Annotated in this window: 46 protein-coding genes; 39 read left to right on the forward strand and 7 right to left on the reverse strand. The window is 42.0% G+C overall.

Annotated elements, in window-relative coordinates:
• A partial coding sequence (locus FC90_RS00980; RefSeq protein ID WP_083481980.1) for a chloride channel protein occupies positions 1-1,226 on the reverse strand: 1,226 nt, incomplete at its 3' end.
• Between the two features lie 271 nt (positions 1,227-1,497).
• Between FC90_RS00980 and FC90_RS00985 the strand changes: the two genes are divergently transcribed.
• Complete coding sequence (locus tag FC90_RS00985) at positions 1,498-1,815, forward strand: PTS sugar transporter subunit IIB (RefSeq protein ID WP_057907440.1); 318 nt, start codon at positions 1,498-1,500, stop codon at positions 1,813-1,815.
• A gap of 215 nt (positions 1,816-2,030) precedes the next feature.
• Here FC90_RS00985 and FC90_RS00990 read toward each other — a convergent pair whose 3' ends face one another.
• Positions 2,031-3,971 carry an ABC-F family ATP-binding cassette domain-containing protein gene (locus FC90_RS00990; protein WP_057907441.1) on the reverse strand — a complete coding sequence of 647 codons (1,941 nt, stop codon included), beginning with the start codon at positions 3,969-3,971 and terminating at the stop codon, positions 2,031-2,033.
• A 191-nt stretch (positions 3,972-4,162) separates the two neighbouring features.
• Between FC90_RS00990 and FC90_RS00995 the strand changes: the two genes are divergently transcribed.
• Entirely contained in the window at positions 4,163-4,810 is a 648-nt protein-coding gene (locus FC90_RS00995) for a redox-sensing transcriptional repressor Rex (protein WP_057907442.1), read from the forward strand.
• A 53-nt stretch (positions 4,811-4,863) separates the two neighbouring features.
• Here FC90_RS00995 and FC90_RS01000 read toward each other — a convergent pair whose 3' ends face one another.
• Positions 4,864-5,496 carry a CPBP family intramembrane glutamic endopeptidase gene (locus tag FC90_RS01000; RefSeq protein ID WP_057907443.1) on the reverse strand — a complete coding sequence of 211 codons (633 nt, stop codon included), beginning with the start codon at positions 5,494-5,496 and terminating at the stop codon, positions 4,864-4,866.
• 171 nt (positions 5,497-5,667) lie between these two features.
• Here FC90_RS01000 and groES point away from each other — a divergent pair, with 171 nt between their 5' ends.
• The 23 genes from groES (at position 5,668) to FC90_RS01115 (ending at position 36,114) form a co-directional block, all read left to right on the forward strand.
• On the forward strand, positions 5,668-5,952 hold the full coding sequence (gene groES, locus FC90_RS01005) for a co-chaperone GroES (RefSeq protein WP_057907444.1): 285 nt from the start codon (positions 5,668-5,670) through the stop codon (positions 5,950-5,952).
• Positions 5,953-6,013: 61 nt separating this feature from the next.
• Positions 6,014-7,642 carry a chaperonin GroEL gene (groL, locus tag FC90_RS01010; RefSeq protein ID WP_057907445.1) on the forward strand — a complete coding sequence of 543 codons (1,629 nt, stop codon included), beginning with the start codon at positions 6,014-6,016 and terminating at the stop codon, positions 7,640-7,642.
• A gap of 212 nt (positions 7,643-7,854) precedes the next feature.
• Positions 7,855-8,883 (forward strand): C40 family peptidase, encoded by a 1,029-nt coding sequence (locus FC90_RS01015; protein ID WP_057907446.1) that lies wholly within the window; start codon positions 7,855-7,857, stop codon positions 8,881-8,883.
• Between the two features lie 234 nt (positions 8,884-9,117).
• Positions 9,118-10,947, forward strand: a complete 1,830-nt coding sequence (locus FC90_RS01020) for an APC family permease (protein WP_057907447.1) — start codon at positions 9,118-9,120, stop codon at positions 10,945-10,947.
• 218 nt (positions 10,948-11,165) lie between these two features.
• The gene (locus FC90_RS01025) at positions 11,166-11,969 is read left to right on the forward strand and encodes a TIGR00282 family metallophosphoesterase (RefSeq protein WP_057907448.1); all 804 of its coding nucleotides are present in this window, start codon (positions 11,166-11,168) and stop codon (positions 11,967-11,969) included.
• A gap of 43 nt (positions 11,970-12,012) precedes the next feature.
• A complete protein-coding gene (gene mutS / locus FC90_RS01030; protein WP_057907449.1) occupies positions 12,013-14,601 on the forward strand; it encodes a DNA mismatch repair protein MutS in 2,589 nt (862 codons plus the stop codon).
• A 24-nt stretch (positions 14,602-14,625) separates the two neighbouring features.
• Positions 14,626-16,572, forward strand: a complete 1,947-nt coding sequence (mutL, locus tag FC90_RS01035; RefSeq protein WP_057907450.1) for a DNA mismatch repair endonuclease MutL — start codon at positions 14,626-14,628, stop codon at positions 16,570-16,572.
• Between the two features lie 272 nt (positions 16,573-16,844).
• Positions 16,845-17,456, forward strand: coding sequence for a Holliday junction branch migration protein RuvA (gene ruvA, locus FC90_RS01040; RefSeq protein ID WP_057907451.1), 612 nt, complete (start codon positions 16,845-16,847; stop codon positions 17,454-17,456).
• Positions 17,457-17,470: 14 nt separating this feature from the next.
• Complete coding sequence (gene ruvB, locus FC90_RS01045) at positions 17,471-18,478, forward strand: Holliday junction branch migration DNA helicase RuvB (protein WP_057907452.1); 1,008 nt, start codon at positions 17,471-17,473, stop codon at positions 18,476-18,478.
• Positions 18,479-18,492: 14 nt separating this feature from the next.
• Positions 18,493-19,524 (forward strand): tRNA preQ1(34) S-adenosylmethionine ribosyltransferase-isomerase QueA, encoded by a 1,032-nt coding sequence (gene queA / locus FC90_RS01050; protein ID WP_057907453.1) that lies wholly within the window; start codon positions 18,493-18,495, stop codon positions 19,522-19,524.
• A gap of 341 nt (positions 19,525-19,865) precedes the next feature.
• Entirely contained in the window at positions 19,866-21,008 is a 1,143-nt protein-coding gene (gene tgt, locus FC90_RS01055) for a tRNA guanosine(34) transglycosylase Tgt (protein ID WP_057907454.1), read from the forward strand.
• 71 nt (positions 21,009-21,079) lie between these two features.
• Positions 21,080-21,430 carry a preprotein translocase subunit YajC gene (gene yajC, locus FC90_RS01060; protein WP_057907455.1) on the forward strand — a complete coding sequence of 117 codons (351 nt, stop codon included), beginning with the start codon at positions 21,080-21,082 and terminating at the stop codon, positions 21,428-21,430.
• A 229-nt stretch (positions 21,431-21,659) separates the two neighbouring features.
• Positions 21,660-24,245 carry a bifunctional acetaldehyde-CoA/alcohol dehydrogenase gene (gene adhE / locus FC90_RS01065; protein ID WP_404804638.1) on the forward strand — a complete coding sequence of 862 codons (2,586 nt, stop codon included), beginning with the start codon at positions 21,660-21,662 and terminating at the stop codon, positions 24,243-24,245.
• Between the two features lie 260 nt (positions 24,246-24,505).
• The gene (locus tag FC90_RS01070) at positions 24,506-25,162 is read left to right on the forward strand and encodes a metal-dependent transcriptional regulator (protein ID WP_057907457.1); all 657 of its coding nucleotides are present in this window, start codon (positions 24,506-24,508) and stop codon (positions 25,160-25,162) included.
• Positions 25,163-25,185: 23 nt separating this feature from the next.
• Positions 25,186-26,679, forward strand: coding sequence for a glucose-6-phosphate dehydrogenase (gene zwf / locus FC90_RS01075; protein WP_057907458.1), 1,494 nt, complete (start codon positions 25,186-25,188; stop codon positions 26,677-26,679).
• 70 nt (positions 26,680-26,749) lie between these two features.
• Positions 26,750-27,880, forward strand: a complete 1,131-nt coding sequence (gene dinB / locus FC90_RS01080; protein ID WP_057907459.1) for a DNA polymerase IV — start codon at positions 26,750-26,752, stop codon at positions 27,878-27,880.
• An 80-nt stretch (positions 27,881-27,960) separates the two neighbouring features.
• The gene (locus FC90_RS01085; RefSeq protein WP_057907460.1) at positions 27,961-29,283 is read left to right on the forward strand and encodes a DRTGG domain-containing protein; all 1,323 of its coding nucleotides are present in this window, start codon (positions 27,961-27,963) and stop codon (positions 29,281-29,283) included.
• A gap of 3 nt (positions 29,284-29,286) precedes the next feature.
• Positions 29,287-30,237 (forward strand): DHH family phosphoesterase, encoded by a 951-nt coding sequence (locus FC90_RS01090; protein ID WP_057907461.1) that lies wholly within the window; start codon positions 29,287-29,289, stop codon positions 30,235-30,237.
• Between the two features lie 46 nt (positions 30,238-30,283).
• The gene (locus FC90_RS01095) at positions 30,284-31,639 is read left to right on the forward strand and encodes a DEAD/DEAH box helicase (protein ID WP_057907462.1); all 1,356 of its coding nucleotides are present in this window, start codon (positions 30,284-30,286) and stop codon (positions 31,637-31,639) included.
• 603 nt (positions 31,640-32,242) lie between these two features.
• Complete coding sequence (gene alaS, locus FC90_RS01100; RefSeq protein ID WP_057907463.1) at positions 32,243-34,885, forward strand: alanine--tRNA ligase; 2,643 nt, start codon at positions 32,243-32,245, stop codon at positions 34,883-34,885.
• Between the two features lie 190 nt (positions 34,886-35,075).
• Positions 35,076-35,336 (forward strand): IreB family regulatory phosphoprotein, encoded by a 261-nt coding sequence (locus FC90_RS01105; RefSeq protein WP_039099245.1) that lies wholly within the window; start codon positions 35,076-35,078, stop codon positions 35,334-35,336.
• Positions 35,336-35,773 carry a Holliday junction resolvase RuvX gene (gene ruvX / locus FC90_RS01110; protein ID WP_057907464.1) on the forward strand — a complete coding sequence of 146 codons (438 nt, stop codon included), beginning with the start codon at positions 35,336-35,338 and terminating at the stop codon, positions 35,771-35,773. The genes FC90_RS01105 and ruvX overlap by 1 nt, the downstream gene beginning before the upstream one ends.
• Before the next feature lie 29 nt (positions 35,774-35,802).
• Entirely contained in the window at positions 35,803-36,114 is a 312-nt protein-coding gene (locus FC90_RS01115; RefSeq protein WP_057907465.1) for a DUF1292 domain-containing protein, read from the forward strand.
• A gap of 104 nt (positions 36,115-36,218) precedes the next feature.
• Here the strand turns inward: FC90_RS01115 and rnhC are convergent, their stop codons facing one another.
• The gene (gene rnhC, locus FC90_RS01120) at positions 36,219-37,130 is read right to left on the reverse strand and encodes a ribonuclease HIII (protein WP_057907466.1); all 912 of its coding nucleotides are present in this window, start codon (positions 37,128-37,130) and stop codon (positions 36,219-36,221) included.
• A 253-nt stretch (positions 37,131-37,383) separates the two neighbouring features.
• Between rnhC and FC90_RS01125 the strand changes: the two genes are divergently transcribed.
• The 3 genes from FC90_RS01125 (at position 37,384) to trxA (ending at position 40,795) form a co-directional block, all read left to right on the forward strand.
• The gene (locus tag FC90_RS01125) at positions 37,384-37,923 is read left to right on the forward strand and encodes a CvpA family protein (RefSeq protein WP_057907467.1); all 540 of its coding nucleotides are present in this window, start codon (positions 37,384-37,386) and stop codon (positions 37,921-37,923) included.
• Positions 37,924-37,985: 62 nt separating this feature from the next.
• The gene (locus FC90_RS01130) at positions 37,986-40,349 is read left to right on the forward strand and encodes an endonuclease MutS2 (protein ID WP_057907468.1); all 2,364 of its coding nucleotides are present in this window, start codon (positions 37,986-37,988) and stop codon (positions 40,347-40,349) included.
• 134 nt (positions 40,350-40,483) lie between these two features.
• Positions 40,484-40,795, forward strand: a complete 312-nt coding sequence (gene trxA / locus FC90_RS01135) for a thioredoxin (RefSeq protein WP_057907469.1) — start codon at positions 40,484-40,486, stop codon at positions 40,793-40,795.
• Between the two features lie 417 nt (positions 40,796-41,212).
• Here the strand turns inward: trxA and FC90_RS01140 are convergent, their stop codons facing one another.
• The gene (locus tag FC90_RS01140; RefSeq protein ID WP_057907470.1) at positions 41,213-41,911 is read right to left on the reverse strand and encodes a YslB family protein; all 699 of its coding nucleotides are present in this window, start codon (positions 41,909-41,911) and stop codon (positions 41,213-41,215) included.
• Between the two features lie 188 nt (positions 41,912-42,099).
• Here FC90_RS01140 and murI point away from each other — a divergent pair, with 188 nt between their 5' ends.
• From murI to FC90_RS01190, 11 genes are all read left to right on the forward strand, one after another.
• Positions 42,100-42,927 carry a glutamate racemase gene (gene murI / locus FC90_RS01145; RefSeq protein WP_057907471.1) on the forward strand — a complete coding sequence of 276 codons (828 nt, stop codon included), beginning with the start codon at positions 42,100-42,102 and terminating at the stop codon, positions 42,925-42,927.
• A complete protein-coding gene (locus FC90_RS01150) occupies positions 42,911-44,128 on the forward strand; it encodes an XTP/dITP diphosphatase (protein WP_057907472.1) in 1,218 nt (405 codons plus the stop codon). Before murI ends, FC90_RS01150 begins: the two co-directional genes overlap by 17 nt.
• 56 nt (positions 44,129-44,184) lie before the next feature.
• The gene (locus FC90_RS01155; protein WP_057907473.1) at positions 44,185-44,706 is read left to right on the forward strand and encodes a metallophosphoesterase family protein; all 522 of its coding nucleotides are present in this window, start codon (positions 44,185-44,187) and stop codon (positions 44,704-44,706) included.
• A gap of 99 nt (positions 44,707-44,805) precedes the next feature.
• Positions 44,806-45,273, forward strand: a complete 468-nt coding sequence (gene cbpB / locus FC90_RS01160) for a cyclic-di-AMP-binding protein CbpB (protein ID WP_057907474.1) — start codon at positions 44,806-44,808, stop codon at positions 45,271-45,273.
• A 307-nt stretch (positions 45,274-45,580) separates the two neighbouring features.
• Positions 45,581-46,852, forward strand: a complete 1,272-nt coding sequence (locus FC90_RS01165; RefSeq protein ID WP_057907475.1) for an Ig-like domain-containing protein — start codon at positions 45,581-45,583, stop codon at positions 46,850-46,852.
• A gap of 549 nt (positions 46,853-47,401) precedes the next feature.
• Complete coding sequence (locus FC90_RS01170; RefSeq protein ID WP_057907476.1) at positions 47,402-51,790, forward strand: WxL domain-containing protein; 4,389 nt, start codon at positions 47,402-47,404, stop codon at positions 51,788-51,790.
• Between the two features lie 13 nt (positions 51,791-51,803).
• Positions 51,804-52,841, forward strand: coding sequence for a WxLIP family cell surface protein (locus tag FC90_RS01175; RefSeq protein WP_057907477.1), 1,038 nt, complete (start codon positions 51,804-51,806; stop codon positions 52,839-52,841).
• Between the two features lie 4 nt (positions 52,842-52,845).
• Complete coding sequence (locus FC90_RS01180) at positions 52,846-53,910, forward strand: DUF916 domain-containing protein (RefSeq protein ID WP_151886760.1); 1,065 nt, start codon at positions 52,846-52,848, stop codon at positions 53,908-53,910.
• Positions 53,891-54,043: a hypothetical protein gene (locus FC90_RS09160; RefSeq protein WP_157053030.1), complete on the forward strand. Its 153-nt coding sequence runs from the start codon at positions 53,891-53,893 to the stop codon at positions 54,041-54,043. The genes FC90_RS01180 and FC90_RS09160 overlap by 20 nt, the downstream gene beginning before the upstream one ends.
• Before the next feature lie 131 nt (positions 54,044-54,174).
• On the forward strand, positions 54,175-55,092 hold the full coding sequence (locus FC90_RS01185) for a WxL domain-containing protein (RefSeq protein ID WP_057907479.1): 918 nt from the start codon (positions 54,175-54,177) through the stop codon (positions 55,090-55,092).
• A gap of 183 nt (positions 55,093-55,275) precedes the next feature.
• Complete coding sequence (locus FC90_RS01190) at positions 55,276-55,668, forward strand: MarR family transcriptional regulator (protein WP_151886759.1); 393 nt, start codon at positions 55,276-55,278, stop codon at positions 55,666-55,668.
• Positions 55,669-55,723: 55 nt separating this feature from the next.
• Here the strand turns inward: FC90_RS01190 and FC90_RS01195 are convergent, their stop codons facing one another.
• Positions 55,724-56,620, reverse strand: coding sequence for a DUF368 domain-containing protein (locus FC90_RS01195; protein ID WP_057907481.1), 897 nt, complete (start codon positions 56,618-56,620; stop codon positions 55,724-55,726).
• Positions 56,621-56,649: 29 nt separating this feature from the next.
• Positions 56,650-57,549 (reverse strand): mechanosensitive ion channel family protein, encoded by a 900-nt coding sequence (locus FC90_RS01200; protein WP_057907482.1) that lies wholly within the window; start codon positions 57,547-57,549, stop codon positions 56,650-56,652.
• Positions 57,550-57,671 lie beyond the last annotated feature (122 nt).

Raw genomic sequence — 57,671 nt, forward strand, 5'->3', positions numbered from 1 at the left:
GTCGTTGGTGCATGGTGTTTTTGATAGATGCGTTGCCCTTTTTGGAACCCAAATAAGATCGCAGTGGCCAGTAAGCCAAGCCAAAGTAAATTAATCGGTAAGAATAAAATAACCATGATCAGACCGGCCACTAGGGGTGCCTCTAAGATAGCACTGCCCATACTAATCGCAATGATGCCAATCACAAAAAGTCGATCGACATGCGGTAGATAGTGGCTGATAGCCATCGCTTGCGTGGTTGAAGCAAACAAAACAGGAAAGATATCGCCGCCCAACCAACCAGTATTTAAACAAATTGTTAATAAAATCAGTTTTAATAAGGAGTGTAAAATTAAAAATCTGACGGATTGAGCTTGCCAAACAGTCGCTAATAGATGAAAATTATGCTGGCCTGAAAATAGAATGGAAGGGGTAAAAATACTAGCTAAGAAAATCATAACACCACCAAAAATAACACGTGAGTGTTCATTAGTCAGTCGAGCTTGAATCACTTTGCGCAGTTGGATCATTGCTAATCGCCAGATGGTGCCTAACAAGTAACCACCAATTAAAAGTGGTAAGAACCAAGCGAGGTCGCTTCTGGTCCAATTTGATTGCCCGATACGAATAATCAGTGACGGTTCTCCACTGAGGATAAAGATAGCGCTAAACCAACCAACGCCATTCAAGAAATAGACTGTGATGCGGATTTGCTTTTTAAAACGTGCTAGTAGTGTTTGCGGGGCGTGATCAAGATTGAAATGAGTTAGGTAGCGATGCGGTGTCGCTAAAATTGCAATGCGCTTGTAAAAAGGTGCTCGACGAAAGGCTTCAAAATGGGCAGCCACATAACGTACCTTGTCTGCTAGCCAAATACTATATAAAAATGTCGAGCTGACTAAAGTTGCTTCCGGCCCTAAGCTAGTCCCACTAACTAGAATCACGGCCGGAATAATCATCTGTAATAGTACATAACGATAATTAGCCGTGCCAGTTTGCGCTAAATCGGCTTTGATTAAGCCGAGACTTTGCGGCAGTGGGCCAAAGTGACGTCGGGTGTTAATGATGATTGCGCCAATAACTATGAGCATCACGATATTTAGCGGTATCCGCCAAGGCGTTGATTGCCAAAAAAAAGTAATCAACGCACTTTGTAAACTATAAAATAAGCCTAATAACACACCAATGATGGCACTGAGCACGAGCCCATACATAAATAAGTAAAAAGTTTTAAAAGGTTGAATCATGATACCTCCTATAAAAAAATATTAACTTTAATTTAAGCATAAATCACGATAAAAGTCAGGTAGTTAAGGCCTGATTCTATGCAATAAAATAACAGGTAGTTAGTTAAAAAATGTGTCGTATCAACAAAATGACCCACAAATTTATTTTTAAATAACATTAATTGACTTTAAAAAAGAAAACGCTTATACTAAAAAAGTAGAAGAAATGAAAACGCTTTTTATAAGCCTTTTATCGCTTTCTAATCAATTAAAATTTAAGGGGTAATTCATTATGGCAGAAAAAACAATCATGTTATGTTGTGCGGCAGGAATGTCGACTAGTTTATTAGTTTCAAAGATGCAAAAGGCCGCTGAAGCACAAAATTTAGATGTAGAAATCTTTGCAACAGGCGCATCAGATGCAGACAATCAACTCGAAGCTAAAAAAATTGACTGCGTCCTCTTAGGCCCTCAAGTGCGTTTTATGGAAGGCCAATTTAAAGAAAAATTGGCGCCAAAGGGAATTGGCGTTGAAGTAATTGATATGAAGGCTTATGGAATGATGGACGGCGAAACCGTCTTGAAACAAGCGTTAACATTGATCGGTTAGATTTTAGTAAAATGGTGCTGACTTCTTTTGAAAGTTAGCACCATTTTTTTATGAAATGATTATGAGTAACTCAATAACTTAACTGCATTTGATGTCTGAATCTTATTTGGCAAAGGAACCACAAAAAAAGGCGAGCAACACAGGTCACTTACCTTTTATCCTAGCTTTCATTTAATGTGGCACACACGGCTAATTTCCAAACGACGTGGGCCTATTTATTGGGTTAGTGCTTCTAGAGCCATCGCTTGTTCTTCCCAGTCGGCCTCTGTTTGGGCAAGCTTGGCTTGTACTTTTTCTAGATCTTGTTGGAGTGCTTGGAGCATGAGCGGTTTGGTAATCACATCAGCCTGGGTCATTTGTTCTTGAATCGCATTGGCTTGGGCTTCTTCTTCTGCCATTTTGGCTTCTAAGGCGGCTACTTCACGCTCTAGTTTGCGTTGGACACGTTGATTTTCCTTGCTTGCTTTGTAACTATCTTGTGCGTTTGCGGTGGACGCCACAAACAAATTATCTTGATCAGCAGCGGCAAAAGCTTCTTCTTCAGCTTTTTTGGCCAGATAATAATCATAATCGCCGAGATAGCGTTTGCTACCGGCCTCGGATAATTCGATAATGCCGGTAGCAACTTGATTGATAAAGTACCGGTCATGGGAAATAAAGAGGACAGTACCATCAAATTCTCGAAGGGCTTTTTCTAAGACTGCCTTACTATCAATGTCCAGATGGTTCGTGGGTTCATCCATAATTAAAAAATTATCGTGATTCATCGCGAGTTTGGTTAGTAACAGACGTGCCTTTTCACCACCACTGAGCTGGGCAACCACTTTCAGAACATCGTCACCTGTAAATAGAAAACTGCCAAGGAGCGTGCGAATTTCTTTTTCGGGGGTCGTCGGATGTTCATCCCATAACTCGTTTAGAACGGTCTTGTTGGGATGCAAATTATGTTGCTCTTGATCGTAGTAACCAATTGAAACATTACTGCCAACTTTTTCGTGACCTTCTATGAAGGGAATTTGGTGCAAAATACTTTTAAGCAATGTTGATTTGCCAATTCCATTGGGACCAATGATGGCTAAGCGTTCTTGCCGATTAACGGCGAAATTAATGGGTGACACCATAATTTTATCCGGGGCATATCCAACTGCAGCATCAGAAACTTGTAAGACTTCATTGCCACTGGGACGCTCACTTTCGAAATGAAAATGGATCTTACCGGCTTCGTTTTGTGGACGATCTAATTTATCCATTTTTTCAAGTTGACGACGCCGACTTTGGGCCTGTTTCGTGGTACTAGCGCGAACGATGTTTTTATCGACGAAGGTTTGAAGCTTATCAATTTCGGCTTGCTGTTTCTCGTAGGCCTTCCATTCGAGTGAACGGTTGGCTTCTTTTAAGGTCAAAAAGTGACTGTAATTGCCGGTATAATGGGTCAATGTATGGCGACTCATATCGTAAACTTCCTTAGTAATCTTATCTAAAAAATATCGGTCATGTGAGACAGTGAGTAAAGCACCAGGATAAGTCTGCAGATAGTTTTCCAACCAAGTTAAAGTCTCGATATCCAAATGATTTGTCGGTTCATCCAAAATAAGGACATCTTTTTTCTCAAGCAGCAATTTAGCTAGGGCTAAGCGCGAACGTTCACCACCAGATAAGGTACTAATTGGCTTTTCAAAGGTAGTTTCTGGAAATTGAAAACCATGTAAGACACCACGAATTTCAGCTTCGTAGCCATAGCCATTGGCCTCTGAAAAGTCGTGTTGGACTTGATCATAACGCTTTAATAAGGCAGTGTACGCTTCACTGGCATGGTCAATCGTGGTGTCGGCAATTGCTGTTTCGAGATCATGCATTTGGGTTTCCATTTGACGTAAATCATCGAAAATGGTTAACATTTCTGCATAAATGGTGCGTGTCGAATCCAGTCCGCTATCTTGGGCCAGGTAACCGACTTGCACGTTTTTACTAAGAATGATTTGACCTTCATCTGGTGTTGTAATACCGGCAATCATCTTCAATAAGGTTGATTTACCGGCTCCATTTGGTCCGACTAAAGCAACGCGGGCGTGGTCTTGGACTTCAAGTTGGGCATTTTTAAAAAGGTAATCGCCGCCAAAACTGCGTGCGACTTGTTGAACTTGTAATAATATCACGGCTAAAAATCCCTTCGTATGGTTTTTTCAAAGTTGAATGATTAATTGGAAGAACTACTGTCAACTATCATAACAGATTTAGTTGATTGACAGGCAAAATTGTAAATTTATTGCTTTTCACAAGAAAATTCAGTATCATTTCAGTATGGTAGTACACTATTTTCACAAACAAATGTAAAAGGAGGTTCCAAATGGTTGAGAATAATATTCCAAGAGCAACAGCTAAACGTTTGCCCTTATATTATCGCTATCTAAATTTTTTGAATAATTCAGGAAAAACTAAAATTTCGTCAACTGAATTGTCTGAAGCAGTTAAAGTCGATAGTGCGACAATTCGGCGCGATTTTTCATATTTTGGTGCATTAGGCAAACGTGGTTATGGCTATGATGTCGCTTCATTATTAGATTTCTTCAAGAAGACCTTGAATCAAGATCGATTGACTAACGTTGCTTTGGTTGGAGTCGGTAATTTAGGCCATGCCCTTTTGAATTATAATTTTAAACAAACCAACAACATTCGCATCAGTGCTGCATTTGATGTGAAGCCAGAAATGGTTGGTACAATTCAAACGGGGGTTCCGGTTTATTCAATGGACGAGATGGTTGAACAATTGAATAATCAACAAATTGAGATTGTTATTCTAACAGTGCCCATTGAGCAAGCACAAAAGGTAACAGATGAGCTAGTGTCCGCTGGCATTAAGGGCATCATGAACTTTACCCCTATTCGAATTTCAGTACCTACAAATGTCCGGATTCAAAATGTTGATTTGGCAAAAGAATTACAAACGTTGATTTATTTCCTTGATAATTACGTTGATGAGCCTAAGCAAGACTAAAATAGCGTTTAAACAAGTGGCGAACCAGTCAGCTCTTTGTTTGAACGCTATTTTTAATGGCTGAAATAAAGCAGTGTGACCATCAAATTCATGCCGGCATGGCTAATAATGGTTGAAAAAATTGAACCGGTTTTGCGATATAGCCAACATAGGAACAGGCCGATTGCAGTATAGATTAATAAATGACCATCCTGATGTAAAAAGGCGAACAGTAGACTCGCAATGATGGCTGCTATAAAATCGTTTAAATGATTAGCCAAGCCGCCGAAAAGCGCTTTGCGGAATGTAATTTCTTCCATTACAGGAGCTGCGATAGTGGTCGCTAGAATTAAAAATGGCTGTTTTTTCATCGAGCTCATGAGGGAAATTGTATTGAGCGATTTGGCCGTTACATGTAAGATGTTTTGTTCAAAGATGCTGGCCAACATTTGCACGAGTAGGGTGAGGACGATGCCACACAGACCCCAGATGAGAATTGACTTGTGCTTGAGTGGCCGTTGCTCAAGTGAGTTGGTTGCGGTACGCTGGTTTAAATAAAGTAACCAAATGGCACCTAAACAATCAACAATGGTCGTCAGGAGAAAAAAGGTTACCGATAAGTGGCCCCAACGAATCAATGCACTGGGGATTAATAGAGTGAGTAGGTAACTAATAATAATGGTCGAGTTTTCTTGATCGCGTATCATGTTGAAGCTCCTCAAAGATGATTGTGACAATAGCTTAGCGTATTAGCACTCAAATTGCAAAAGTGCTAGCATATGACTTGCAATGTTTTGAAAAAATGCTATGATAAAAATTGTGATTAGCACTTAAGATAATAGAGTGCTAAAAAAGTAAAATTGATGGAGGGATTTTAAATGTTAAAACCATTAGAAGATCGCGTGATTATCGCCGTTAAGGACGAAGAAGAACAAACAGTTGGTGGAATTGTTTTAGCTAGTAATGCTAAACAAAAACCACAAACTGGTAAAGTAGTCGCAGTTGGTGCTGGGATATTAACCAACGACGGTAAACGAATTCCACTTGATATTAAGACAGACGATGAAGTTATTTATGATAAATATGCAGGCTCAGAAGTTGAATACGCTGGCCAACAATATTTAGTGCTCCATGCTAAAGATGTGATGGCTGTTATTGAATAATTAAGAATAACAAATAAACAGAGTAATTAAGAATAAAAAATTTTTTTGAGGTGAATAGATTATGGCAAAAGAACTTAGATTTTCAGAAGATGCACGTTCAAAGATGTTGGCTGGAGTTGATCAATTAGCTGATACGGTTAAAACTACATTAGGACCTAAAGGCCGTAACGTTGTTTTAGAAAAAGCTTATGGCTCACCAGAAATTACTAATGATGGGGTGACAATTGCAAAAGCAATCGAATTAGAAGATCATTTTGAAAACATGGGTGCCAAATTAGTTTCGGAAGTCGCTTCAAAAACAAACGACATCGCTGGTGATGGGACAACTACTGCAACGGTTTTAGCCCAAGCAATTATTCGTGAAGGTATGAAGAACGTTACAGCTGGCGCTAACCCAGTCGGGATTCGTCGTGGGATTGAATTGGCAACTAAAGAAGCTGTTAAAAAATTACACGAAATTTCACACCCAGTTGAAAGTAAAGATGCAATTGCTCAAGTAGCTGCTGTTTCATCAGCTAACGAAGAAACTGGTCATTTAATTGCTGATGCAATGGAAAAAGTTGGTAACGATGGGGTTATCACAGTTGAAGAATCAAAAGGAATTGACACTGAATTAAGCGTGGTTGAAGGGATGCAATTCGATCGTGGTTACTTGTCACAATACATGGTAACTGACAACGATAAAATGGAAGCTGACTTAGATAATCCATATATCTTAATTACCGATAAAAAGATTTCAAATATTCAAGATGTTTTACCACTATTACAATCAATCGTACAAGAAGGTAAGGCGTTATTAATCATCGCTGATGATGTTGATGGTGAAGCATTACCAACCCTTGTTTTGAACAAGATTCGTGGGACATTCAACGTGGTTGCTGTTAAAGCCCCTGGTTTCGGTGATCGTCGTAAGGAACAATTAGAAGACATTGCGACATTAACAGGTGCAACAGTGATTACTAGCGACCTTGGTCTAGAATTGAAAGAAACAACCATTGATCAATTGGGGACAGCTGGCAAAGTAACCGTTACAAAAGATGATACAACAATCGTTGAAGGTGCTGGTAGCAAAGATGCCATCGCCGAACGAGTTGAAAACATTAAGAAACAAATTGCTGAAACAACATCAGACTTTGACCGTGAAAAATTACAAGAACGCTTGGCTAAATTAGCTGGTGGCGTTGCAGTTATCAAAGTTGGTGCTGCTACAGAAACAGAATTGAAAGAACAAAAATATCGCATTGAAGATGCATTGAACGCAACGCGTGCGGCTGTTGAAGAAGGCTACGTTGCCGGTGGTGGGACAGCATTAATCGATGTTATCGAAAGTGTGGCGGCCCTTAAAGAAGAAGGCGACGTTCAAACAGGAATTAACATTGTCCTTCGTGCATTGGAAGAACCCGTGCGTCAAATCGCAACCAACGCTGGTCTTGAAGGCTCAGTGATTGTTGAAAAAGTTAAAACACAACCAGTTGAAGTTGGCTACAATGCAGCTAATGGTAACTGGGAAAACATGATCGACGCTGGGATTTTAGACCCAACGAAGGTTACGCGCTCAGCCTTACAAAATGCGGCTAGCGTGGCAGCCTTAATGTTGACTACCGAAGCAGTAGTTGCTGATAAACCGGAAGAACATCCAGCAGCACCTGCAGCACCAGGTATGGACCCATCAATGGGTGGGATGATGTAAATTTAAAGACGGATGCTTAATAATGCGCAGTATTTTCAATCACTTAAGTCATGATGGGCTTGTAGGTCAGATTGTATAATACACGCCAATAAGTATACTGTTAGTAAGCAAACCCAAAACATTACAGTTTTGGGTTTTTTTATTTCATAAAAAATGCGCAATACTATTAATTAATTTAATTTGCGGTATAATATTCATTGGAGGTGTTGGCAATGAATCACCGTATTCATCAGATATTACTGATTTGCTTAATGGTCATGGGCTTTTTTTTAGTGCGGCCGCAGGTTGTTCAAGCAACGCCTGAACAGACACAAACGGCGATAAAAACAGCACAAGATCATTTATCCGAACTAAATAATAATATTAGTAATCTGACTTTAAAAACAAAACAGCTTAATCAACAAATGACGACTAAACAAGCCGATATCAAAAAGAAACAAACTGAATTTAGGCAGACATCCGCTGACTATCAGCAACAAGTTGCTATTATTGAAGGTAATCTCCGCAAATTACAAACTAGCGATAGTAGCCTTAAGCAGAATATGGTTGATAGTTTGCTATCAAGTCAGAGCCTAAGTGAGTTATTTCAAAAAGGGTCAATCATGAATCGTCTGTTGGATGCCAAGGCAGATAATGCCGCTGAAACGGCATCACTAGCCAAGCAAAAGGCTGCACAAAAGGCCGAACTAGAAGCACAGCAAGCCAAATTAGTAACACTATCACAAGCAAATACCCAGGCAATCAAAGATTTGAATCAGCAAAAGCAACAAGCTAATGGCGAACTAACGCAGCTTCAAACAAAATTCAAAAAAGAACTTGCGGCACAAGCAGCTGCACAAAAAGCAGCAAGTGATGCTGGAGCGACTTTAATTACTAGCAACAAAGATTTAATGAATAACAAAATTGTACAAGAAGCGGTTAAGTATATAGGGGTGCCCTATGTTTGGGGTGGGACAACTCCCAAAGGATTTGACTGTTCCGGATTAGTGCAATATGTTTATGCTAAAAATGGGATTAAATTACCCCGAGTCTCACAAGATCAAAGCAAATTAGGGAAAGATGTCCCGCTAAATGAATTACAACCCAACGATCTTTTATTTTGGGGGCGTGTTGGGACTGCCCATCACGTGGCAATTTACATTGGTGATGGCTACTTTATTCAAGCTCCACAACCAGGTGATAAGGTCCGGATGACTAAAATGACTGATTATAAGCCAGACTTTGCCCGGCGTTTATCATAAACACCAAAAGAACTGACAAACTGATCGAGATACTTCGATTAATTTGGTCAGTTCTTTTTTAAATTGTGGTAGTAATTCGCGTGTAACTATAGTAGAATACGTCTTGTTTGAATAAACGGCAATTATTTTTTAAAGTTATTGAAAAATTCAAAAGTCACTGTGTGAATTGCGATGAAGAATGTTCACATGAGGGCTTTTTATGTTAGAAAAATCATTTAAAGGGGTCAGATTGCGATGCAACAGTTAAAACGGATTTTTATCGGGAAACCGTTGAAGTCCTCCGATGAGGGGAATCAAAAATTAGGGCGCTTCAAAGCATTAGCAATGTTGTCTTCTGATGCTTTATCATCAGTGGCCTATGGGACGGAAGAAATTGTCATTGTTTTGACAACCCTTTCGGCAGCAGCGATTTGGTATTCAATTCCAATTGCGGCCTTCGTACTTGTCTTGTTACTGTCATTAACTTTGTCATATCGACAAGTGATCCATGCCTATCCAGGTGGTGGCGGGGCCTACGTGGTTTCCAGTGAAAACTTGGGGAAAAACGCTGGTTTAGTGGCCGGTGGTTCATTGTTGGTCGATTACATGTTAACCGTTGCGGTTAGTATTTCCGCTGGCGCGGAAGCTATCACATCGGCGATTCCGGCCTTATACGGGCATCAAGTTGGCATTTCATTTATAATCGTCTTGATTTTGATGGGAATGAATTTGCGTGGAATGCGTGAATCGGCATCGTTTTTAATGGTGCCGGTTTACCTGTTTGTCTTGATGATGACCTTAATGATTATCATTGGGTGTTATAAAATCTTTACAGGTGCGATTCCATTTCACGCAACATCAACGGTGGGGGCAGTTGTGCCAGGCGTTTCAATGGCACTGATTTTTAGAGCGTTCTCATCTGGTTCATCCTCGTTAACTGGGGTCGAAGCAATCAGTAATGCTGTACCATTTTTCAAGAAGCCACGCGCAACAAATGCTGCGGAAACATTGGCAATTATGGCTGCCATCTTAGGTTTCTTCTTTGCTGGAATCACCTTTTTAAATTACTGGTATGGGATTGTCCCGATTGAAAAAGTAACGGTTTTATCACAGGTTGCCCAACGGACCTTTGGAAAGGGCTTTTTGTTTTATATCGTCCAATTTGCGACGGCCTTTATTTTAGCCGTGGCGGCGAATACCGGTTTTTCAGCTTTTCCGGTCTTAGCGTATAACCTAGCAAAAGATAAATATATGCCACATATGTATATGGATCGTGGTGATCGCTTAGGTTATTCAAACGGAATTATTACCTTGGCAATCGGTTCAATGGCGTTAATTTTCATCTTTAATGGTGATACATCGCGCTTGATTCCGCTTTACGCAGTCGGTGTGTTTATTCCTTTTACGCTTTCACAATCAGGGATGCTTCGTAAGTGGTGGGTTGAACGGCCCAAGAATTGGTTTGGTAAATCAATTGCCAATTTTGTAGGAGCCTTGATCTCATTTGCCATCTTAGTGATTCTCTTTGTTTATCGGTTACCTGACATTTGGCCATTTTTCATTATTATGCCGATTATGATTTGGATTTTCTATAAAATTCATGATCACTACAAGAAGGTGGCGCTTCAATTACGTGTGAGTGCTAAAGAAGCTGTCTTGCATGATTATGACGGTTCAACCGTCATTGTCTTAGTCAGCAATGTGACTCAGGTGACGCGCGGCGCACTCGATTACGCACAATCAATCGGGGACTACGTCATTGCCATGCACGTTTCAACGGATGAGAATCCAGTCAAAGAACGGGAAATTCAGGCTGAATTTAAAGCAGATTTCCCCAATGTTCGTTTCGTTGATGTGCATTCATCGTATCGATCAATTCAAAAACCAATTGTCCGATTTGTTGATATTGTTAGCAAAAATGCACAAAAACGGAATTTTACCACAACTGTCTTAGTGCCACAATTTGTGCCTCGTAAGCCATGGCAAAATATCTTGCATAATCAATCGAGTTTACGACTTAGAACAGCGTTTGCCAATCGCGAAAATATTATCATCTCAACATACAGTTATCATCTAAAACACTAAGAAATGTTTCTGGTTACGTTCAAATTGAAGCTGTTCCTATTATTGTATAACTAGCACAGGAACATGGTTTGAAAAGCACGTTATCAGCCACGTCCACTTCAAAAGGTGAACGTGGCTTTTTTTGTTGTGACTAACTTGGCGCAAAACTTTGTATTCTAGGTAAAAATTGCTACAATAGAAGCTATTAAAGTTAGAAAAAGAACATTAAGGGGCGCGACATGCGAATTTTATTTATTGGTGATACAGTTGGGACGATGGGACAAAAAATGGTGAATGATTATTTACCACTATTAAAGCAACAATATAAACCGCAAGTCACGATTATTAATGGCGAAAATATCGCAGACGGTAAAGGCATGACCCAAAAAGATTATAAAAATCTTTTACAAGCGGGAGCTGATGCGATTACGATGGGGAATCATACGTGGAATAAACGGGACATTCTAGACTTCATCGACGATGCTCCCAAATTAGTGCGTCCTGCTAATTTCCCCCAAGGAACGCCGGGGCAAGGCATGACAATGATTAATGTTAACCAAGCTAAATTGGCGGTTATCAATTTACAAGGGCGTGCTTTAATGAATGAGCTATTAAGTGATCCATTTGTTATGCTAGATGAAATGGTCGCAGAAATTAGCCAAGAAACCAACTGTATTTTTGTGGATTTCCACGCTGAAACAACAAGTGAAAAACTAGCGTTAGCTTGGTATTTAGATGGCCGCATTTCGGCATTGGTCGGAACCCATACGCATGTTCAAACGAATGATGCCCGTGTATTACCGGCAGGAACGGCAGTTTTAACGGATGCCGGCATGACTGGGCCATATAATGGTATTTTGGGTGTGAAACGCGAAAAAATTATTAACCGCTTCAAAACACAGCGATCAGAGCGCTTCGAGTTAGTCACAGAAGGTCCTGGTCAATTGAATGGTTGTTTAATTGAAATCAACGATCAAACGGGTCAAGCTAAAACGATTAAACCCATTCAGATTTCACCAGACCACCCATATACACAATTTTAAAAGCAAAACAGCAAACGAACGTCAATGAAAGAAGATTAACGGTATGCCACAAAAAACAAAAGAAACGCCAATGATGGCGCAATATCAAAAGGTTAAAGACCAGTACCCGGATGCTTTTTTATTTTATCGTCTCGGTGATTTTTATGAACTCTTTAATGACGATGCTATTAAGGCTTCGCAATTATTAGAACTGACCCTAACTGCGCGTAACAAGAATGCGGATGATCCGATTCCAATGTGTGGTGTACCGCATCACGCTGCCCAAAATTACATTGACATTCTCGTTGACCAAGGCTATAAGGTTGCAATCTGTGAACAAATGGAAGATCCTAAAACTGCCAAGGGAATGGTGAAACGCGAAGTCGTTCAATTGGTGACCCCAGGGACTATGATGGATGAAAAGGCTGGTCATGCCAAACAAAACAATTACTTAACGGCAGTGGTTGTTGAGGGTGATCAATTTGGATTTGCGTATACCGATTTATCGACCGGTGAAATGAAGGTTAGCCAAATTGCGAGTTTTGATTTATTACTCAATGAAATGTTGAGTTTACAAACCAAAGAAGTAGTAATCAATCACGATGTCGCAAGTGAAGTCGTTCAGGCGATAGTACAACAACAAATTTTGGTATCATATCAAGCAGATGGGGAAGCAACGGCTGAGGTTAGCTTTGTTTCACAAAACATTGCCCAACCAATTGAATTGGCGGTTATTAAACAACTTGTTTTGTATTTAGCCACGACACAAAAGCGACAGCTTGGACATTTACAGCGAGCGCAAGAATATGAACCGTCGCAGTATTTAAAATTAGATTATTCGGCTAAGATGAATCTGGAATTGACAGCTTCATTACGGACGGGTCATAAGAGTGGCACCCTATTGTGGTTGTTAGATGAAACTAAGACGGCTATGGGTGGGCGTTTATTGAAACAATGGTTAGAGCGGCCACTGTTAGATCTTAAGGCGATTCAAAATCGTCAGCACCAAGTTGCCAGTTTCATGAACCATTATTTTGAACGAACAAACCTACAAGATGCGTTGACGAAAGTCTATGACTTAGAGCGGTTAGCTGGCCGAGTTGCTTTTGGCAGTGTTAATGGTCGTGATCTAATTCAATTAAAGACTTCATTAGAGCAGATTCCGACTATTAAAACAATTTTAACTGGAATTAACGATCATCAAGCCTTTGAGCGGGCTTTAGGACAACTCGATCCAGTTGATGATGTGCGTGAACTAATTGAGACGGCCATCAATCCGGATGCTCCGATTTCAGTAACTGATGGCGGAATTATTCAATCCGGTTATAATCAAACCCTTGATGATTATCGGGATGCGATGTCCAATGGGAAACAATGGTTAGCACAACTTGAAGCTCAAGAACGTGAAGTGACTGGTATTCATAATTTGAAAATCGGCTTTAATCGCGTCTTTGGTTACTATATTGAAGTGACACGAGCAAATTTGGCGGCATTACCAGAGGGCCGCTATGAGCGCAAACAAACGTTAACTAATGCCGAGCGGTTTATCACGCCAGAGTTAAAAGCCAAGGAACAATTAATTTTAGAAGCTGAAGAACATTCAACGGCCCTTGAATATGAATTGTTCACGCAAGTTCGTGAAACGGTAAAGCTCGCAATTGAACGCTTACAAACCCTTGCTAAAGAGGTTGCAGCTTTGGATGTCCTCCAAAGCTTTGCGGTAATCAGTGAAAACTATCATTATGTTCAGCCTAAATTAACTGCTGATAGCCATCAAATTGATGTAGTTGATGGTCGACATCCGGTGGTTGAAAAAGTTCTTGGGCGTCAAAAATATATTCCAAATGCAGTTCAAATGGATGATGAAACGGACATGCTCTTAATTACTGGCCCGAATATGTCTGGGAAAAGTACGTATATGCGACAGCTCGCCTTGACCGTGATTATGGCGCAGATGGGCTGTTTTGTTCCCGCTAAATCAGCTAACTTACCGATTTTTGATCAAATTTTTACACGAATTGGGGCTGCTGATGATCTAATCTCGGGTCAAAGTACCTTTATGGTCGAAATGATGGAGGCCAACCGTGCAATCATGAATGCAACGCGCAATAGTCTAATTCTCTTTGATGAAATTGGCCGCGGAACAGCTACCTATGACGGGATGGCTTTAGCCCAAGCAATTATCGAATATATTCATGATAACGTGCATGCAAAGACGCTTTTTTCAACGCATTACCATGAATTGACAAGTTTAGCCGATTCGTTAACAGCATTGAAAAATGTGCACGTCGGTGCGGTTGAAGAAAATGGTGAGTTAGTCTTTTTACACAAAATGTTGGCAGGCCCAGCTGATAAATCGTATGGGATTCATGTGGCCAAGCTTGCCGGAATGCCAGTGCCATTGTTAAAACGGGCAGACGTCATCCTGGCACAGTTGGAAGATAAACCAAGCGCGCCAGTTACACCGGTCGCTGGATCTGCGAAACAAGTCGATGAGCAAATTTCACTTTTTGAACCAGAAGACACAGCGCCAGTTGATCCCCAGATTGATCAAGTTTTGACTGCTGTGAAGCAATTTGATTTAATGAGTGCGACTCCGTTAGAGGCGTTAAATATGGTATACCAATGGCAAAAACAATTGAATCACAAATAAACAAAAGATGAAAAGGAGACGCTAATGGGGAAAATTCATGAACTGTCAGAAATATTAAGTAATCAAATCGCGGCTGGTGAAGTTATTGAACGGCCGGCTTCAGTGGTCAAAGAATTGGCAGAAAATGCAATTGACGCCAATAGTACTCAAATCGATATTGTGATTGAACAGGCTGGGCTTCAACTGGTGCAAGTCATCGATAATGGTGATGGGATTGAGCCAGATGATGTTTCAACCGCATTTAAGCGGCATGCAACTAGTAAAATTACCACCCGCCAAGATCTTTTTAAGATTCAATCGCTCGGTTTTCGTGGTGAAGCATTAGCCAGTATTGCTTCGGTATCTGATTTAACGATTGAAACGGCTACGGCTAATTCACTAGGCACATTTGCTCACTTTAAAGGTGGTATTTTACAAACACAAAAAACTAGTCCGATTCGACCGGGTACGGCAATTACGGTTCGTGATCTATTCTTTAATACCCCGGCCCGTCTAAAGTATGTTAAGACGTTCCAAACTGAGTTAGCAAACGTCATCGATATTGTGAACCGGCTGGCGATGAGCCATCCACAAATTGCGTTCACTTTAACCAACGATGACCACCTATTAATGAAGACGGCGGGCAATGATGATTTGCAACAAACGATTGCAGGGATTTACGGGGTAACGATGGCAAAACAGCTCTTATCAATTAGTGCTGAAGATCTTGATTTTAAGTTAACCGGCTACGTTTCACTGCCACAGTTAACCCGTGCGAGCCGGAATTATTTATCAATCATGATTAACGGTCGTTATATTAAGAATTATCAATTAAATAAAGCCATTATTAAGGGGTATGGCTCTAAATTGATGGTTGGTCGCTATCCAGTTGCAGTTTTAAATATTCAAATGGATCCATTATTAATCGACGTTAATGTCCATCCGACTAAGCAGGAAGTGCGCTTAAGTAAGGAACCAGCTTTAATGACACTGATTGAAAAAGCAATTTATGGTCGCTTACGGACGGAAAATTTGATTCCGGATGCGGTCCAGAATTTAAAACAGACAAAAGTAGTCGATGTTGATCAATTGCAGATGGATTTAAATCAGATCACCAGCCAACGCCGGAATGCCACTGGGACAGTCCGGCCAGTACACCAAACATCAATGCCAGAAAAAACAATGAAAACCGAGCCAACAGCAACTCAGATTGCCGAAACTGAGACGCCGCTCAAGACAGAACCGACGGCGGATCCGAATTTAAACAGCCTGCCAATTTTTGAACAACCGCGGCAACTCGCACAATGGGATGATAAGTATGCGGCTGAATCGGTGGGAAATCCATTTGGCGAAACAGCTGAGGACAATGAAGTACCGATTGCACGATTCCCAGTGTTGCACTACATTGGGCAGTTACACGATACATTCTTATTAGCAGAAGGTGAAGATGGCTTTTACATTCTTGATCAACATGCCGCCCAAGAACGAATTAAATACGAATACTACCGGGAAAAAATTGGAGAAGTTAGCAACGATGTGCAAAATTTATTAGTACCGCTTGTGTTGGAGTATCCAAATAGCGATGCAATTAAGCTTCAAGCCCGCAAGGAACTCCTAGCGGACGTCGGAGTACAACTTGAAAGCTTCGGCCAAAATAGTTTTGTAGTTCACAGCCACCCAACTTGGATTGCCCAAGGACAAGAAGAAGCGACCATCCGCGAAATGATTGAAACTGTGTTGGAAAATGGTAAGTTAGACATTGCCCATTTTCGCGAAGCAACGGCCATTATGATTAGTTGTAAGCAGTCAATTAAAGCGCATCACCACTTAGACGATGCGCAAGCAAAAGCCTTACTGGCCGATTTGGCACAGACGGAAAATCCGTTCAACTGCCCCCATGGTCGTCCAGTGCTCATTCATTACACACAAAAAGATTTAGAAAAGATGTTTAAACGGATTCAAGACCCACACCAAAGCTGGTCGGGGGAATAATCTAATCTGGTTCCCAAAACGCTTCGTCGCTTGTATGAATCGATTGGATGTGATACAATTTCTGCAAATTAACAAGTAAAGTATGTTGATCGAAGAATGGGAACGTAATGAGACGCTTGAATTTGGTATCGAAGGATTAGTTTGGATTGAAAAGGCTACGTAGGTGGCCTTTTTTATATTTTCGCCCTTTTTAACGGTGCGCCGTTTCATGGTTCGGATTTTATGTTACAATTTAACAAGCAAATATACGTTCTCGTAAAGTAGGTAAAATTATGTATGAATATTTAAAGGGCTTGATTACAGCCGTTAATCCTTTCTATGTCGTCTTAGAAGTACAAGGTATTGGTTATCAGTTACAAGTGGCTAATCCGTATCGTTATGTTGAATCAACGACCGATATCGTTCAAATTTATGTTTATCAAGCTGTACGCGATACGGACATCACGTTATTTGGTTTTTATGATTTAGATGAGAAACAGATTTTTCAAAAACTAATTAGTGTTTCTGGGATCGGCCCCAAGAGTGCTTTAGCAATCTTAGCCAATAGCGATCATTCTGGCCTAATTCAAGCAATTATGACCGATGATGTCAGCTATTTAACTAAATTTCCTGGGGTTGGCAAGAAGACCGCCCAACAAATTATTTTAGATTTAAAGGGGAAACTCGATGATCTAGAACAAAGTGATCATTTGGCTGGTCAAACAGCAATTGATTTGGGGACAACGGGACAGTCACCGGAATTAAATGATGCATTGGCGGCCCTCACTGCATTGGGCTATTCAGCGCGCGAAGTCAAGGCGATTACCAAATCGCTGACTGATTTTAGTGCCCAAACGACCGATCAATATTTACGCGAAGGTTTACGATTATTAATGAAGAAATAAAGGAGGACTAATGGATGGCAGAAGAACGCATTGTTTCCGCGGAAAATGAAGATATTGCAGAGACAAGTATTGAAAAAACGTTACGGCCACAAGTCCTCGCACAATATATTGGTCAAGACCGAGTCAAAAACGAGTTGGCTGTGTATATTGCGGCTGCTCAAAAACGTGATGAGTCATTAGACCATGTGTTATTATATGGACCGCCCGGTTTAGGTAAAACAACCTTGGCAATGGTGATTGCCAATGAATTACAAGTACAGATTCGCACCACAAGTGGCCCAGCAATTGAGCGGCCTGGAGATTTGGTGGCCTTATTAAATGAATTGCAACCGGGGGATGTTTTGTTCATCGATGAAATTCATCGCTTACCGAAAGTGGTTGAAGAATTACTCTATTCAGCGATGGAAGATTTCTACATCGATATTGTGGTCGGACAAGGCCCAACTGCACATCCTGTACATTTCCCTTTACCCCCGTTTACTTTAATTGGCGCGACCACGCGGGCCGGATTATTGTCAGCACCATTGCGTGATCGTTTTGGAATTGTTGAACATATGGCATATTATGATGAAGCCGATTTAGTCGATATTGTGGAACGCTCGGCAGATGTATTTAATATGGCAATTGTTCAAGAAGGGGCGCACGAGATTGCGCGCCGGTCGCGCGGTACCCCCCGAATCGCGAACCGCTTGTTAAAACGGATTCGGGATTATGCCCAAGTTGCCAATCAAGCAGCAATTGATCAGGCAATTGCCGATCATGCGCTGAGCCAATTGCAAGTGGATAACCGCGGCTTAGATAGTATTGATCGTAAGATTTTAGAGATGATGATTGATTATTATCATGGTGGCCCAGTTGGTTTGAAGACGATTGCGGCTAACATTGGTGAAGAAAACGAAACAATCGAAGCCGTCTATGAACCCTATTTATTACAAATTGGTTTTTTAAAGCGAACACCCCGAGGACGTGTAGTGACGCCTGCTGGTTACGAACATCTCGGAATACCCTATTCAGAAAATTAGAAAGAGGTAACACAATGGTTTCAACAGAAGATTTTGATTATAACTTACCAGAAGAATTAATTGCTCAAACACCAATGATTGAACGGGCCGCCTCTCGTTTATTGGTGATGGATCATAAAACAGGCGCACTAGAAGATCAGGTTTTCTATGACATTATCGATGAATTAAACCCCGGCGATGCAGTTGTCATGAATAATACACGGGTCTTGCCAGCTCGTTTATATGGGGTGAAACCTGATACAGGCGGCCACGAAGAGGTCTTGCTTTTAAACAACACGCATGATGATGAATGGGAAGTCTTGATGAAACCCGCACGACGGGCAAAGGTTGGAACGGAAGTTGTTTTTGGAGATGGTCAATTAAAGGCCGTAGTCACTAAAGAACTTGAACATGGCGGCCGGATGATTGAATTTAAATATGACGGGATTTTCATGCAAATTTTGGAAACTCTAGGCGAAATGCCATTACCTCCCTATATTAAGGAGAAATTAGACGATCCAGAAATGTATCAAACCGTCTATGCCAAAGAACCGGGCTCAGCAGCAGCACCGACCGCTGGCTTTCATTGGACAGAAGAACTTTTACAAAAGGTGCAAGATAAAGGGGTTAAACTTGTTTATTTAACGTTACACGTTGGTTTAGGGACTTTCCGTCCAGTTTCAGAAGATAACGTTGAAGATCATAAAATGCATAGTGAATTCTATCGGTTAACCGAAGATGCGGCCGCAACTTTAAATGAAGTTCGCCAAAACGGCGGCCGAATTATTGCTACGGGGACAACGAGCATTCGGACTTTAGAAACCATTGCAACGAAGTTTAATGGTGAAATCAAAGCCGATAGTGGATGGACTGATATTTTTATTAAACCTGGTTACGAATGGAAAGTCGTGGATGCCTTTATTACGAACTTCCATCTACCTAAATCAACGCTAGTGATGTTAGTTGCTTCATTTACGGGACGGGAAAATATTTTGCATGCCTATCAGCATGCCGTTGATGAACGCTATCGGTTCTTTAGTTTTGGTGATGCCATGTTTGTTAAATAATTGATCTAAATTGAAATGGTCGCCTTAATGTATTTGCGAAAAGCAATGGTTGCTGATTTACCGCGAATTTTAGCGATTATCGAGCGAGCTAAGGCGGTTTTAAAAGCCAAGCGAAGAAGGCAGCCCGTGTTTTGTGATCCATCGAATGGCTCTTGATAGTGCTGTGCATGATTTGCGGCTTGATATGCCTCTTGATAATTTAGGCATGCAGCGCAACGTATTATTCAAAAAGTCGGATTTCAATTCCGGAGTGATATTTTGATGATCACCGATCTGTCACCCAAATGAAGTCTACCAACTATTACTGAATTAATAATAATCCTAGAATTGGAGTCGATTGAATGGAACCAGCGATTAAGTATCGTTTAATCAAAAAAGAAAAACATACGGGTGCGCGCTTGGGGGAAATTGTAACGCCGCATGGTACGTTTAAAACCCCAATGTTTATGCCTGTGGGCACGCAAGCCAGTGTGAAAACAATGGCCCCAGAAGAACTAAAAGCGATTGGGGCTGGTATTATTTTATCGAATACCTACCATCTCTGGTTACGTCCAGGAGAAGATATCGTTGAAAAAGCGGGTGGCCTCCACAAGTTTATGAACTGGGATCGTGGGGTATTAACCGATTCCGGCGGGTTCCAAGTATTCTCACTGGCTAAATTGCGTGATATTAGTGAAGACGGTGTTGCTTTTAGAAGCCATTTAAGCGGTGAAAAGCTGTTTTTATCACCTGAAAAAGCGATTCAGGTTGAAAACGCGTTAGGCGCTGATATTATGATGAGTTTTGATGAATGTCCGCCTTTTTTTGAAAGCTATGATTACGTAAAAAAATCAGTTGAGCGGACATCACGTTGGGCAGAACGGGGTTTGATTGCACACCAAAATCCAGCTACTCAAGGTTTATTCGGGATTGTCCAGGGGGCCGGTTTTGAAGATTTACGCCGGCAGAGTGCACGTGATTTAGTTGGGATGGACTTTCCTGGTTATTCTATCGGCGGCTTATCGGTTGGGGAATCCAAAGGCGAAATGAATCGCGTTCTTGATTTCACAACGCCACTATTGCCAACAGACAAACCACGTTATTTGATGGGCGTCGGTTCACCAGATGCGTTGATAGACGGCGTTATTCGCGGCGTTGATATGTTTGATTGTGTACTACCCACGCGGATTGCGCGGAACGGGACAACGATGACCTCGCAAGGCCGCTTGGTTGTTAAGAACGCACAATATGCAGAGGACTTTCGGCCACTTGATCCCAAGTGTAATTGTTATGTTTGCAAGAACTACACACGGGCATACATTCGACATCTGATTAAAGCCGATGAAACCTTTGGAATTCATTTAACGAGTTATCATAACCTATATTTCTTGATTAATTTGATGCATCAAGTACAAAATGCGATTGAACAAGATAATTTATTAGAATTTCGGGAAGCTTTCTTTGAAGAATATGGTTACAATGAAAAGAATAGCCGGAATTTCTAGTGAATCACTGGAAGTTGGTTGGTAAGTCTGATAGAGTTAATGGTAGACAAATTGAAAAGAGGTTTTTTTGAATGGTAAACTTTGTATTAGGCGCTGCCGGTTTTAATCCAAGTTTCTTTGTAATCTTAATTTTAATGGTTGCAATGATGTACTTTATGGTTATGCGTCCTCAAAAGAAACAACAACAAAAGCATCAAGAAATGGTTAATCAAATGAAAAAAGGTGATGCGGTAATTACGATTGGTGGCTTACACGGGGTGATTGACTCCGTTAATACGGATACTAAAATCGTGGTCTTAGACTGTGACGGCGTTTACCTTAAATTTAATTTGAACGCCATTCGTACGGTAACGCCAACCGCTGTGGATGCTGCACCAGTTGTTGAAGAAAAAGGCGCAACACCAGAAGAAGAAACCAAGTAAGACAAGAATTTTAGGAAGCCCATAATCTGGTTAATCAGATTATGGGCTTTTTTTGGTTATTAATAGTGAAAATTTTATCAATTAAGAAGCATATTAATTGGGATAGCTTTCATGATGGCGTTGTATATTGTAATAAAATTCACAAAACGGTTTACAAATAAGTTGGAATGCGCTAAACTAACTTTGTTAAACAAATCACAATAGCTAATGGCATGGAGGAATTGATATGATTAAGAAAGCAGTAGTTGAACCGGTAGTTGAAAATACAGTGACTGAAATCGTCACAGATTTAGTCACACGTGCGCAACGCGCGTTAGCAATTTTGGAAACATTCGATCAAGCTAAGATTGATCACATTGTACATCAAATGGCGATTGCTGGGTTAGATCAGCATATGGCACTCGCTAAAATGGCAGTTGAAGAAACCGGTCGTGGTATTTATGAAGATAAGGCGATTAAGAATATTTTTGCGACTGAAGAAATTTGGCATGCTATTAAGGATAATAAGACGGTGGGAGTAATTGAAGAAGATCCAGAACATGGTATCACAAAGATTGCTGAACCGGTGGGGGTAATTGCTGGAGTAACACCAGTGACCAATCCGACTTCAACGACGATTTTTAAAGCTGAAATTGCAATTAAAACGCGTAATCCGATCATCTTTGCTTTTCATCCGAATGCCCAACACTGTTCGGCCCAAGCCCTCAATGTAATTAAAGCTGCGGCAGTCAAAGCTGGGTTACCAGCGGATGCCCTTTTATACATTGAAGCCCCTAGTTTAGCAGCGACTCAAGCCTTAATGAATCATGAAGGGATCGCGACTGTTTTAGCAACTGGTGGTCCTGGAATGGTTAAGGCAGCTTATTCAACCGGTAAACCGGCACTTGGGGTGGGTGCTGGTAATGCACCGGCTTATATCGAAGCGTCTGCCAATATTAAACAAGCCGTCAATGATTTGATTTTATCGAAGTCTTTTGACAATGGAATGATTTGTGCTTCTGAACAAGCAGTGATTGTCGATGCCCAAATTTACGCGGCAGTGAAGGCCGAATTCCAAGCTCAAGGGGTTTATTTTGCGCAAGATAATGAGTTAGCTGCGCTCAACGAAGCGATTATTGATCCTGATAAAAACGCAGTCCGGCCTTCAATTCCAGGGCAGTCCGCCGCTAAAATTGCCCAGTTAGCGGGAATTGATATTCCAGAAGCAACTCCCGTTTTAATTGCTGAAATTAAAGGGGTAGGGGATCAATATCCATTGTCACATGAGAAATTATCTCCGGTCTTGGCGATGATTAAAGCCCAAAATCGCGAAGAAGGCATACAGCTCTGCGAAGCAATGTTAGATCTTGGTGGGCTTGGGCACACAGCTTCGTTGCACACCACGGATGAAGACTTGCCACTTGAATTTGCCAAACGAATGAAGGCTTGCCGTGTCTTAGTTAACACACCATCGGCGCAAGGTGGGATTGGCGATTTATACAATGATATGTTGCCATCCTTGACGCTTGGTTGTGGTTCATACGGGCATAACTCAATCTCCCACAATGTTTCGACAATTGATTTGTTGAATATTAAGACGTTAACTAATCGGCGCAATAACATGCAATGGATGAAATTACCCAGCAAAATTTATTTTGAGAAAAATTCAGTAAATTACTTAGAAAAAATGGCGGACCTGAACAAGGTTTTTATCGTTGCTGATCAAGGAATGGTTGATTTGGGCTACGTGCGGATTGTTGAAGCTGTTTTGGCGCGCCGTTCTAAGCAAGTGCAAGTACAGACTTTTACTGATGTGCAACCTGATCCATCAACCGATACAATCTACCAAGGGGCCGAAGCGATGAAACAATTTCAACCTGATACTGTGGTGGCCATCGGTGGCGGATCAGTGATGGATGCAGCTAAAGGGATGTGCTTATTCTACAATTCTCAGGATGCAGACTTTTTTGGCGCCAAACAAAAGTTCTTAGATATTCGGAAGCGAACTTACAAATTTCCAAATCTCGACCGCACGAAATTAATTTGCATTCCAACGACTTCAGGAACGGGTTCTGAAGTGACACCTTTTGCAGTTATTACAGATAGTGAAACACACATCAAATATCCGTTGGCTGATTATGCATTAACGCCGGATGTGGCAATTGTGGATAGTCAATTTATTGAAAGTGTGCCGTCTCGCGTGGTAGCACACACGGGAATGGACGTTTTATGTCACGCGACGGAAAGCTATGTATCTGTGATGGCATCAAATTATACGAAAGGACTCAGTTTGCAAGCAATCAAGTTGGTCTTTGATAATTTGCAGGCTAGTTATGCGGGCGATAAGACCGCTAAGGCAAATATGCACGATGCCTCAACAATGGCCGGTATGGCGTTTGCCAATGCTTTATTAGGGATTAACCATTCGCTTGCTCACAAATTAGGCGGCGCCTTCAATTTGCCCCACGGTTTGATGATTGCCATCACGATGCCTCATGTGATTCGGTATAACGCCAAGACACCTACTAAACGAGCACTCTGGGCTAAATATAGTTATTTTAGAGCGGATGAAGATTATGCTGAGATTGCCCGATATCTTGGCTTACCAGGCAAGAATACCGCGGAATTGGTAGCAGCCTATGCTGATGCTGTTACACAATTAGCGAAAAATATCGGCATCAAGATGCGTTTACGCGATAACGGCGTGACGCAAGCTGATTTTGACCGGCATGTGGCTGATTTAGCCGAATTGGCGTATGAAGACAACTGTACGGTAACTAATCCCAAAGAACCGTTGATTAAAGAATTGAAAGGTATTCTCGAAGCAGAATTCTAGCAAACAGTTCAGCTAATTTGTTAGAATAAATGGTTTGAGAAGGCCAACCACAATATTAAGGCGGTGGACTGAACCAAATCAGTCTACCGCTTTTTTGTTGGTTTAAAAGTAATTAATTTTTTAGCCTTTACGGGGTTAAATTAAAGCTTGATGGTATGCAAATTATTGCAAATAAGGCATAATAGAGAATAGACATTCATTTAATTCAGGGGGAACTGAGAAAAGTTTGTCGACAAACTTGATTAAGGACCGGGATGGCAATGACACCCAACAAAGAAGACTATTTAAAAATTATTTTTGAACTTGGTGGCGATGCAAAGAAAGTTACCAATAAGGAAATACTAGCGGGATTGAACGTTTCGGCGGCATCAGTCACGGAAATGGTCAATAAGTTAGTGAAAGAAAATTATGTCAATCACACACCTTACCAAGGAATTCAACTGACAAGCGAAGGCGCCCGCGAAGCAGCCCTATTAGTGCGTAATCATCGGTTGTGGGAAGTTTTTTTAGTCGATAAGTTACATTATCAATTTAATACCGTCCACCCAGAAGCAGAACAATTAGAACATGTGACCAACCATGATTTAGCCGAACGGTTAGCTGACTTTCTCGGACACCCGACGCGATGTCCACATGGTGGCATAATCCCCAATGCCAAAGGTGAATTTGAACAACAAAGTCACATTGCTCTTGAATCGTTACAAGTGGGGGAAACGGCGTTGATCGATCGGGTATTGGATGATAATGATTTATTAAAATATACACTGGAGATCGGTTTATCAGTTGGTGACAGTGTGACATTACAAAAAGTTGGTCTCTTTGAAAGTCCATTGACGGTTTTTAATCACACCAGTCAAACGGAAATCCAAATTGGCCTCAAAGCGGCACAACATATCTTTGTGACGCCACAAAATTAATTTATATGAAAGTGGTGTGAAGGATGCATACAGATTTAGCAGCGCTCTTTATTATTTTTGGGGGTTCTGGGGATTTGGCCCAGCGAAAGCTATACCCCGCATTATTTAATTTATATCGAAAAGGTTATTTAAAGGAACATTTTGCTGTGATTGGTACGGCACGGCGACCATGGACGGACGATTACTATCATGAAATCATCATGGCGGCTTTGGACAACTTTGATGAAGATCAAGCGACCAAAGAAGCTTTTGTAGGCCATTTCTATTACCAATCACATGATGTGACAGATGCCAAACATTATGAAACGCTCAAGGCGTTGGCCAATCGCTTGGATACACAATACGATTTACACCAAAATCGGATTTATTACATGGCAATGTCGCCACGCTTTTTCGGCACAATTGCAAGTCACCTCGGATCAGAAGCACTCCTGACAGCGGATGGCTTTAACCGTTTGATTATTGAAAAACCATTTGGGCGCGATTATGACAGCGCTAGGGCGCTTAACCAAGAATTGACACAAACCTTTGAAGAAAATCAGATTTACCGGATTGACCACTACCTGGGGAAAGAAATGATTCAAAACATTGTGGCTTTACGTTTTGGAAATGGCTTATTAAGCGGCGTTTGGAATAATCATTTCATTGATAACGTGCAGATTACGTTAGCAGAATCAGTTGGGGTTGAAGAACGGGCTGGATATTATGAGACATCCGGCGCTTTACGCGATATGTTTCAAAACCATATCATGCAGATCATTGGCATGCTTGCGATGGAAGTTCCAGTTAACTTCTCGGCTGAAGATGTACAACGTGAAAAAACGCGTCTCTTCAGAAGCATTCAACCTTACTCACCAGCGGAAATCAAGCAAAACTTTGTGCGTGCGCAATATGCCGAAACGACGGTAGATGGTGAAAATAAACCAGGTTACCGCCAAGAAACGAATGTTGCGCCGGACTCACAAACGGAAACGTTTATTGCTGGCAAAGTCATGATTGATAACGAACGCTGGTGTGGCGTCCCATTTTACGTCCGGACGGGCAAACGATTGGCCCGTAAAGAAACCCAAATTAACATCGTCTTCAAGAAGACTGGCGTGAATATTTTCGCAGATGATAAGGCTGATCGTTCAGCAATGGCCCCTGATGTGTTAACGATTTTCGTTGAGCCGGAACAAGGCTTTTCATTAACGATTAATGGAAAAAAAGTTGGACAAGGATTTGCCTTGCAACCGGATCAATTAACTTACCAATACGATCAACAGATGTTAGCGGATAGTCCAGAGGCTTATGAACGCTTAATTTTAGAAGCACTTAATGGAGATGGCACGAACTTTACCCACTGGCATGAATTAGCAGCATCGTGGCAATTTGTCGATGCGATTCGTCAAGTCTGGGATGCAGATTCAGCGCCACTACCAAGTTATTCGATTGGTTCAATGGGTCCCCAAGAAGCGACAGATCTATTGACAACTACTGGAGCCCAGTGGATTTTTGATCCGACGCAAGATAATTAAATTAATAAGTTAGTTAAGTCTGTGTATGAGTGATTCGTACCAGGCTTTTCTTATTGAAAGGCGGGGGAAAATGGCCGAGTTGTTTAAGATTCCAATGGAAAATGATACGAGTCGTAAGATTATTCATATTGATATGGATGCTTTTTATGCATCCATCGAAGAACGTGAACAACCTGAATTGCGGCAAAAGCCCCTCGTAATTGCCCGTAATCCTAGTGATACTGGTGGTAAAGGGGTCGTGACAACTGCCAATTATGTCGCACGACAATATGGAGTGCACTCGGCAATGAGCGCGCAAAAGGCAGCCGAGTTGATTCCTAATCACCAAGCCGTTTTTAAGGCGCCCAATTTTCCACTTTATCAGTCCGTTTCAGAACAGATTCACACGATTTTTCACGCGGTTACCGATAAGATTGAACCGATTGCTTTTGACGAAGCGTATCTTGATGTGACGAAAAATAAGCTGGGCCTGACACATACCATTGATGTAGTCGCCTACTTGCAAAAAGCGATTCTCAAAGAAACCCAGCTCGTAAGTTCTGCTGGGATTTCATATAATAAATTTTTAGCTAAGATGGCATCGGATTATCGTAAGCCAGCGGGTCGGACATTGGTTTTACCAGAACAAGCAATTGCTTTTTTGAGTCGCCTGCCCATCGAAAAGTTCCGTGGTGTTGGTAAGAAAACCGCACCGCGGATGCAAGAATTGGGGATTTTAACTGGTGCGGATTTACTGGCTCAATCAGAAATGATGCTGATTCAAAACTTTGGTAAATTAGGCTACGGCTTATATCGCCATGTGCGTGGGATTGATAATCGCCCGGTCGCCTATCAACGCGAGCGCAAATCAATTGGGAATGAAAACACCTATGGGCAACCGTTGATTAGTGAAGAACAAGTGCAAACTGAATTGAAAAAGCTGGCCATTGAGTTAGAACGGCGCTTACGTAAAAATCAAAAACATGGGTTAACCGTCGTCTTAAAAGTGCGTAATCGGCAATTTGAAACAATTACCAAGCGTAAAACATTCAGTGAATACGTTGGCAAAGCGGCTGAAATTGAAGCAATCGCCTGGGAAATTTGGACGACAATTGGGCATGCAGAAGCCGGCATACGCTTGTTAGGAATTACGGTAACTAACTTGGCACCGCAAACATTCGAAAACATCACGTTGCCATTATATGATTGGGAGCGTGAATAGTTGAGATTTTTTTGTTTTTGTGGGTTAAAACCGATATACTGTTAATGACTATACAACTTTGGAAAAGGTGGTGGCAGTGAGTGGCAACGAAACATGATCAAATTTTAATGTACATTGAAAATTTACCGATCGGTGAGAAAATTTCGGTGCGCTCAATTGCCAAAACACTTGCAGTAAGTGAAGGGACGGCTTATCGCGCCATTAAAGCGGCCGAAAATAACGGCTTAGTCAGCACCATTGAACGGGTCGGGACCATCCGTATTGAGCAGAAATTAAAAGGAAAGATTGAAAATCTTACTTTCGAAGAAATCGTACAAGTGATTGACGGTGAAGTGCTCGGTGGTCGCGCTGGGTTAGATAAACTATTGGATAAATTTGTGATTGGTGCGATGCAAATTGATGCCATTACCCGTTACATTACGCCCAAGTCATTAATGATTGTCGGTGATCGGACAGATGTCCAACGATTAGCCCTTGAAAATGGGGCTGCCGTTTTAATCACCGGTGGTTTCGGGACTTCGGCGGATGTGATTGCCCTGGCCAATGACTTGGCCTTACCGATTTTACAGACAGCCTATGATACGTATTCCGTGGCGGCTTTAATCAATCGGGCCTTGACGGATCAATTAATAAAAAAAGAAATTGTTACAGTGGCTGATATCTATCAGCCACTTGCTGAGATTCGGATTTTACATGCCAACCAGACGGTGGCAGATTACAGGCAACTCAGTACGAGCGCGAAACAATCACGTTTTCCAGTGGTGAATGATCACTTACGACTAGTCGGAATTGTTACAGTCAAAGATATTCTTGATAAGCCGGCAACAATGAGCCTTGAGAAAGTCATGACGAAAGACCCGACCAGTGTTAAAAAATACATGAGTGTGGCCAGTGTTGGACATTCAATGACCTGGAATAGTTTAGAAGTGATGCCAGTGGTCGCCGACAATCTAAAACTAGAAGGAATTATTACCCGGCAAGACGTGATGAGCAACATGCAGACGGTCCAACACCAGCCTCAAGTGGCGGAGACTTTCTATGATCAGATTGTTGAACCGCTACGCTTAAGTTCAACCGCCCCCGATTTTTATCCCATTGCTTATGACTATCAAGTGACACCTCAGATGACGAATAATTTGGGGACGATTTCATTCGGAGTATTAACTGAAGCAGTGGCGGCTGCTTGTCAACAAATGCTACAGACACAGCATCAGCGATATTCGATGATTGAACAAATCAATCTACATTATTTACGTCTGATTCAAATTGATACGCAGATTCAGATTTTACCACGACTACTTGAAATTGGGCGGCGATCAGCTAAAATTGATGTCGATGTTTATGCCAATCACGTGATTGTGGCCAAAGCCATCGTCACCGGACAGCTCTTAGAAAGAGGTTAACCAATGACTATTCCAGAACAAATTATCACGAAAATTGAAACTTATCAAACCATCATTATTCATCGCCATGTTAATCCTGATCCAGATGCAATTGGATCTCAGGTAGGCTTGGCAGAAGTACTCCGTAATAGTTATCCAGACAAGACAATCTATCAAGTTGGTAGCGATACCGGCAATTTAGATTGGCTTGCAAATGCCCAAGCAATTGATACAGCAGCCTATCAAGGCGCTTTGGTGATTGTTACCGATACGGCTAATTCGCCACGAATTAGTGGTGCAGATTACCAGCTAGGTGCTGAGTTAATTAAAATTGACCATCATCCCAATGATGATCCATACGGCGATTTGAACTGGGTATTGCCAGATGCTTCAAGTACATCAGAAGTGATCATCGACATCGTTAATAACAGTGAAGGTCGCTTGCAATTCAATCAAGCGGCGGCCCGCGTTTTATATGCTGGCATTGTGGGGGATACTGGGCGGTTCATGTTTAATTCAACTAGTCCGCACACTATGACCTGTGCGGCCCAAATGATGACATTTGATATTCATCATGATCAGCTTAATCAAAAGATGAATGAAATTACGTTGGAACAAGCAAAATTACAAGGTTACTTATTTGACCACCTTCAAGTCAATGTGCATCAGGTTGCCTACTTGGTTGTTGACCAAGCGACACAAGAACAGCTGCACGTTGAAGCACAACAAGTCCACTCGATCGTTGGGACACCAGGGCGGCTGAAAGGGGTGTTGACGTGGGTCATCTTCGTACAACAAGCAGATGGCACTTACCGCGTGCATTTTCGTTCCAAAGGACCGGTGATTAATGAATTAGCGAAACGGCATGATGGCGGGGGTCATCCGTTGGCCAGTGGTGCTAGAGCAGCCAATCAAGCTGAAATTGACACCATTGTCGCTGAATTGTCAGCCCTTGCGGTCCAATACACACAATAGCAACTGATCCTTTTTTACGGATTCAAATAATAGAAAGCAGGACTTTATGGATAATCAATTTACACAATTTAATCTAAAACCAGAGATCATCGCGGCTTTAGACGACATGCACTTTACAAAACCAACGGCGGTTCAACGGCGGGTAATTCCAGCCATTAATGCTGGTAAAAGTGTGATTGGCCAATCACAGACTGGTAGCGGGAAAACCCATGCGTTCTTATTACCGCTTTTAAATAAATTAGTGCCGGAAAAAGATGCCGTCCAAATTGTGATTACAGCGCCTAGCCGAGAATTAGCTTACCAAATTTATACGGCGGATGAATTAATCACGCAACATATGGATGCGAAGCTACGCATTGGGCGCTACGTTGGTGGAACTGACAAGCAACGACAAATTGAAAAACTCGCACAACATCAGCCGCAAATCGTGATTGGAACACCGGGACGAATTTTAGATTTAATCAAGAGCAAAGCGCTCAAAATCTATACGGCACAGTATTTAGTAATTGATGAAGCGGATATGACGCTTGATATGGGCTTTTTGAAGCCAGTCGATGAAATTGCTAGTCGTTTACCTGAAGATTTACAAATGATGGTCTTTTCGGCCACGATTCCAGATAAGTTACAGCCCTTTTTACAAAAATACATGCACAATCCTGTAATTGAAGAAGTTAAAAACGAAACGGTGATTAGCCCCACCATCGATAATTGGTTAGTTCCAACCAAAGGTAAAGCCCTTAATCAAACAATTTATTCGTTGTTAACTATGGGGCATCCTTTCATGGTGTTGATATTTGCTAATACTAAGAGCAAGGTAGATGACATTCATCGTTACTTACAGGCGCAAGGCTTGAAAGTCGCTAAGATCCATGGCGATATTCCACCACGTCAACGGAAACGGATTATGAAAGAAATCCATAATTTGGATTATCAATACGTTGTGGCGACTGACTTAGCGGCTCGCGGAATTGATATTGAAGGGATTAGCATGGTGATTAATGCCGAAATTCCACGCGAAGATTTAGAATTCTTTATTCATCGGGTTGGCCGGACTGGCCGGAACGGCTTAGCAGGGACTGCGATTACCCTTTATGGACCAGATGATGAAGCAGCTGTGGCTCAGATTGAAGCAATGGGTATTAAGTTTACCCCGAAGACGTTTAAAGATGGTGAATTAGTGACCTCATATGACCGGAACCGACGTAAAAAGCGAGTGGCAACTACTCGTGAATTAGATGTTGGGATGAAAGGCATGGTTAAAAAAGCTAAGCTAAAACGGAAACCGGGCTATAAGAAAAAGATTAAAGCGGCAATTAAACAAGATGCGCAAAAGAAACGCCGTGTTGAACAACGCGTTGAAATGCGTGAACGTAAACGCCAAAATAAGAAACAAAATAGTTAGTTAATGGTTAATCGAGTGGCTGTAGTGTATGAAAATGACTTATAATTACGACATTGGTTAGAACTGGCAGATGTTTCAGACTTACAGTGCCCGGTTGAATGGGCAAAAATTTATCTTTATTCCTGGGTCAAGCTGGCGTAAGTTATTTATCGCCTAGCGGGTGGTTTGCTCAGGCCCAACATGCGTTACCCAGAGGGCAGGAAATGGTCTGGGTCACCAAAGCCGATGTTGTTCGGTATCGCCTTGAACGTTGGCCATCGAAGCCGCGGCTGATAAATCTGGAGTGCCGACCGCATTGGGGAATGCGGTCGAACACCGCGTTTATCGGTCGGTAATTACTGTTACATTGGACTAGTTGACAATCTAGCAAATTTTTTTTATACTTTGAGAAGGTTGGGATATACCCGGTGTTTGACGTTCACAGGAAGACCTTTCTAGACTGAGAGAGGGTCATATAAGACAGCGTGGTGCTCCCCAACCTCCAGATAATTGAATAAACTCATAAAGAGGTTAACGACTAACATCGTTGCAATCAAGGTGGTACCGCGCTTTTGCGTCCTTGGCATTGCAGCGGTGTTTTATTTTTTTGAAGGAGTAAATACGATGAAAAAATTAACGAGTGCGCAAGTGCGCCAAATGTTCCTAGATTTCTTTAAAGAAAAGGGCCATGCGATTGAACCCAGTGCTTCGCTTGTGCCTAAAGATGATCCAACATTGTTATGGATTAATTCCGGCGTAGCGACCTTAAAGAAGTATTTTGATGGCCGCGTGGTGCCGAGCAATCCACGAATTACCAATGCGCAAAAGAGCATCCGGACCAATGATATTGAGAATGTTGGTAAAACTGCGCGGCATCATACGTTTTTCGAAATGTTAGGAAACTTCTCCGTCGGTGATTATTTCAAAGAAGATGCGATTCCATGGGCTTGGGAATTCTTAACCAGTAATCAGTGGTTGGCTTTTGATCCTGAAAAATTATATGTCACTGTATATCCCAAAGATCAAGAAGCTCATCGGATTTGGCATGAAAAAGTTGGTTTGCCAGAAACACATATCATTGAAGTGGAAGATAACTTTTGGGATATCGGCGAAGGTCCCTGTGGCCCTGATTCAGAAATTTTTTATGATCGCGGGCAAAGCTTCAATAATGTTGCTGAAGATGACCCTGAAAATTATCCAGGTGGTGAAAATGAACGCTACCTTGAAGTCTGGAATATCGTATTCTCAGAATTCAATCATTTACCAAATGGCGAATACGTAGAACAACCACATAAGAACATTGATACGGGGATGGGGCTCGAACGATTGGTTGCAATCATTCAAGCTGCCCCAACGAACTTTGAAACGGATTTATTTATGCCACTAATTAATGCTACAGCCGCCTTAAGTCAGAATAAACAATATGGCGCTAATGCGGCTGATGATATTGCATTTAAGATTATTGCGGATCACGCACGTGCAGTGACTTTTGCGATTGGAGATGGCGCAATGCCAGCTAATGAAGGCCGCGGCTATGTGTTACGTCGATTAATTCGGCGGGCAATCTTAAATGGAAAAAAATTAGGCATTAACGAAGCCTTCATGTATCAGTTAGTCCCAATCGTGGGTGAAATTATGCAAAGCTATTACCCAGATGTATTGGCTCAAGAAGAATTTATAGCTAAGGTAATCCGTTCTGAAGAAGACCGTTTCCGGGAAACTTTAAACGATGGTTTACATTTATTGAATCAAGCGATTGATCATGTCAAAGCAAGCGGACAAACTGAAATCATTGGGGCCGATGCCTTCAAATTATTCGATACGTATGGTTTCCCAATTGAATTGACGACCGAGTATGCTGCCGATGAAGGTTTGACGGTTGATCAAGCTGGGTTTGAAAGAGCTATGGCGCAACAAAAATCGCGGGCGCGCAATGCACGGAGTGATGAACAGTCTATGGGAATGCAAAATGAGCTGTTGATGGACATCAAGGTCGAAAGTACCTTTACTGGTTACACCACCCTTGAAACTGAAAGTAAATTAAGGGTAATTTTGCAAGATAATGCACAACAGTCAACGATTAACAGTGGCACAGCGCAACTAATTTTTGAGCAGACACCGTTCTATGCTGAAATGGGTGGTCAAGTCGCAGACCAAGGAGTGATTAAGAATCTTTCTGGGCAAGTGGTTGCTAAAGTGACCGATGTCCAATACGCACCAAACGGACAACCACTTCATACGGTGACTGTTATCGAAGAAATGATCAAGGATGTGCATTATGTATTATCCGTTGACCCGGTTTTCAGAGCTGGCGTAGTTAAAAACCATACAGCAACTCATTTATTGGATCAAGCCTTACGGGATGTCTTAGGTGAACATACGCATCAAGCTGGATCGTTGGTGGAACCAGACTATTTACGATTTGATTTTACGAACCTCGGTCAAGTGACGGACAATCAATTGGCGACGATTGAAAAAATAGTGAATGAGAAAATCTGGGCAGCTCTGCCAGTCGAAACTGTCGAAACTGATATTGAAACGGCCAAAGCAATGGGCGCCATTGCACTTTTTACCGAGAAATATGGGCAGACTGTGCGTGTGGTTAAAATTGGTGATTACTCAATGGAACTTTGTGGTGGGACTCACGCTAGTAATACGGCTGATTTGGGCCTCTTCAAAATTACCAGTGAATCAGGGATTGGTGCGGGCACACGCCGAATTGAAGCAGTGACCTCCAAGGCAGCCTTCAAGTATTTGAATGACAAACAAATCTTGCTAGATGAACTAGGTAGTGAATTAAAAGTTGCTCAAACCAAAGATTTACCGAAGAAGTTGCAACAAATACAAGCTGATTTAAAAGCAGCCCAGAAAGAAAATGAACGATTAAAGGCCCAATTTGCACAACAACAAGCTGGGAATGTTTTTGAAAATGTTGAAACGGTTGGACAATGGCGCTTAGTTGCTGCCAATGCACAAGTGGCTGGCATGAACGAACTGCGTCAATTAGCGGATCAATGGCAGCAAAAACAAATTTCAGATGTCCTCGTGCTTGCCACCGTGGCAGGTGAAAAAGTTAGTCTAATTGTGGCAGTTGCCCCAGCGGCCATTCAAGCAGGTGTCAAAGCTGGCGACTTAATCAAACAAATCGCGCCCCTAGTCGGTGGTGGTGGCGGTGGTCGGCCTGATATGGCACAAGCCGGCGGTAAGAATCCTGCCGGGGTTGACGCAGCTTTAGCCGCAGCGAAAACGGCGTTAGCCAGTATTTAAGTAGGATGCTAGAAATGAGATTCGGATCAATGTAAATTGAGATGGGTCTCATTTTTTAGTAATCAATTTTATGAAATAGGATATCGTTATCTTTCATCCAGATTCGATTAAGAGATGGGAGAGTTGTACTTTATCCTATTTTCGAGTAGAATATGATTGTATAAGTAGCGAAAAGTTGAGGTGTTGAGAGATGAATCTAGATAAAACAGTCCATTTTGATTTTGGTAAAAATAGTCCTAAAAATGTTCATGAAACATTAACGACGGTCTATCAGACATTAGAGGAAAAGGGCTACAATCCTATTAATCAGATTGTTGGTTATCTGTTGTCCGGTGATCCAGCATACATTCCACGCTATAATGATGCTCGTAATTTGATTCGTAAACATGAACGCGATGAGATTATCGAAGAATTAGTTAAAAATTATTTGGATAAGGAAACGACAAAATAATGCGTTTAATGGGATTTGACGTTGGTTCACGAACGGTGGGCATTGCAGTCAGTGATCTATTGGGTTGGACAGCGCAAGGCGTTGAGATTATTCGTATCAATGAAGATGTGGCGGAATTTGGGCTAGAGCGCGTGCAAGAACTGGTTGATAAATACCAAGTGACGGGTTTTGTATTAGGACTACCGAAGAATATGAATAATTCAATTGGACCGCGGGCGCTTAAGGCACAAGAATATGGGGCAATGCTGAGTGAACTTTTTCCAGAGATTCCAGTTGATTATATCGATGAACGCCTAACAACGGTTCAGGCTGAACGCATGCTAGTGGAACAAGCAGATACGTCACGTAAGAAACGTAAGCAAGTGATTGATAAACTCGCTGCGGTGATGATTTTGCAGAACTACTTGGATGCGCATGGTCGCTTAACACAAGGCTAATAAATAAAACAATTAAGGAGTTTTGATGAATGACTGAAGAGAACAAGAACATCCACCAAGATGAAGAACAACAAATTACATTAATCGATGATCAGGGCAACGAGGAATTATACCAAGTGCTCTTTACATTCGATTCAGAAGATTACGGTAAATCGTACGTTTTATTGTATCCAACCAGTGCCGAAGAAGATGAAGAAGTTGATATTCAAGCCTTCTCGTTTACATCAGATGATGCTGGTAATGCGAGCAAAGGTGACCTATTCCCAATCGAAGATGACGAAGAATGGGAAATGGTTGAAGAAGTGTTAAACACATTTTTAGCCGATGATAATCTAAAATAGCATTCGAGTAAGGACTGTACAAGTGATTTCAAAAAAAGGGACCTAACCGCAATTTTAATTGATTGCGGTTAGGTCCCTTTTTTTGCGTGAAGTGAGAAGCTATCCTATAATAACTGTTGTGCTTTTTGGGTATTAATAAAATGTAATTTAGCAAATTGACCCAGATAATCCATGCCACCTTGAGCCAGCAAGTCGGCAGCGATTTGGTTGACTGCTTGATGATTACCAAGCGGAATTTGGCGGCCGGCCTTTTTGGAGAGTTCTAGCATGGATAAATTAGCTTGATGCCGGGCGATGATTGAAGCAGCGGCCACCGCCAAATGACAATGTTCTGCTTTAGTTGCAAAATAGACATGATCACGGAGGACGACCGGTTCATTTTTGAGATAGTTATAATAGACACCACGGGGCTCGAACTGGTCAATTAAAATGCCGTCGGGGCTTGTGGGTTGGATTTTTTGTAAAACTTTAAGAAGTGCAAAATTATGACTGATGGCTTTCATTTTTTCGATATTCATCGTGGCATGCACAGTGTTATATTTTGGCGGCATAATGTTGACAATGTGGTAGGGTAGTTTGGCCATCATCTTTTGGGCCATTCGGTCAATTTGCGCATCGGTTAGTGTTTTTGAATCAGCGACGCCTAATTGATTGACGAAGTCGAGATTGGCATGGCTAACATAGACGGCGGCGATGGTTAACGGGCCGAAATAGCTTCCGTTACCCACTTCATCTGAGCCTAAAACGGACCACTGCGCAAAATTAGTTGGTAAAAGATCACCTTTGGTCGCTTGTGGCTTTGCTTTTGGTCGTTTTGGAGTGACAGGCCCCCATTTGGCAGCCACTTTTTCTGCATTTTGACCTTGAAAAAGGACTTTGCCAGAACGATAACCGGTAATATTCAAACCATTAGCTTGATGGGCGAAAACGGCCCCCGGTGGTAACTGGCGGTTAGTGGCATAATGATTTTGGAGGTTAGCGAGTTGTACGGGTGAAACTTGGATAACTGCTTGCATAATATTGGCTCCTTAATGAAGACTAAATGAAGAGATTTATGGTAAAATTGCTACTTTCCCTTGTTTCATGATAAAATAGTTCAGTTGAACTAGCAAATAAATAATCGGCGGGGATCGTCAGCCAGTGAATCATCTGTGGCTTAACTGTGCTTGCTATGGCGTCATCAAGGCTTTTTAACGCCAGTTTAAACAAAGTAATCTGCTAAAAAATCGGTATTTAAAAAACATGTCACTAAGGGGCTAAGGGGAATTTATGCTAAGTCTAATTATTATTTTAATTTTATTATATGCCATTTATATAGGGACCAGACGTGGATTTATCATGCAAGCAGTCTATACAATTGGGTACTTTATTGTCTTTTGGATTGCCCAAGCGATGAGTCACTCATTGGGACCTAAGTTAAGTCTTATTGTGCCGTACCCATCGGCAATTGAGGATAGCTACTTTGCATTCTTTCAAAAGAGTATTGGGTTATCATTAGACGATGCATTCTATATCGGAGTCGCTTTTGTCCTCGTGATGTTCATCGGGAGTTTATTAGTTCGTTTCAGCGGACTTTTACTGAACTCATTGACTTATATGCCTGGTTTGAAGCGGTTCAATAAAACGATTGGTGGTTTCTTGAACTTTTTGGTTGTCTATATTGGGATTTTCTTACTGCTATATGTTATGGCATTGGTACCACTGGATGGCTTACAAAAAACGTTACGCGATTCAACAGTTGCGCGGGTCATTGTCTTACACACACCAGTGCTAACCTCGCAAGTAACTAGTTGGTGGATTGCCGGTTAAAATGGATTGTACAGTTGGGGGTTGACGGAAGTCGCCCCTTTTTTTAGAAGGAGTTAACGCATATGAATCATAAAATACTAGAAACACTCGAATACGATAAAATTATACAAATGTTGCAAGGCCATGCCATTACGGCGTTTGGTCAAGAAAAAATTGCACAATTAGTACCAGCCAACGACGCCCAATTGATTCAAGCTCACTTGGATCAAACAAAGGACGGAGTAGAGATTGAACGGTTAAAAGGGGGCATTCCCCTACCACAATTGAGTAACGTCCGTCCGCATCTTAAACGAGTTGAAATTGGGGCGACGTTAAACGGCGTTGAACTGGCCGAGGTAGGACGCGTTTTGCGTGCTACTTCAGTAGTGGTTCGTTTTTTTGACGATTTAGCAAAAGATGAACTAGCTTTGAAAGCCTTGCCGGAGCTAATTGCTCAATTAGTAACGTTACCGCAATTGACAGAAAAAATTCGTAGTTCCGTTGCTGATGATGGTGTTGTTTTAGATACAGCTTCAACGAAATTACGCGGGTTACGGACGGGGTTAAAGCAGTTGGAGGGCCAAATTAGAACGCGGATGGCTAGTTACACACATGGGGCAAAAGCTAAGTATTTGAGTGATCCAATTGTCACGATTCGTAATGACCGTTACGTGATTCCGGTCAAGCAAGCCTATCGTGGTCAATTCGGAGGAGTTGTGCATGATCAAAGTGCCAGTGGCCAGACTCTATTCATGGAACCACAAGCTATAATGGAGTTGAATAACCGCCTGCGCCAATTACAAATTGAAGAACAACAAGAAATAGAACGTGTTTTGGCTGAACTTTCAGAAGCCATTATGCCGGAACGGCACAACATTTTGGCCAATGCAGAAGTCTTAGGTCAACTCGACTTTGTCAACGCCAAGGCGCAACTTGCCAAAGAATTGAAGGCAACCGAACCGCTGATTAACTTAGAAAACCATGTCGACTTGAAACAAGCGCGGCATCCTTTAATTGATGCTCAAAAAGTAGTCGCTAACGATATTGCTATTGGGGCTGATTATCAAGCCATCGTGGTCACCGGTCCGAATACCGGTGGGAAAACAATTACGTTGAAAACATTGGGATTAGTGCAAGTGATGGCTCAATCCGGATTATTCATTACCGCGCGTGAAGCGAGTCAAGTCGGCGTCTTCTCGGATATTTTTGCGGATATTGGTGACGAGCAATCAATTGAACAAAATTTAAGTACGTTCTCAGCACATATGGAAAATATTATTCAGATTCTCCAACAGATTGACGATCAGAGCTTGGTGTTACTTGATGAATTGGGCGCGGGTACCGATCCGCAAGAAGGGGCTGCTTTGGCGATTGCCATCTTAGATCAAATTGGGGTAGTGGGGGCCGACGTGGTCGCATCGACCCATTACCCTGAATTGAAGATTTACGGTTACAATCGGCCACAAACGATCAATGCTAGCATGGAATTCGATGTGGCAACGTTACAGCCGACCTATCGCTTATTAATTGGTGTACCAGGGCGCAGTAATGCATTTGATATATCAACGCGGCTCGGGTTACCGGCCACAATCGTACAACAAGCCAAGCAATTAATGAATGATGAAAGCCAAGACTTGAATAATATGATTACCGATCTCGAAAATCAACGGAAGGCTGCTGAAACTGAATACCAGGCCCTGCGCCATGAATTGGCTGAAGCCACTGATTTGCATCAACAGTTATCCACCGCTTATCAACAATTCTTTGAAGATCGCGAAACTGAAATGACTAAAGCCAAAGAAAAAGCGAATACGATTGTCGAAAAAGCCGAAGAAAAAGCTGATAAAGTGATTACCAAGCTTCGTGAGATGCAGCTCAATCAGGGCGCTCAAATTAAGGAAAATCAGTTAATCGATGCTAAATCTGAGTTAGGACAATTACGTCAGCCAACTGCTTTGAAGAAAAATAAAGTGCTTCAACGCGCAAAGCGGCGACAAACTCTAAAAGTAGGCGACGATGTTTTGGTAACTTCTTATGGTCAGCGCGGGGTACTAGTCCGACAAATCGATGCGAAAAATTGGGAAGTCCAAATGGGTATTATTAAAATGAAGATTGCCAACGAGGACTTAGAAAAACAAAAGGTTGCTGAAGATAGTCGGCCACAACGCCATGTGACGACTGTTAATAGTGGCGGTACTCGCCATGTCAAAGCTCAATTAGACTTACGCGGGAAACGTTATGAAGAAGCTATGACGGAAGTCGATCAATATGTTGATGCGGCCTTGTTGGCTAACTATCAACAAGTCACCATTGTTCACGGAAAAGGCACGGGTGCTATTCGTCAAGGGGTCCAAGAGTACTTAAAGGGCAATCGCCAAGTTAAGAAATATGAATACGCACCAGCCAACGCAGGTGGTAATGGGGCCACGATTGTGACCTTTAAATAAGAATCACATTGGCCTGGCGAGTGCGTTATTAATGTTCAACTAATAAGACAGAAAAGTTGTTATTCTTTTGATAAAGGCGTAGTATTTAGGAAATAATAATTGCTTTTGTGCAATTGAATGGGGGACGAACAATAATGGTAGAAGTATTAACGGATAAAAATTATGAAGCAGCGACTGAAAGTGGGGTTGTTCTAACGGACTTTTGGGCGACTTGGTGTGGTCCTTGTCGGATGCAGTCACCAGTGATTGAATCATTGGCCGAAACCAATACCAAGGTTAAATTCAGTAAAATGGATGTCGATGCCAATCCAGAAACGCCAGCCAATTTTGGCATTATGGCGATTCCCACATTAGTTGTTAAAAAAGATGGTCAAGTGGTTGAAAAAATCACTGGCTTCCATGATAAGGCGCAACTGGAAACAATTTTAGCGCAATACACGGATTAATCATGGTAATACTGGCTATTATTGGAACTGTAACGATAATTTGAGCCCAATAAAAGGCTCTCATGAAGTCAGTAATTTACAGCATTGAATGGGCGCTTCTCCAGACAAAAAAGTTTTTGATTTTAGTGAAGAATGGGACAATGCTATGATGGCATTATCTGATAGCGCTCCTAATGGGACGCAGTTCAGGTAATGTTTTTTTTGCGGCGACCGTCGAAATATATTTTTGATGCAAATGTGCCGTCTGGATTACTAGCGAAATCTGTTAATCGCCAGCTTAACTGCGCTAGAGTAATGTTTATGTTGAACCACCCGAAAAAGTCCCGCACTTTAAGATTTATAACTCTGACTCTTAAAGTGCGGGGCTTTTTTATTATATTTTAGATTGTAGACGCAATGCCATTGGCTTTTGTGGGGCTATTTATGTTTGCGGTGCATTTCGCGACGACTGGGTAAGTCGGTCACGCGGGTCCGTGTGTTGTGGGTTGTTGTTTCTGGGGGTAATGGTATTTTGGGTTCATCTGCTTCTGGTACAAATGGGGGTTCTTGAACTGGCTCAGATCGGTCAAAAGGGACTGCTGATTGGTCATTTTTCGGATTTGTAGCCGGCTGATTTGGGACTATGGCGACTTGTGCTAAATCAGTGGTTAAATGAATTGCTGCCATTGGTTCGCTTTCAATTGGGGCGTTTGAATCGGTTTGTACAAAAATCGTTACGGTTTTCTTATTTTCGATTGTTGCTTTGGCTTCGGTCACATGTTGGAGTTGTTGTTCCATACTTTGGGCGATAAAACCAGCTTCTAATTGGAAATCGGGTGTCTCAAAATCGGCAATCCGTGCAACGACAACTGGTCCAGTTAATTCGAAAAAGAATTGTTCTTTCTTTTGTTTCTTAAGTCGAAGGTCGCCGAAATTCATTTGTACAAAGAATCGACTGAGATCCTCACGTGATGCTAATGGAAATTGCAAAGCGAGTTGCTTCCCGGCCCAATAGCTAATAGCGTCATTTTCAGTACCCAAAATAAGGGGTAATAAGATATCTCGCAAGGTTGCCTGGGTCAGATAAGATGTTGTTTGGGGATTTTGAGCGAGTTGTTCATAGCGTGATTGAGTCACAATGGCACTCCTTTATGCAGTATATTTATAATTATATCTATTATACCGCGAAAAGTATTTATTTTTTATAAAAGATTAACGCTAGCTGTGAAACACCGATTGATCTGGTTGTTTTAGTTGAATTTTATATCAAAAAAAGAGAAAATAGAGTTTACGAGTGTATTCTGAGATGAAAAGAGAATTATAACATGCAAAAACAACCCATAGGTTTCATGGATTCAGGTGTTGGGGGCCTAACCCTCTTGAAAGAGGCACTGAAACGGCTGCCAAATGAAGATATGGTCTTCATAGGCGATCAAGCACGCTTACCATACGGTGATAAGCCAGCCGCTACTGTTCGCCAATTTGCGTGGCAGATGACTAATTTTCTAATGGCCCATCAGATTAAGGCGTTGGTGGTGGCCTGCAATACGGCAACCGCAGCAGCTTTACCTGATTTGCAAGCCCAGTTGTCGATTCCGGTGATTGGGGTCATTGCACCGGGGAGTCAAGCCGCTTTAGCTACAACCCAGAATCGACATGTCGGGGTCATTGCGACAACTGGGACCATCCATAGTGGTGCATACGTCCATCAATTAAAGGCATTAAAACCAGCAACACATGTCACTAGTCTGGCTGCACCGACGTTTGTGCCGATGATTGAAGCCAATCAACTCCAGGGGCCAGCAGTACAAGCAACGGTCGACCAAGCGCTTGCCCCATTGGTGGGCAGTGCGATTGATACTTTAATTTTAGGATGTACCCATTTTCCCTTATTAACGGCTGCCATTCAGCAGACAGTCGGTCCGGAAGTTGTATTAGTAGATCCGGCCCACGCTGCGATTGATAGCTTGATCCAAGCGCTTCAAGACCGCGAAGAACTTGCCACAGCACCAACTACCGGCCGATTGCAAACTTACACTACTGGCTCAGTCACTAATTTTGAAACGATTGCGCGGCAGTGGTTAGCACTGCCCCAGTTGAAGGCACAGCAAGTCATCATTAAGGAGGCTAAAAACGATGGTCCGAATGAATAATCGTGCAGAAAATGATGTGCGTCCCGTCCAAGTCATATGGCATTTTCTAAAACAACAACCTGCGTCGGTTTTGTGGCAACGCGGGGATACGAAAATCTTAGCCGCGGTACAACCGACTAGTGGTAGTTTTCAAGTCAGTGGGAGCAGTGTTACGGTGCAACATTTAGACTGGTTGAAGGCCACTTTGCGCCCACTATTAGTCACCGCTGATTTGACGATTACTGTTACCTGTCTTGAAGACGGCGGTGGCCTGTTGGCTGAGCTCTTCAATGCTGCCTATTGTGCATTGAACTTGTTACCAAAAGACCAACGACCACAACAAGTTGCGGCCGCGGTTACTACGGCCATGGTGAATGGCGCATCAGTTGTTGATCCTGACCAAGTAGAGAGTCAACAAGCTACTAGTCTCATGACAATGGTGGCGACTCCGCAAGAACAGATACTGGCCCTTGAACTGAGTGGACAACAGGCGATTAACAGCAGTGAGTTCAACGAGTTGATTTTGCGTGCGAGTCAAGGGGTTACTCGGACGAACGCCCAGCGGCAAGCCGGTTTTGAACGGGCTGTTGAGCCCCCGCTCCCCGTTATTGACACTGATCAACGGACGATTGTGATTGCTACCAAGAATCCAGGCAAGGCACGGGAATTTAACGCCGTTTTCGCTACGGAAGGTATTCAAATTAAGACGTTATTAGACTACCCTGAATTACCCAGAATTGATGAGACTGGTGCGACGTTTGAAGAAAACGCCCGTTTGAAGGCTGACCAAATTGCGGCTTACTTGCATTTGCCGGTCTTGGCTGATGATTCAGGCTTAATGGTCGATGCTCTCGGTGGACGCCCCGGTATTTATTCGGCACGTTTTTCAGGGGATCATAATGATGCTGGTAATAATGCGAAATTACTTTATGAATTAACGGGTGTGCCCGCAGCAGAACGTACGGCCACCTTCCATACGACACTAGTTTTTGCCAAGCCAGAACGGCCGGCCGAAGATTTAGTCGTCGAAGGCAACATTCAAGGCCAAATATTGGGTATTCCGCGCGGCGATAATGGTTTTGGCTATGATCCATTATTTTACGTGCCAGCATTAGATGCTACCTTGGCCCAATTAACAGTTGAACAAAAAAATCAAATTAGCCACCGTGCCAAGGCAATTGAGCAACTTAAGCAAAAATGGCGCGCCTGGATTAAAGCTTAAAGGACCGTTAGTGCGACCAAAGAAAATGGCCTTCGGGCCCGAAAGGACTGTTTAATATGCGTTTTGTTGTTGTTAGTGATAGTCACGGTGATCGTGAGATTCTAGTCCAACTAGTGGCACATTATCAGGATCAGGCAGTCACCATGTTACACTGTGGTGACTCTGAATTAGCAACTGATGATCCGTTATTCACGCACATGACCGTTGTTCAAGGAAATATGGACTTCAATGGTCAATTTCCGGCCAAAACGACATTTAGTGTTGACAATCAGCGGGTCTTCTTGACCCATGGTCATCTGTATGGAGTGAATACCGATTTAACCCATCTGTTATTAGCGGCTCAAGAAGTTCACGCCAATCTCGCTTGTTACGGGCATACGCACCAATTGGATTGTGAAATGCACGCGGGGGTCTTACTCTTGAATCCAGGGAGTATTGCCCAACCGCGTGGCCCGTTTCGAAACTTAAAGGGTACCTATGCAGTGATTGATGTCACGCCTGACCAGTATCATGTCCAATACTATAATCGACAGTTTATTCCTGTATCACAATTGCAATTGACCTTTCAACGTACTTAATTCTAAAGACTATCCAAAGTTTAAGTAGGATGGATGGTCTTTTAGTGTCAGTCTTTGATACAATCAACGGGTACTAACAAGTTGATTGGAGGCTAAGTGATGATTTCAGATGCATTTTCGAATTTATTGTTAGAAAATAAAGAGCATTTCTTAATTCCCGGTGAGGTCGTTGCCAGTGTGCAGGCTAGTAATTCTCTAGAACATGCTTTTATTCTCCTCACAACGGTTAAATATTCGAGTATTCCCGTTTTAGATAATCATTCGAAGTTCAAAGGGATGCTGACGATGCCGCTGATTACCGAGACGATGCTCGGTTTGAACAATCTCAGCTTCGAAAACCTACGCAAGTTAACCGTTGCAGATGTTATGCAAACCGATGTCGTGACAATTAAAGATCCCTATAATATCGAAGAAACGCTGCATCTCTTAGTCGATCATCCGTACTTACCGGTCGTTTCGGATGCCGGGGAGTTCACGGGAATTGTGACACGACGTGAGATGATGAAGAGTTTTAATCGGGTTGTTCATAATATTGATAAAGAGTATCAAATTACGCCACGCAATTAAACACGAAAAGAAGCCCAGCAAGGGCTTCTTTTTTCATTGATTTAAATTTCACAATTTGTGTCATCACTCAATTGTTGAGTGACGTTAATTATTGTAGCAAATTAAAACGCGCAACAGATAAAATGCCTTTACAGAAGCGTTTAAGCATAAAATAATTATCTATATATCACTTAAAAATGATAGTTTATATTAGTTGATTGTCGTAAAAATACATGATATATTATTCACATAGAAAAGTTGCTAATCACATTCTGTAATTAACGGCATATGTTTCAAAAAATTAAAAGCGCACATGGAGGCGATCTATATGATTAAGAGTAGCAAAATGGTTGGTTTATTATTAACATCATCGACGTTGATGGGTTTAATGATTAGTACCGGGGTTACAACGGTTCAAGCGGTCACCAATGAAACTACACAGACCGGACAGAAACCGGCAGCCAATCCCTTACCGGGAGTCGATATCTTGACGAAGGGTTCAACAACCTTCGATGGTTCGAACATGCTTGAAGGGGTTCACCTATCTAATGATTTCTCATTAACCTCTGGTATGTTGCAGATTTCGTATACTGGAACAACATTGATGTCATTGAACATTGATGAAAAGACTGAAACACAAATCGCGATGCCCGCAGAATTTAAAGCTTTAATGAATAAGACGACGGCAGATGGTAAAACATTCCTCGACTACATCGAACCATCAAGTTACTTCTACGCACCCAATAACATCGGTGGGAATAAGAAACATACTTATGAACGGCGTGACATCTCTTATGATCGTGATCGCAATGTGCTTGTTTTCCAAAATCAAGTTGGTTTGACTAGTCTTCTGACAGGTGCCACCTTGGAAGCCCACATCTATATTGATTTAGGGCAAGCCATTACTGACTTAGGCGAACGGATTCCTGATGCATATAATAGTTCCTACTATCAATTCGCGTCAGCAGTGACGTCGATTGAAGCGACGCCAGACTGGGATATCTTAGGTAACTCAGACTCTGCTGGACGGATTAACTGGGATAAATTAGATAAAGGCTGGACGATTATTAATCAAGTACCGACAATTCATACACCTGTTATGGATACTGATACTGAAGTAGTTGGGGGGAATGCGCCGGCTGGCTCAACGGTTAAAATTCGGGCTAATTCAGAAGACGGCCTAGTAATTGGCACTGCGATTGCCGGGGCGGATGGCACCTATATCGCTAATATTCCGCAACAAAGAGCTGGCACTAAACTCTATGTTGATCAAACAACGGCCTTAGGGACTAAGGGATTTGGGACCGCGATAGTCGAACACAATAATGCTGTGCCCAACAAACCGGTAGTCGATCAAATACAAGTTCGGCAAGGCCAAAAGATTACGGGTAAAGTTGGTACACCTGGGAATACGATTCAAGCCGTGGATGCGATTAATGGGAATGAGTATACGGTTGACCTTTCTGAGGATGGCTTAACCTTTTCAATTGATACAAACCAAATCGATTCAAAGAATTTACCAACAATGATTGCCATTACGGAACACAATGGAACACAAGTGAGTGAACCAACAACGGTTATGGTGACTAAGGCTGGTTAAAGAGCAAACAAATCAACAATAGTGATGACTAATCAAAAAAGGCCTCGATTGAGTTTTAACTCAATCGAGGCTTTTTTTTGTAAATTTAGATTAGCTGATATAAGGGCGCAATCGGGCGATAAATGATTTTTTGTGGCTCATGACTCATGAGTTATGACCTATGATTTTATCTCGAAGATAACGACCTGAATGATTTCGTATTTTTTTAAAGAAATAAAAAAATTAACGAACAAAATTTCTATGAATACCGGTAAATAGGTATTCATAGAAATATGTTAACAACAAACAATTTCATAAAACAAACTTGCACGCCATTAACTAATGGTGTAAACTTGTTATTTATTGAGGGGGGCATAACTCATGAGTTGTGAATGCAACTAAGCATGAATGTTTACCACCGGTACATTCAATAAAAAGACTAGCCTTAAATTTTAAGGCACTCAATTAAATGGCACTTGTTATTTATTAAAATTAAACCGCTAAATAAGCATTGAGTTGTTTAAAACGATAATCGACTCGACAGGTATTAGAATTGGGAGGAAATGTGCGATGCAAAAAAGAATCATACATCTGATATTGGCAGTAATGTTCTTAACAGCGACGATGTTCCAGTCACTAGGGGGTGTCTGGGCAGCCACAGCAACTAAACCGACCAACGCTACGTCAAGGATGTCGAAATTGATTAATCCACAGCAGGCACTTGCCAGCACGAATGTTGTTTCTGAGAGTCTAGCCAGTTCATTATCGGGACAATCGTCAAGCCGCAGTGAAACCAGCAGCTCGACAAGTCAGACCAGTGAAGTAACATCTACCAAGGCCAGTTCAAAGACCGCTACCAAGCAGTCAACGGCCCAAAAGGCGACCTCAAGTCAATCAGTTTTGATTCAGCCGCAAGCTGAAGAAATTCTTGATCCGGATAGTGACTATCCAGATTTTTCCAAGACCTTATCCTCACAAGCCGGGGTAACGACAGTCAGTTATGATAATGCTGGTAATGCACATACAGCAATAGCTGATGCTTCCGGTACTTTGGTTCCTGATGATTCGAAGAATGAAATTCCCTATCCATATAATGCTTTTCCTGTTTACGTGCCAGGGGTATCAACTGAAGAAGATCATGGTCAGGCTGCTGAATCGACTGAGGATATTTCCGGTGCCAAGTTAGATAGCGCTAATGATTATATTATGTACAAGAAAGTCATGCTATTTCGGGATAATACCGGTATACAACACTGGATTGACATTAAACAGTCGTTTGTTGGCTTAGAAAAGCATGGTTGGTATAACGACTGGCCACAATATAAGGCTAAAGGTTATATATCTAATTTTCCCAGTGATACGGATAATATATTTATTAATGAGTGGTCTTTTAGAATTGGGAAAGGTAAATATCATGGAGATACGGATTATCAAGATATGCTTGGTATGGCTGGGACATACAACAAGGGTGATGCTTTTAGATCGTTAAGCCTAAAATCGGGCCCGAAAGGCGCGTATATTAATGTTAACCCCACAGCTTATCTCCAATATCGCGAAGTGGCGACGGCTAAGCTGGAATTTTTTGATGATGCAACTGGTAAGCCAATTAAGATTTCTGGGTTTCTAACCGCGGGTGATATGGATCATCGAGATTTCTTGCAGTTTTCTAAAGATAGCCATATTGATAATGTCTATGTTACGAACAATCAGAATTCGCAGATCACACCTAAAGGAACCTACAATTCAGATGCTGATCCATCGACGATAATTACCAATAGCATCGGTAATAATGATTATTATAATTATAATGGTGATTATAGTAAGACTGATTATGGCGGAGATGGCGACATGGGGAATATTGACTTAATTAAACCCGAAGATACGGACGCTTGGACGACCGTCACGTTCCACGATACCGATTCCATCCAGTACGGCATTTCTGATGGGCAACGACTTGACTTTCTAGCGACATCGCTGGTTCCGGTTGCCTTTTCAGCACCCGGAAAATCCGGAGATGGTGATACTTGGAACCAAGACTGGGATGATAACGCGATTAACTATAATGTCGTGGCGACCCTACCGTACCGTGGGAGTACAATTACGAACCCACAAGATACCAGTTTCGCGGATCATACAACGATTAGCACCTTCCATCCGGCAACGAAATTTACTTTAACAGATCCGATTAATCAGAACTTGAAGGTCGACAAAGTTATCATCAAACGAGATGGCCAGACCGATGTCTCTGATCAATTCGAGATTAGTACCGATGGCAATCAGGTTGTTGCAAACGCTAAAGCTGAGTTTCTGAATAACGAAGCCAACTATACCAAGACCTATAATATGACAATTGAGACGTCAGTGGCTGCCGATGCTGACTTAAGTAGTCTTCCGACGGTGACTGCTAATGGTCATACGTACGTAAAAATTGCTAATACCGCTAATTTAGATGTCATTAAAGCTGCAGGATCGACCGAACAAAATTGGGATAGTAACGAAGCATATGGGCATGTTAAGGTGCCTGATCCAATTCGGGAAGTCCAAGATTTGCAACAAACGATTAAGAACGATGATACGCCTAGTGAGGATTGGCAACCAGTCGTCGATAATATCTCGAAGACCACTGGGAACGTTGGTGATCAAATTGGGTATCGCTTTGCATTCAAAGCGAAAACCACGAATACTGCTAGCATCACCGATGCGATGATTAATCAAATTCAAATGAACCCCGACGATGGGCTAAGTGCTCCGGTTGATGATTCAATCAATGTTACAGTCGGTGGTAAGGCTGGTAAAGGGACCTTGGTAAAAACCGCAACTAATGATTACGCAATTAAAATTGAAACGCCCATTAAAGCGGGTCAAGATGTTGTTGTGACCTTCAAACGAACCGCTACTAAAGCCGGGACTTATGGCCAAACTGGCCGTTTGAAGGCTGAGTCGCTTACCGAGCAACCGACTGCCAATGCAACGGATGCAGGTAACTTATTTAATGAAGCGGATATCACGATTAAAGCATCTAAGAATACTGCCTCGTTTGAACAAGACATTCTGAATGCAACCACTAATGGAAAGTGGCATGGTCCAATGGCTAATGATGAGGCTGATGTTAACGCCGTTCCAGGTGATAAAGTTAGATATCTTTTCCGAGTTAAATTAGGAGCGAAAAATACCGACGCCTTATTAAAAGCAGCTATGCAGGATATCGTCATGAACGTCCCAGATGACATGCAATTGGTCGACTTTGACGATAGCGGAACAAAAATTAAGATTACTTATGGTAAAGAGGGGGCAGTCAACCTAACTAGCCCTGACTCGTTTGCCGACTTAAAGGAACTTAACTTCAAGTCACCACTTGGGACCGCGAATGCTTCAAATATTGGTAATTCTGTGTTGCAAGTTGAGTTCATTGCACAAGTTAAATTGAATGCACTAGCCCAAGTCGTTAGCACCGATGCCAATTTATATGCATCTAATTTAGATGGGACTTTGACGGATACTAAGGTTGATAATTATCAACATAAGGTTAAGGCCAACCAATCACGGGTCCACATTATCAATAAAAAACAAGTTAAACTCGAACAAACCCTAAAAAATGAAACTACTGCGGACAATTCAAGTTCTAGTGACCCGAATTATCCAGACCAGGATGGTTACCGCCAAACAACAACCGGGGTTGAAGGAGATGTCATCAATTATCGTTTCAAGGTGAGTGCCGCTGATGATAATACAGGTGATATCACTAACATGCGTGTTAAGGCGATTACGATGAAGAAGCCTGACAAGTTAAGCTTTACAGACCCAGATACGCATCAAGATTATCCATTAGTGGTTAAGATCAGCAAGGCTGACGGGACGGATGTAACGACTGATACTGGTGCACAGTTTAGTACCGATCATCAGACGATTACACTCACGAAGCCATTAAAACCAGGTTACGTAGCGACTATCAATTATAAGATGATAGTTACGGCTAAAATCGACGACAATACAGTCGCTGCTGATAAACAAGTGACAAATGATGGTCAGTTTACGGCTGATCAGTTAACTGAAACTAAGCAAACTGCTGATGGGACGGAAGATGTAGCGGTTGTTGATAATACGCTCCCATTTAATCAAACTGTCCTGAATCTGAAGAAGAGTGATGGTGAAATCATTATTCGGTATGTTGATTTGGAAGACGATAATCTAAGCGAACCAACATACATTTCTAAAGAAGTTGATGCAAAAGGGAGTACCGGCCAGAAACTATCAACGGTTGTTCCTGAACGAGTTGCCCCGAAGGTTATCGATGGATATACAGTTTATGCGGTTACCGAAGACACTGATTTAACGAATGCTAACTGGGCCAAGGCCTATAAAGATGACCCCGTCTTTACTAATAAAGTCCGCATTATCACTTATGGGTATTACAAGCGGATGCTTTCCGTTCAAGCTCCAAGTGATTGGTATTTTGGCAAGCATAGTACGAGTCAAACCGATAGTACTTACTATTTAAAGGATGCCAAAACGCCACAATCGGTCAAAGTTACTGATCATTACGGCGTTGATTCATGGCAACTTCAAGTTTCACAAGATCAACCATTTATTGGTGAGCAAGATCAAGTCTTAAAAGATGCCCAACTCCAATTCAAGAATGGTAAGGTGATTGCCGCGACTGATAATACGACACCTGCTCAAGCATTGACTTCAATTAAGCAATTTAATTTGGAACCTGGTGCTACGGTTAAGAATTTGATGACGTATACGAAGTCTGGTGTTTTCCAAGATCCAGATCTTGACAAAGATAAAAGTAGTGCAAGCAATCGTTACAATCAGGGTAATGGTAGTTGGGCCTATCAATTCGGGAACCCCAACAACGCTGACATCAGCATTGGGCTCCACGTGCCGGAGACGTCCAAACGATATCAGACGTATTATGCAACGATTTTAGATTGGACGTTAACTGTTGCACCATAGGAGGAAGAAAAGCGTGTTTAGAAAACGATTATTAAGAACGATTATTTTAGGCGTTGCGCTTGGTGTGATGGGCGGTTTAACGGTTGCCCAACAAGCCCAAGCTGCTTCTAGTGTTGAGAAAGCAGATTTCGAGATCCAACCTATCATGCCTGAAGGACAAGTTGATACGAGTTTGAATTACTTTGATGTGAAGTTCAAACCAGGGACTACACATACCATTAAAATGCGGGTCCAAAACTTTACCGATAAGAAAATTACCGTTAAGAACGAATTTCAAAATTCGATGACACAAATGGGTGGTGATATGAAATTCCAAACAGCCACTAATGGGTTGGATCCTAGTGCAAAGGTACCATTAACCACGATTGGTGCTGTACGGAAATCTGATCGTGTCATTCACCTCGGACCAGAAGAAACAACGGTCATCCAAGCAACCATCAAGATGCCAGATCGTAAGCTCAACGGCATGATTGCCGGTGGCTGGCATTTCATCGAATACCGAGGTAATAGTACTAAAGATCAGACCATCTCCAGTAATTACGCTTATCTAATTGGGGTTAATTTGCAAGGCTCGCACTATAAGGTTTATCCTGAGCTCAAGTACGCATCAACGAAACCAATTTTGTACAATCGGCGCCCAGCGATGGGGATTAAACTGCGCAATACGCAACCGATGGTCCTGAGAAATGTACATTTCAAAGCAGTTGTTGCCAAACAAGGGCTTTTCGCCGATAAACGCCTCTATGAAAAAACCGGTTCAAGTATTGCCCCCAACTCATCGGTTACTTTACCAATCTCGTGGGAGTATAACAATATGAAGCCTGGTAAGTATACCGTTTCTGTCAAGGTAACTGGTGAGAATCTCTGGAATAAGTTACCAATGTCATGGACGTTCAAGAAGCACTTTAAAGTGACTCGTGCCGCGGCTACGAGCTTAAATAAACGTTCAGTACAACGGCCAACTAACAAATGGTTGTACGTGATGGCTGCTAACGGGGTCTTGTTATTAGTTGCTGCTTACGGTCTTTATCGTGTTATTCGGATTGGTTAGTCCAATGCGTAGATATTGGCGATATGTATTCAGTTTAAGCATGGCAATTGTGCTGGCATTAACGCTTGGCATTGGAGCTGTTCAAGCTGCTAAGAAGAAGAGTACCATCAAAATACCGGCAGCCAATCATGCAACATTTATGGTCATGCCGGAGTTGCCTAAGAACAATCTGGGAGGCGGCCAGTTAGGCTATTTCAATTTACGAGTCAAGCCGCACCAAAGGAGGACTGTTCGGATTAAAGTTTATAATCCGACAGATCGCACGATTAATATCTATGGTCAGGTCCAAGATGCGACCACCAATGATAATGCTTCTGTGGACTATCTTGGATCACGGGCCAACGATCGTAAGCTCTTAAAACAACCCGGTAGCCAGCTAGTATCGGTGCCCAAGAAGACTAGTTTACCGGCTGGTGCTACAAAGCACATTACGATTAAGATTCAGACCGCGGGCCGCTTTGAGGGGACTAAGGCAACTGCGATTAATCTTAGTGCAAACCAATTTCAGCAGCAATCAGCAGTTAAGAATGCTTATCGGTATGCAATTGGCTTGATTCTAAATGGTCAATCAATCCACAAAAAGAATTATAAACAGCTTCAGTCACCGGCAATCAAGACGCGGTTCACTAAAGCCAAGCAGGCGGCCATTAGTGTTAAGCTTAATAATCCTGATTCAATGTATCTAGAGCAAGCCGACATTAAAGTCAAATTACAGAATCAAAAATGGCACTTCATCCAATATAATGCGACGGTTAAGAATGGGAAGATTGCACCTAATACGAGCTTCTATACTGATCTGTTGCTTGGGGGGAAACGATTAGTTTCGGGGACTTACAGCATGACCTTGACGAATCATAATAATCGTTATCGACAGACCTTGCATAAGCAAGTTTTGATTACTGCTTCGCAAGCTAAATATATCAATCGGTTGAATGCTGCTTATCGACGTAACCGTAATTGGATTTTAAGTGGCTTTGCGCTGATTTTAATCATAATCGGTGGAAGTAGCTTTCAAATCCACCGGGTTAAAAAACGAAAGAGGGATCTTGATGCAAAGAATGGTCAATAAATTTGGTTATAAAAAGGCGAAATGGGTCATGATTGCGCTGGTAGTAATACTATCAATCACTCTCATTACGACGGGGATTAAGGCGGCCCTGGTTTACCATAGCTATAACGTCTATACAACGATCACCATGTAAGCAATCGGTGACTGAAAACGGACCACACTAAAAAGGTTATAAACATTAATTTTATTATTGACTTTTTATAAAATTAATGATATAATAAAAACGCACTTAATGTGCAATATATAAATAGGGAGGAATTTCACATGAAATTCACAAAATTAACAAGTTCAGTATTGGCTGGCGCAACAATGCTTTCAATCTTAGCACCAACAGCATCATTCGCTGCAACATCAACTGCCGGATCAAAAGATGCTACTACAAATGACAATGGTGGGACAGCATTACCACAAACAGATAAGACAGTAGCTGGGATTTCATTTGGTGATAACAGCGACAACGGTAACACTGGTTACTTACGTCTTCAAATGGTGCCACATACATTAGATTTTGGGAATCACAAAATCTTAGATGATACGAAACTTGACTTCACGGCAGATGGTAAGAATACTGCTTTACCAACTAATAACCTTAAAGCAAGCTACGAAGGTGGCAAAACTAATGAAACAGCTGTATTAAACACACAAGATGATGGCTTGAAAGCTGTTAACGGAACTGCTTGGGCAACTGTTGTCGACAAACAAGTAACACGTGTTGCTTCTGCAACTACTCCTTTCCACGAAGGTACAACTGATCAAGCTGGTTCATGGAAATTATCAGTTAAATCAGACGATGCTTTAACAGCTATGAATAATGCAGATCCTTCAGAAAAAACTGATGAAGTAATCGAAGGTGCTAAGTTATCATTTGCTAATACACAATATGGTCAAACACAAAAAGTTTATGAATTAACAAAGGATACACAAGATTCAAACTATGATGCATCAAAGGGAACACCTAAGGAAGTTTCTGCTAGTGGTATCACAACTAACTTCTCAACACCATTAGCTGCTGATGGTGCAGATATCCAAGTTGCTAGTGCTGCTGATGGTGAAGGCCAAGGTGCTAACGTCTTTGGTTGGGCACCAAAAGATATCAAATTAACAATGCCTGCTGGCGCTAATGTTACTAATGCAATCTACAAAGCAAACTTAACATGGACATTAACTTCAGACGTAGCATAAAAAAACTTTAATCCAATCTGAATCAGATTAGACTAAAGCTTAATCGGACAATATTTTTATAAAAGTGGTCGATAGTTTGCCTTCGAAAACTAACTATCGATCACTTTTATTACATAGAAGATTGTAACATATGCCGCAATACTTGCCAAAGTAACGGCACTTAGTTTTAGGGGGGAAGTGACCATGGACGATAAAATCGCATTAATGAGCCAGTGGTATTTAGAAGGTGTGTATCTGATTCAACAATTGAATGCCGTCTGTCAGGAACATGATTTGAGCTATGATCAATATCTTGTTTTGGAGCAAATTATTGAAGAAAAGCGGGATACACCTAAGCAAATTGCCGACGTCTTCAAGACATCGGCACCGGCTGCATCGCGCAAGGTTAATACGCTTCAGAGTAAAGGCTTTGTCCGCAAAATTAGAGATATTGATCGGGATCAACGTACCGTTGAACTCGAAGTTACGCTAGATGGCATCCAACGTTATCAGGCCATCAGACACGCCTTAACGACTAAAAATCGACAATTCAAGCCAGCAGATATTGAACATCTCCGGGCCATTAAAGCACTATAAAAAAACTATCCACAACTGTCAGCAACAGTTGTGGATAGTTTTTTTGCGTGGTTCACTAGGCGTGATCAAAATAAATCGTTGCTAAGGCACCTAAGATAAGCATTACGATGATGAGGACTACAGGTCCCAACAAGGCGGTAGTTGATGAAAAAATCGGCCAAGCTGGCGTGACTCCGGTTCGGATGAGAATCCAAATGGCGGCCAGCACAACGCCTAAGACACCGGCATAAACTTCCTCTAAAAAGTGGGCTAATAAATAATGCATCAGCTTTGCAACAAGCACTGTTCCAACGATAGCCCCGATGCTAAAAGGAACCAGCAAAATAACGCTCTTAAAGGCCGTTGTTGCTTGCTCTAGACGTCCGGTGACCAAGTAGACCACTAAGTCGAGTAACTGACTGACAGCATGGTAGACAGTGCCATACTGCTTGATAATCATCAACATAATCGAACCAGAAACGCCGGGGATTAACATTAATGAAACTGAGAAGAAACCGGCAAATAATAATGTTCCGGCGGCTTTGAGACTAGTGAGTTGCTTAATCGCAATCTCTGATTCACTTTGGTGGCCGCCAATCTGGGTAAGAAATAACATAATGGCGGCGCAGATGATGGCAATCAGGACTTTCTGCCAGGTGAGATGCGTGATTTTACGCCAGATGAATGGTAGACTGCCGATTACTAGGCCGATGAAGAAACTATAGGCTCCCAGGGGATAACTGGTGCATAACCAGAGAATCAATTTGGTGGACAGTAAGATACCGACACCGGCACCGAGACCGATTGGCCACAAAAAGCCCAACGCTTGGCGCCAGTCTTTTTTGAATTGGGCAATGGCCGCCAGTAGCGGTTCATAGAGACCAACGATTACGGCGAAAATACTACCAGATAAACCAGGGATGACTAGTGCAATACCGATTAGGGCGCCTTTGAGGGTATTAATTAGGGGCATAAGGGGTTCTCCTTTTTTATGGGGGACTTTTAAATTAATGGACGGCTATGCCAGGAGTCATTGGGAAGGGATACTCCAGCGGCTGCCAGGGCTTGGAGGTAAGCTTGCAAGAAGGTACGGTGGGTAGTGGCCTGTTCACCGTTAGTGGTGTGCATCATAATCTGAAAGGCGAGCACTCCATTCGGTAAGGTGGTTACACCCAGAATTGTTGGGCCATCTTGAATTTCAGGATGCTTCGGGATGAGTTGGACATTAACAGCATTGATGGTGGCTGTCAGTAATTGTAAGTCCGTATCAGGTAAGACGTGGATGTTAATTAAGACGCGCATATCGTTTCGTGAAAGGTTGCTGACGATGCTAATGTTCCGATTGGGAATGAAATTTAAGGTTCCATCGGCACTTTGGACTTGTGTGGTCCGTAATCCGATCGCATTAACTGTCCCTTCAACCGTACCAATTTTGACCGTGTCGCCGACATCAAATTGCTGTTCTGCCAGAATGAAAAAGCCGGTAACGATGTCATTCACAAATCCCTGAGCGCCTAAGCCAATCGCTAAGCTAAAAATTCCAGCACCGGCAATCAAGGTACCGACTGGCACCCCGAGAACACTGAGTAGCGCATAGAGGTAGAAGAAAATGACGAGGTACGAAAATGCATTAATCATCAATGTGTAAATAGTGTTAATCCGATTGCTAGAGAAGCCATCAGTTTGACGATATTTCCGAAAACTGTGTTTAATAATGGATTTTCCTAAACGGTTAATGAGGTAAAATAAAGCAGAAAGTAATACAATCTGAAATAAACCGGCAATCAAGGTACTCAGTAAGTGATCCCAATCAATGGTTGCCATATAGCGGCGAAAAATATTGGTCTGTTGTTGAACCGATTTAACGGGGGTGGGTGCGGTGATTGATAAGCGTTTGAACATGCACGAAGCTCCTTTTTTATAGCCTGTCTTTAGTTTAGCAAATGTCACAAAAAATGGCACCTAATAATGCGAAGATATTTGAAGATTGGGGTAAATAATGCTATCCTAATTATTAAGAAACA

It is taken from the genome of Latilactobacillus graminis DSM 20719 (assembly GCF_001436415.1).
Taxonomy (GTDB): Bacteria; Bacillota; Bacilli; order Lactobacillales; family Lactobacillaceae; genus Latilactobacillus; species Latilactobacillus graminis.

Bases quoted from the DNA above. Each gene is read 5' to 3' on its own strand.
- FC90_RS00985 (WP_057907440.1), top strand. From the start codon at position 1,498: ATGGCAGAAAAAACAATCATGTTATGTTGTGCGGCAGGAATGTCGACT.
- FC90_RS00995 (WP_057907442.1), top strand. From the start codon at position 4,163: ATGGTTGAGAATAATATTCCAAGAGCAACAGCTAAACGTTTGCCCTTA.
- FC90_RS01000 (WP_057907443.1), bottom strand. From the start codon at position 5,496: ATGATACGCGATCAAGAAAACTCGACCATTATTATTAGTTACCTACTC.
- groES (WP_057907444.1), top strand. From the start codon at position 5,668: ATGTTAAAACCATTAGAAGATCGCGTGATTATCGCCGTTAAGGACGAA.
- groL (WP_057907445.1), top strand. From the start codon at position 6,014: ATGGCAAAAGAACTTAGATTTTCAGAAGATGCACGTTCAAAGATGTTG.
- FC90_RS01015 (WP_057907446.1), top strand. From the start codon at position 7,855: ATGAATCACCGTATTCATCAGATATTACTGATTTGCTTAATGGTCATG.
- FC90_RS01020 (WP_057907447.1), top strand. From the start codon at position 9,118: ATGCAACAGTTAAAACGGATTTTTATCGGGAAACCGTTGAAGTCCTCC.
- FC90_RS01025 (WP_057907448.1), top strand. From the start codon at position 11,166: ATGCGAATTTTATTTATTGGTGATACAGTTGGGACGATGGGACAAAAA.
- mutS (WP_057907449.1), top strand. From the start codon at position 12,013: ATGCCACAAAAAACAAAAGAAACGCCAATGATGGCGCAATATCAAAAG.
- mutL (WP_057907450.1), top strand. From the start codon at position 14,626: ATGGGGAAAATTCATGAACTGTCAGAAATATTAAGTAATCAAATCGCG.
- ruvA (WP_057907451.1), top strand. From the start codon at position 16,845: ATGTATGAATATTTAAAGGGCTTGATTACAGCCGTTAATCCTTTCTAT.
- ruvB (WP_057907452.1), top strand. From the start codon at position 17,471: ATGGCAGAAGAACGCATTGTTTCCGCGGAAAATGAAGATATTGCAGAG.
- queA (WP_057907453.1), top strand. From the start codon at position 18,493: ATGGTTTCAACAGAAGATTTTGATTATAACTTACCAGAAGAATTAATT.
- tgt (WP_057907454.1), top strand. From the start codon at position 19,866: ATGGAACCAGCGATTAAGTATCGTTTAATCAAAAAAGAAAAACATACG.
- yajC (WP_057907455.1), top strand. From the start codon at position 21,080: ATGGTAAACTTTGTATTAGGCGCTGCCGGTTTTAATCCAAGTTTCTTT.
- FC90_RS01070 (WP_057907457.1), top strand. From the start codon at position 24,506: ATGACACCCAACAAAGAAGACTATTTAAAAATTATTTTTGAACTTGGT.
- zwf (WP_057907458.1), top strand. From the start codon at position 25,186: ATGCATACAGATTTAGCAGCGCTCTTTATTATTTTTGGGGGTTCTGGG.
- dinB (WP_057907459.1), top strand. From the start codon at position 26,750: ATGGCCGAGTTGTTTAAGATTCCAATGGAAAATGATACGAGTCGTAAG.
- FC90_RS01090 (WP_057907461.1), top strand. From the start codon at position 29,287: ATGACTATTCCAGAACAAATTATCACGAAAATTGAAACTTATCAAACC.
- FC90_RS01095 (WP_057907462.1), top strand. From the start codon at position 30,284: ATGGATAATCAATTTACACAATTTAATCTAAAACCAGAGATCATCGCG.
- alaS (WP_057907463.1), top strand. From the start codon at position 32,243: ATGAAAAAATTAACGAGTGCGCAAGTGCGCCAAATGTTCCTAGATTTC.
- FC90_RS01105 (WP_039099245.1), top strand. From the start codon at position 35,076: ATGAATCTAGATAAAACAGTCCATTTTGATTTTGGTAAAAATAGTCCT.
- ruvX (WP_057907464.1), top strand. From the start codon at position 35,336: ATGCGTTTAATGGGATTTGACGTTGGTTCACGAACGGTGGGCATTGCA.
- FC90_RS01115 (WP_057907465.1), top strand. From the start codon at position 35,803: ATGACTGAAGAGAACAAGAACATCCACCAAGATGAAGAACAACAAATT.
- rnhC (WP_057907466.1), bottom strand. From the start codon at position 37,130: ATGCAAGCAGTTATCCAAGTTTCACCCGTACAACTCGCTAACCTCCAA.
- FC90_RS01125 (WP_057907467.1), top strand. From the start codon at position 37,384: ATGCTAAGTCTAATTATTATTTTAATTTTATTATATGCCATTTATATA.
- FC90_RS01130 (WP_057907468.1), top strand. From the start codon at position 37,986: ATGAATCATAAAATACTAGAAACACTCGAATACGATAAAATTATACAA.
- trxA (WP_057907469.1), top strand. From the start codon at position 40,484: ATGGTAGAAGTATTAACGGATAAAAATTATGAAGCAGCGACTGAAAGT.
- murI (WP_057907471.1), top strand. From the start codon at position 42,100: ATGCAAAAACAACCCATAGGTTTCATGGATTCAGGTGTTGGGGGCCTA.
- FC90_RS01150 (WP_057907472.1), top strand. From the start codon at position 42,911: ATGGTCCGAATGAATAATCGTGCAGAAAATGATGTGCGTCCCGTCCAA.
- FC90_RS01155 (WP_057907473.1), top strand. From the start codon at position 44,185: ATGCGTTTTGTTGTTGTTAGTGATAGTCACGGTGATCGTGAGATTCTA.
- cbpB (WP_057907474.1), top strand. From the start codon at position 44,806: ATGATTTCAGATGCATTTTCGAATTTATTGTTAGAAAATAAAGAGCAT.
- FC90_RS01165 (WP_057907475.1), top strand. From the start codon at position 45,581: ATGATTAAGAGTAGCAAAATGGTTGGTTTATTATTAACATCATCGACG.
- FC90_RS01170 (WP_057907476.1), top strand. From the start codon at position 47,402: ATGCAAAAAAGAATCATACATCTGATATTGGCAGTAATGTTCTTAACA.
- FC90_RS01180 (WP_151886760.1), top strand. From the start codon at position 52,846: ATGCGTAGATATTGGCGATATGTATTCAGTTTAAGCATGGCAATTGTG.
- FC90_RS09160 (WP_157053030.1), top strand. From the start codon at position 53,891: ATGCAAAGAATGGTCAATAAATTTGGTTATAAAAAGGCGAAATGGGTC.
- FC90_RS01185 (WP_057907479.1), top strand. From the start codon at position 54,175: ATGAAATTCACAAAATTAACAAGTTCAGTATTGGCTGGCGCAACAATG.
- FC90_RS01190 (WP_151886759.1), top strand. From the start codon at position 55,276: ATGGACGATAAAATCGCATTAATGAGCCAGTGGTATTTAGAAGGTGTG.
- FC90_RS01195 (WP_057907481.1), bottom strand. From the start codon at position 56,620: ATGCCCCTAATTAATACCCTCAAAGGCGCCCTAATCGGTATTGCACTA.
- FC90_RS01200 (WP_057907482.1), bottom strand. From the start codon at position 57,549: ATGTTCAAACGCTTATCAATCACCGCACCCACCCCCGTTAAATCGGTT.